This is a genomic window from Solimonas terrae (assembly GCF_011067135.1).
Classification (GTDB): Bacteria; Pseudomonadota; Gammaproteobacteria; order Nevskiales; family Nevskiaceae; genus Solimonas; species Solimonas terrae.
The window spans coordinates 227430-284161 of sequence record NZ_JAAMOW010000007.1 but is presented as its reverse complement, the minus strand read 5'-3'; the positions used below and the strand labels follow the sequence as shown (position 1 = coordinate 284161).

At 67.4% G+C, this 56732-nt stretch carries 49 protein-coding genes (2 of these 49 cut by a window edge); 29 read left to right on the top strand and 20 right to left on the bottom strand.

Features of this window, described 5'->3' with window-relative positions:
• The 3 genes from G7Y85_RS14705 to G7Y85_RS14695 form a co-directional block, all read left to right on the top strand.
• A protein-coding gene (locus G7Y85_RS14705) for an SRPBCC family protein (RefSeq protein ID WP_166258671.1) crosses the window boundary here: on the top strand, nucleotides 1-231 show its 3' portion. The gene continues 219 nt to the left of window position 1, outside the view; only the last 231 of its 450 coding nucleotides appear in the window; its start codon lies beyond the left edge, outside the window; its stop codon occupies nucleotides 229-231.
• Between the two features lie 29 nt (nucleotides 232-260).
• A complete protein-coding gene (gene prpF, locus G7Y85_RS14700; RefSeq protein WP_166258668.1) occupies nucleotides 261-1460 on the top strand; it encodes a 2-methylaconitate cis-trans isomerase PrpF in 1200 nt (399 codons plus the stop codon).
• A gap of 281 nt (nucleotides 1461-1741) precedes the next feature.
• Nucleotides 1742-2074, top strand: coding sequence for a hypothetical protein (locus G7Y85_RS14695; RefSeq protein WP_166258665.1), 333 nt, complete (start codon nucleotides 1742-1744; stop codon nucleotides 2072-2074).
• A gap of 41 nt (nucleotides 2075-2115) precedes the next feature.
• Here the strand turns inward: G7Y85_RS14695 and G7Y85_RS14690 are convergent, their stop codons facing one another.
• The 5 genes from G7Y85_RS14690 to G7Y85_RS14670 form a co-directional block, all read right to left on the bottom strand.
• Nucleotides 2116-3651 (bottom strand): FAD-dependent monooxygenase, encoded by a 1536-nt coding sequence (locus G7Y85_RS14690; protein WP_166258662.1) that lies wholly within the window; start codon nucleotides 3649-3651, stop codon nucleotides 2116-2118.
• A gap of 378 nt (nucleotides 3652-4029) precedes the next feature.
• Nucleotides 4030-5088: a Fic family protein gene (locus G7Y85_RS14685; RefSeq protein WP_166258659.1), complete on the bottom strand. Its 1059-nt coding sequence runs from the start codon at nucleotides 5086-5088 to the stop codon at nucleotides 4030-4032.
• A 398-nt stretch (nucleotides 5089-5486) separates the two neighbouring features.
• Nucleotides 5487-7106, bottom strand: coding sequence for an FAD-dependent oxidoreductase (locus G7Y85_RS14680; protein ID WP_166258656.1), 1620 nt, complete (start codon nucleotides 7104-7106; stop codon nucleotides 5487-5489).
• Nucleotides 7107-7226: 120 nt separating this feature from the next.
• Nucleotides 7227-7991, bottom strand: a complete 765-nt coding sequence (locus G7Y85_RS14675; RefSeq protein ID WP_166258653.1) for a DUF899 domain-containing protein — start codon at nucleotides 7989-7991, stop codon at nucleotides 7227-7229.
• Between the two features lie 57 nt (nucleotides 7992-8048).
• Nucleotides 8049-8708, bottom strand: coding sequence for a glutathione S-transferase family protein (locus tag G7Y85_RS14670; protein WP_166258650.1), 660 nt, complete (start codon nucleotides 8706-8708; stop codon nucleotides 8049-8051).
• A 110-nt stretch (nucleotides 8709-8818) separates the two neighbouring features.
• On the opposite strand from G7Y85_RS14670, the gene G7Y85_RS14665 reads away from it, so the two are divergent.
• On the top strand, nucleotides 8819-10039 hold the full coding sequence (locus G7Y85_RS14665; RefSeq protein WP_166258647.1) for a helix-turn-helix domain-containing protein: 1221 nt from the start codon (nucleotides 8819-8821) through the stop codon (nucleotides 10037-10039).
• A 36-nt stretch (nucleotides 10040-10075) separates the two neighbouring features.
• Nucleotides 10076-10717: an NHL repeat-containing protein gene (locus G7Y85_RS14660; RefSeq protein ID WP_166258644.1), complete on the top strand. Its 642-nt coding sequence runs from the start codon at nucleotides 10076-10078 to the stop codon at nucleotides 10715-10717.
• A gap of 15 nt (nucleotides 10718-10732) precedes the next feature.
• Here the strand turns inward: G7Y85_RS14660 and G7Y85_RS14655 are convergent, their stop codons facing one another.
• On the bottom strand, nucleotides 10733-11878 hold the full coding sequence (locus G7Y85_RS14655) for a sulfotransferase family protein (RefSeq protein ID WP_166258641.1): 1146 nt from the start codon (nucleotides 11876-11878) through the stop codon (nucleotides 10733-10735).
• Nucleotides 11879-12156: 278 nt separating this feature from the next.
• On the opposite strand from G7Y85_RS14655, the gene G7Y85_RS14650 reads away from it, so the two are divergent.
• Nucleotides 12157-13551 (top strand): TAXI family TRAP transporter solute-binding subunit, encoded by a 1395-nt coding sequence (locus G7Y85_RS14650; RefSeq protein ID WP_366514977.1) that lies wholly within the window; start codon nucleotides 12157-12159, stop codon nucleotides 13549-13551.
• Between the two features lie 211 nt (nucleotides 13552-13762).
• Here the strand turns inward: G7Y85_RS14650 and G7Y85_RS14645 are convergent, their stop codons facing one another.
• Nucleotides 13763-14293 (bottom strand): methylated-DNA--[protein]-cysteine S-methyltransferase, encoded by a 531-nt coding sequence (locus G7Y85_RS14645; RefSeq protein WP_166258902.1) that lies wholly within the window; start codon nucleotides 14291-14293, stop codon nucleotides 13763-13765.
• A 229-nt stretch (nucleotides 14294-14522) separates the two neighbouring features.
• Between G7Y85_RS14645 and G7Y85_RS14640 the strand changes: the two genes are divergently transcribed.
• From G7Y85_RS14640 to G7Y85_RS14610, 7 genes are all read left to right on the top strand, one after another.
• Nucleotides 14523-15932, top strand: coding sequence for an alkaline phosphatase family protein (locus G7Y85_RS14640; RefSeq protein ID WP_166258638.1), 1410 nt, complete (start codon nucleotides 14523-14525; stop codon nucleotides 15930-15932).
• Nucleotides 15933-15966: 34 nt separating this feature from the next.
• Complete coding sequence (locus tag G7Y85_RS14635) at nucleotides 15967-17208, top strand: alkaline phosphatase family protein (RefSeq protein WP_166258635.1); 1242 nt, start codon at nucleotides 15967-15969, stop codon at nucleotides 17206-17208.
• Between the two features lie 108 nt (nucleotides 17209-17316).
• Entirely contained in the window at nucleotides 17317-18561 is a 1245-nt protein-coding gene (locus G7Y85_RS14630; protein ID WP_174839783.1) for an alkaline phosphatase family protein, read from the top strand.
• Between the two features lie 10 nt (nucleotides 18562-18571).
• Complete coding sequence (locus tag G7Y85_RS14625) at nucleotides 18572-20224, top strand: Aq_1262 family (lipo)protein (RefSeq protein WP_166258629.1); 1653 nt, start codon at nucleotides 18572-18574, stop codon at nucleotides 20222-20224.
• Nucleotides 20225-20366: 142 nt separating this feature from the next.
• The gene (locus G7Y85_RS14620; protein ID WP_166258626.1) at nucleotides 20367-21056 is read left to right on the top strand and encodes a heavy metal response regulator transcription factor; all 690 of its coding nucleotides are present in this window, start codon (nucleotides 20367-20369) and stop codon (nucleotides 21054-21056) included.
• Nucleotides 21053-22414, top strand: coding sequence for a heavy metal sensor histidine kinase (locus G7Y85_RS14615; RefSeq protein ID WP_166258623.1), 1362 nt, complete (start codon nucleotides 21053-21055; stop codon nucleotides 22412-22414). The genes G7Y85_RS14620 and G7Y85_RS14615 overlap by 4 nt, the downstream gene beginning before the upstream one ends.
• A gap of 133 nt (nucleotides 22415-22547) precedes the next feature.
• Nucleotides 22548-22865: a high-potential iron-sulfur protein gene (locus G7Y85_RS14610; protein WP_166258620.1), complete on the top strand. Its 318-nt coding sequence runs from the start codon at nucleotides 22548-22550 to the stop codon at nucleotides 22863-22865.
• A gap of 69 nt (nucleotides 22866-22934) precedes the next feature.
• On the opposite strand, the gene G7Y85_RS14605 is transcribed toward G7Y85_RS14610, so the two are convergent.
• A complete protein-coding gene (locus G7Y85_RS14605) occupies nucleotides 22935-23879 on the bottom strand; it encodes an oxygenase MpaB family protein (RefSeq protein WP_166258617.1) in 945 nt (314 codons plus the stop codon).
• 74 nt (nucleotides 23880-23953) lie between these two features.
• Here G7Y85_RS14605 and G7Y85_RS14600 point away from each other — a divergent pair, with 74 nt between their 5' ends.
• From G7Y85_RS14600 to G7Y85_RS14570, 7 genes are all read left to right on the top strand, one after another.
• Nucleotides 23954-24970: a hydrolase gene (locus G7Y85_RS14600; RefSeq protein ID WP_166258614.1), complete on the top strand. Its 1017-nt coding sequence runs from the start codon at nucleotides 23954-23956 to the stop codon at nucleotides 24968-24970.
• Between the two features lie 163 nt (nucleotides 24971-25133).
• Entirely contained in the window at nucleotides 25134-26384 is a 1251-nt protein-coding gene (locus G7Y85_RS14595; protein ID WP_166258611.1) for an SDR family oxidoreductase, read from the top strand.
• A gap of 25 nt (nucleotides 26385-26409) precedes the next feature.
• Nucleotides 26410-27564 carry an ABC transporter permease gene (locus G7Y85_RS14590; RefSeq protein WP_166258608.1) on the top strand — a complete coding sequence of 385 codons (1155 nt, stop codon included), beginning with the start codon at nucleotides 26410-26412 and terminating at the stop codon, nucleotides 27562-27564.
• Nucleotides 27561-28274, top strand: a complete 714-nt coding sequence (locus G7Y85_RS14585; RefSeq protein ID WP_166258605.1) for an ABC transporter ATP-binding protein — start codon at nucleotides 27561-27563, stop codon at nucleotides 28272-28274. The genes G7Y85_RS14590 and G7Y85_RS14585 overlap by 4 nt, the downstream gene beginning before the upstream one ends.
• 2 nt (nucleotides 28275-28276) lie before the next feature.
• The gene (locus G7Y85_RS14580; RefSeq protein ID WP_166258602.1) at nucleotides 28277-29203 is read left to right on the top strand and encodes an efflux RND transporter periplasmic adaptor subunit; all 927 of its coding nucleotides are present in this window, start codon (nucleotides 28277-28279) and stop codon (nucleotides 29201-29203) included.
• Nucleotides 29200-30621: a TolC family protein gene (locus tag G7Y85_RS14575; RefSeq protein ID WP_166258599.1), complete on the top strand. Its 1422-nt coding sequence runs from the start codon at nucleotides 29200-29202 to the stop codon at nucleotides 30619-30621. Before G7Y85_RS14580 ends, G7Y85_RS14575 begins: the two co-directional genes overlap by 4 nt.
• Nucleotides 30618-31607, top strand: a complete 990-nt coding sequence (locus tag G7Y85_RS14570) for a cupin-like domain-containing protein (RefSeq protein WP_166258596.1) — start codon at nucleotides 30618-30620, stop codon at nucleotides 31605-31607. The genes G7Y85_RS14575 and G7Y85_RS14570 overlap by 4 nt, the downstream gene beginning before the upstream one ends.
• A gap of 18 nt (nucleotides 31608-31625) precedes the next feature.
• Here the strand turns inward: G7Y85_RS14570 and G7Y85_RS14565 are convergent, their stop codons facing one another.
• Nucleotides 31626-32909, bottom strand: coding sequence for an SAM-dependent methyltransferase (locus tag G7Y85_RS14565; protein WP_166258593.1), 1284 nt, complete (start codon nucleotides 32907-32909; stop codon nucleotides 31626-31628).
• A 145-nt stretch (nucleotides 32910-33054) separates the two neighbouring features.
• On the opposite strand from G7Y85_RS14565, the gene G7Y85_RS14560 reads away from it, so the two are divergent.
• Nucleotides 33055-34155 (top strand): glycosyltransferase, encoded by a 1101-nt coding sequence (locus G7Y85_RS14560; RefSeq protein WP_166258591.1) that lies wholly within the window; start codon nucleotides 33055-33057, stop codon nucleotides 34153-34155.
• Here G7Y85_RS14560 and G7Y85_RS14555 read toward each other — a convergent pair.
• Entirely contained in the window at nucleotides 34139-35395 is a 1257-nt protein-coding gene (locus tag G7Y85_RS14555; protein ID WP_174839782.1) for a CDP-glycerol glycerophosphotransferase family protein, read from the bottom strand. The two genes, G7Y85_RS14560 and G7Y85_RS14555, sit on opposite strands and share 17 nt — an antisense overlap.
• 182 nt (nucleotides 35396-35577) lie before the next feature.
• Nucleotides 35578-36333, bottom strand: coding sequence for a COG4705 family protein (locus G7Y85_RS14550; RefSeq protein WP_166258588.1), 756 nt, complete (start codon nucleotides 36331-36333; stop codon nucleotides 35578-35580).
• A gap of 650 nt (nucleotides 36334-36983) precedes the next feature.
• Here G7Y85_RS14550 and G7Y85_RS14545 point away from each other — a divergent pair.
• The 3 genes from G7Y85_RS14545 (at nucleotide 36984) to G7Y85_RS14535 (ending at nucleotide 39965) form a co-directional block, all read left to right on the top strand.
• Nucleotides 36984-37652, top strand: coding sequence for a response regulator (locus tag G7Y85_RS14545; protein ID WP_166258585.1), 669 nt, complete (start codon nucleotides 36984-36986; stop codon nucleotides 37650-37652).
• Complete coding sequence (locus G7Y85_RS14540) at nucleotides 37649-38959, top strand: sensor histidine kinase (protein ID WP_166258582.1); 1311 nt, start codon at nucleotides 37649-37651, stop codon at nucleotides 38957-38959. Before G7Y85_RS14545 ends, G7Y85_RS14540 begins: the two co-directional genes overlap by 4 nt.
• Before the next feature lie 85 nt (nucleotides 38960-39044).
• Nucleotides 39045-39965, top strand: coding sequence for a glycosyltransferase family 9 protein (locus G7Y85_RS14535; protein WP_206675584.1), 921 nt, complete (start codon nucleotides 39045-39047; stop codon nucleotides 39963-39965).
• On the opposite strand, the gene G7Y85_RS14530 is transcribed toward G7Y85_RS14535, so the two are convergent.
• From G7Y85_RS14530 to uvrA, 4 genes are read right to left on the bottom strand one after another with little or no spacing between them, the layout of a single operon-like run.
• A complete protein-coding gene (locus G7Y85_RS14530) occupies nucleotides 39954-40973 on the bottom strand; it encodes an ELM1/GtrOC1 family putative glycosyltransferase (protein WP_166258579.1) in 1020 nt (339 codons plus the stop codon). The genes G7Y85_RS14535 and G7Y85_RS14530 overlap by 12 nt on opposite strands.
• Nucleotides 40970-41845 (bottom strand): glycosyl transferase, encoded by an 876-nt coding sequence (locus tag G7Y85_RS14525; protein WP_174839781.1) that lies wholly within the window; start codon nucleotides 41843-41845, stop codon nucleotides 40970-40972. The genes G7Y85_RS14530 and G7Y85_RS14525 overlap by 4 nt, the downstream gene beginning before the upstream one ends.
• Nucleotides 41846-41900: 55 nt before the next feature.
• The gene (locus G7Y85_RS14520; protein ID WP_166258576.1) at nucleotides 41901-42605 is read right to left on the bottom strand and encodes an SIR2 family NAD-dependent protein deacylase; all 705 of its coding nucleotides are present in this window, start codon (nucleotides 42603-42605) and stop codon (nucleotides 41901-41903) included.
• A 4-nt stretch (nucleotides 42606-42609) separates the two neighbouring features.
• The gene (gene uvrA, locus G7Y85_RS14515) at nucleotides 42610-45432 is read right to left on the bottom strand and encodes an excinuclease ABC subunit UvrA (RefSeq protein ID WP_166258572.1); all 2823 of its coding nucleotides are present in this window, start codon (nucleotides 45430-45432) and stop codon (nucleotides 42610-42612) included.
• A 152-nt stretch (nucleotides 45433-45584) separates the two neighbouring features.
• Here uvrA and G7Y85_RS14510 point away from each other — a divergent pair, with 152 nt between their 5' ends.
• Both G7Y85_RS14510 and ssb read left to right on the top strand, forming a co-directional pair.
• A complete protein-coding gene (locus G7Y85_RS14510) occupies nucleotides 45585-46763 on the top strand; it encodes an MFS transporter (RefSeq protein WP_166258568.1) in 1179 nt (392 codons plus the stop codon).
• A gap of 155 nt (nucleotides 46764-46918) precedes the next feature.
• A complete protein-coding gene (gene ssb, locus G7Y85_RS14505; protein ID WP_166258565.1) occupies nucleotides 46919-47398 on the top strand; it encodes a single-stranded DNA-binding protein in 480 nt (159 codons plus the stop codon).
• 60 nt (nucleotides 47399-47458) lie between these two features.
• On the opposite strand, the gene G7Y85_RS14500 is transcribed toward ssb, so the two are convergent.
• The 5 genes from G7Y85_RS14500 to G7Y85_RS14480 all read right to left on the bottom strand — a co-directional run bounded on the left by G7Y85_RS14500 (nucleotide 47459) and on the right by G7Y85_RS14480 (nucleotide 52791).
• Nucleotides 47459-49153: a phosphoethanolamine transferase gene (locus G7Y85_RS14500; protein WP_166258562.1), complete on the bottom strand. Its 1695-nt coding sequence runs from the start codon at nucleotides 49151-49153 to the stop codon at nucleotides 47459-47461.
• Nucleotides 49154-49342: 189 nt separating this feature from the next.
• Nucleotides 49343-50146: an SDR family oxidoreductase gene (locus tag G7Y85_RS14495; protein WP_166258559.1), complete on the bottom strand. Its 804-nt coding sequence runs from the start codon at nucleotides 50144-50146 to the stop codon at nucleotides 49343-49345.
• Nucleotides 50143-50922, bottom strand: coding sequence for an AMP-binding protein (locus G7Y85_RS14490; RefSeq protein ID WP_166258556.1), 780 nt, complete (start codon nucleotides 50920-50922; stop codon nucleotides 50143-50145). The genes G7Y85_RS14495 and G7Y85_RS14490 overlap by 4 nt, the downstream gene beginning before the upstream one ends.
• 310 nt (nucleotides 50923-51232) lie before the next feature.
• On the bottom strand, nucleotides 51233-51709 hold the full coding sequence (locus tag G7Y85_RS14485; RefSeq protein ID WP_166258553.1) for a type 2 periplasmic-binding domain-containing protein: 477 nt from the start codon (nucleotides 51707-51709) through the stop codon (nucleotides 51233-51235).
• Nucleotides 51709-52791 carry a porin gene (locus tag G7Y85_RS14480; protein ID WP_166258549.1) on the bottom strand — a complete coding sequence of 361 codons (1083 nt, stop codon included), beginning with the start codon at nucleotides 52789-52791 and terminating at the stop codon, nucleotides 51709-51711. The genes G7Y85_RS14485 and G7Y85_RS14480 overlap by 1 nt, the downstream gene beginning before the upstream one ends.
• 69 nt (nucleotides 52792-52860) lie before the next feature.
• Here G7Y85_RS14480 and G7Y85_RS20675 point away from each other — a divergent pair, with 69 nt between their 5' ends.
• The 3 genes in view from G7Y85_RS20675 to G7Y85_RS14465 are tightly spaced (at most 58 nt apart) and all read left to right on the top strand, a layout consistent with a single transcriptional unit that may run on beyond the window.
• Nucleotides 52861-54621, top strand: coding sequence for an ATP-binding protein (locus G7Y85_RS20675; protein ID WP_206675583.1), 1761 nt, complete (start codon nucleotides 52861-52863; stop codon nucleotides 54619-54621).
• A complete protein-coding gene (locus G7Y85_RS14470) occupies nucleotides 54618-55973 on the top strand; it encodes a sigma-54-dependent transcriptional regulator (RefSeq protein WP_166258542.1) in 1356 nt (451 codons plus the stop codon). The genes G7Y85_RS20675 and G7Y85_RS14470 overlap by 4 nt, the downstream gene beginning before the upstream one ends.
• A gap of 58 nt (nucleotides 55974-56031) precedes the next feature.
• Nucleotides 56032-56732 carry the 5' portion of an NADPH:quinone oxidoreductase family protein gene (locus G7Y85_RS14465; RefSeq protein WP_166258538.1) on the top strand. It continues 274 nt past the right edge of the window, so only the first 701 of its 975 coding nucleotides appear in the window; its start codon is at nucleotides 56032-56034; its stop codon lies beyond the right edge, outside the window.

Below are 56732 nucleotides of genomic sequence, written 5' to 3'. Positions count from 1 at the left end.
CTGAAGCCCGGCGAGCGCCTGCGCTACGAAGACCGTTTCGACGATCCGAACATGCCGGGCACGATGCAGGTCACGGTCTCACTGAAGACCGTTGCCTGCGGCACCGAGATCGAGATCGTCCAGGAAGGCATTCCCGACATGATCCCGACCGAGTTCTGTTACCTCGGTTGGCAGGAGTCGCTGAGCCTGCTCGCGAACGTTGTCGAACCCGATATTCCAGACGGCGCCTGATCGCACGCGCCTCCACACCCGAGACCTTCATGAGCGCCACCAAGCCGCACGTTCCGCAGATCAAAGTTCCCGCCACCTACATGCGCGGCGGCACCAGCAAAGGCGTTTTCTTCAGGCTCGACGATCTGCCGGAGCGCTGCCGCGAGCCGGGCGAGGCGCGCGACAAGTTCCTGCTGCGCGTGATCGGCTCGCCCGATCCGTACGGCGCGCAGATCGACGGCATGGGCGGCGCGACCTCATCGACGAGCAAGACCGTGATCCTGTCGAAGAGCACCAAGGCCGATCACGACGTCGATTACCGCTTCGGTCAGGTGTCGATCGACAAACCCTTCGTCGACTGGTCCGGCAACTGCGGCAATCTCACCGCGGCAGTCGGTTCGTTCGCGATCAGCAACGGTCTGATCGACGCGGCGCGCATTCCGAAGGACGGCGTCTGCACGGTGCGCATCTGGCAGACGCAGATCAACAAGACCATCATCGCCCACGTGCCGATGACGAACGGCGCCGTGCAGGAAACCGGCGACTTCGAACTCGACGGCGTGACCTTCCCGGCCGCGGAAGTGCAGATCGAATTTCTTGATCCGGCCGATGACGGCGACGAGGGCGGCTCGATGTTTCCGACCGGCAACCTGGTCGATGATCTCGAAGTGCCCGGCATCGGCACGCTGAAGGCGACGATGATCAATGCCGGCATCCCGACCGTGTTCATCAACGCGGAGGAAGTCGGCTACACCGGTACCGAGTTGCGCGACGCAATCAACAGCGATGCCAGGGCGCTGGCGAAGTTCGAGACCATCCGCGCCTGCGGCGCGCTGCGCATGGGCCTGATCAAGGACGTCTCAGAAGCGGCCAAGCGCCAGCACACGCCCAAGGTGGCGTTCGTCGCGGCCCCGAAGGACTACGTCTCGTCGAGCGGAAAAAACATCAAGGCCGACGAGATTGATCTGAACGTGCGGGCGCTGTCGATGGGCAAGCTGCATCACGCGATGATGGGCACCGCGGCCGTCGCGATCGGCACTGCCGCCGCGATTCCCGGCACGCTCGTCAATCTCGCCGTCGGTGGCGGTGCGCGCGAAGCCGTGCGCTTCGGCCACCCATCCGGAAGCCTGCGCGTCGGCGCCGCGGCGGTGCAAGAGAACGGCCAATGGGTCGTCAAGAAGGCGATCATGTCACGCAGCGCGCGCGTGCTGATGGAAGGCTTCGTTCGCGTTCCGGGCGATGCGTTCTGAGAGCGTCTGAGAAAGTGATGCCCTCTCCCCGTCGCAAAGCGATCGGGGAGAGGGTTAGGTGAGGGGGTGTTCAACTCGCCGAGGTGCTCGATCCAGCAACCCCCTCTCCCCTCCAAGAGGAGAGAGGGGGCTTCATTTTGATATGCGCTCTGAGCGTTTGCTGATCTGAGTGACGCGCCTCATCCAACTTCGTCTGACCATTCGTGGGGTGGGCAAAGTGCGGCGTGCCCGCGCGGCATTCTGCTCGTTCGATCCGGATGCTTGAGCGTTAAAATTCAACCATGAAAATTGAAAGAAGCGTTCACGAATCCTTTTGCAGCGTATACGCCGATGCGGTTGTACGTTTCATCGTCAGCGGCGCCAATGAAGACGTGTCGTTCGATGCGAAGGCGCAGTGCTTTGTGTCGAAGCCGGTCGACGAGGGCACACCGCCAGCCAGCTGTGAATGGTGGGTGGGCGATGACTGGCCCACGTTCGTTGGTCCCTTGCCGTGCCCGACCGATCTCGCGCAGCCGAAGTTCTCCGAAGCGGTGCTGAGGGACGCCATCATTCACGCGCTCAAGAAATCCGCAACCGGCAAGCGCATGAGCCAGATCCTCGCCGGGCTGGACTGAGCCGGCCGGGCATTTTCAGTGCCGCACAGGCAGACCCGTACTCACACACCTGTCTCGGGTTCACCAAACCATCGCGCTGCGGCCTGAGACACAGCCTCGAGTGCAGGCGTGGCTTCGTCGGCCCAGGCCACGAAGCCGTCCGGGCGCACCAGCAGCGCGCTCAAGCCCAGATTGTCCTTGGCGTCGCTGGCGACATACGTGATCCAATTGCTCCAGCGGCGCGCCAGCGTTCGCAGCGGCGCAGCACCATCAAAGTCCAGAAGCAGGCCTTTGCCGTCGCGCAGCAGCGCGCCGAGCGTGCCGCCGTCGGACAGCTCGAAATCGGGTGCGCTGCGGCCCACCAGCGGGTGATGGCCGCCGAGATCGTAGCGAAGCGAAACGCCCCATACGCGTTCGGCGAAGTAGGTCGCACCATCGCGCGTGTCGATGAGATCGCGAATGATCGCTTCTAGCGCACGCGTGCTGCGGCTCGGTCGCATCAGCGCGACCTGCGCACGCGACCAGTCCAGAACCTGCGCGCCGGCCGGATGCCGTTCGGCGGTGTAGCTGTCGAGCAGCCCGGCGGGCGCATCGCCGCGGATCGTCGCCGCCAGCTTCCACCCGAGATTCACTGCATCGCCGAGACCCAGATTGAGGCCTTGCCCGCCCAGCGGCGAATGGAGGTGCGCAGCATCGCCGGCGAGCAGCACGCGCCCTCGGCGATAAGTCGTTGCTTGAAACGCGCGATCTGTCCAGGTGGTTGCGAGCTCAAGCGCCGTCACCGTGACGTCGGTGTTCGAGACTCGGCGCAATACCGTCTGCACGTGATCAAGCGTGATCGCCCGGCTTCGGTGGAAGACTCCGCCGTCGAAGTCGACCATCGTGACGGTTCCGGGCGGCTGGTAGGTATACACGCCGGTCGACGTGTAGTGGCGACCCGGTTTGAGCTGGTCCGCATCGGTCATCTCGACCTGGACGGAGTAGCCGGTGAATTCGGGATCGGTACCGACGAACTCGAAGCCGCCGGCCTTGCGTACGGTGCTGTGCCCGCCGTCACAACCAACGAGCCACAGCGCGTGAAGTGTTTCGCCACCGGCGCGAACGCTCACGCCGTCCGCCGATGCCTTGAAGCCTTCGACACCGCAGCCGCGCCTGATCTCGACACCCATCGCGACTGCGCGCGCGGCCAATGCCGATTCGAGAACCTCCATCTCGACCGCCAAGCTGGTGCCGGCCGGACTCGGCAGGCGATACCGCCACTTCGAGCTGTCGATATCGTCCTGAAAGAACTGGATGCCGGCGAAATGGCCGCCGGGGCGACGCGACTGTTGCATCCAGTGAGGAATACTCGCCGCCCCGCCACCCGAACCGGCGTTCGCGCCACGCGGCGCCGCGATCTTGTCCAGCAGTCCGCGACGGTGGAAAGCTTCGAGGGTCGGAGCCGACAGACCACGCAAGCCAAACGGTAGACGCTTCAAGGGAGAACGCGGGTCTTCGACCTGCTCCAGCACGATCGGTGAGAGGCCCGCGAGGCGCAACTCACAAGCGAGAAACAAGCCGACCGGGCCGGCACCGGCAATGACGACATCGTAGATCACAGAGCTGCTCCAAAAAGGGGTTCATCGGAGCAGCGTGTCGAAGCACGACGACCCTCGGACGAACCCAGAACGCAAAAGCGCCGGGAACGTCGAGGTATCTCATTGCGGGAAGCAAGGATAAGAGCTTCCATTTCTGGAAGGGCTTGGGCCTACCAATAACCAAGCCTGCCTTTTTCGACGGCGGGAAATTAGCACTCAAGAGGCGGGCCGCACAACGTTCTTGCCTCTGCTCTTCTGGATGCGCCGGCTATGACCGACGGTGCTCGTCGCGGACTGCGACGCCGGAGTGGATCGTCTTCGCTTTTGGCTGGCCTGGCCTTAGCCAACCGGCATGCTCCAGTTTCCGGTCGATCTGCTGCCGGGCCTTGGTTTCTGGCGTCATGGGCGAACCTCCCCTGTTTGCTCCCACTTGGCAGAACGGCCTTTGCCCGTGGGCGTGATCAGCCCTTCGGCTTTCATGGCGCGCAAGACGACGCGGACCATGTCGCGGCTGATGCCGGGGCAGGCTTCTTCGATTTCGGAAATCGAGAACGGCAGGTTTCGCTTGAGGATTTCGGCGCGCACACGATCACCTTTGGCGCCGCGGCCGCGTTCGATGGTGCCGACACGTTCCTCGAATTCCTTGTAGGCCCGCAGCAGTGCCCCCCAGAAATAGTCGAGCCACGGGGCAATGTTGTGGTCGCCTTCATGCCAGCCTTGCGAGCTGGCCTCCAGCGTTTCGTAGTAGCTCTCTTTCGATTCTTCGAAAATGCGTTCCAGGCTGATGAAGCGGCCCACCGCGTAGTCGAAGTGGTAGAGCAATTGCAGGGTCAGCAGCCGCGCCATGCGACCGTTGCCATCCGGGAAGGGATGGATGCAGAGAAAATCGAGAATGACCAGTGGCACCAGTACTAGCGGGTCGGCCAAATGCTCGTCCAGCGCCTTGCGGTAACGCGCAATCAGGTCGGCCATCGCCATGGGTGTGAGATGTGCTGCGACCGGGCGAAAGCGAATGCGTGCGTTGCCATCGGGATGGCGCTCGATGATGTCGTTGTTGGTTGCTTTCCAATGCCCGCCTGGCTGCGGCATGTAGCGATACAAAATGCCGTGGAGCTGCAGAATGGTGCCCTCTGAAAACGGCATCTGTTCGCCGCTTTCATGGATCAGGCCCAGTGCATCGCGGTAGCCTGCCACCTCTTGCTCGGAGCGGCTTTGCGGTGTGGCGTTTTTGAGCACCAGCGATTTCAGCCGGTGCGCCGCCACCACCACACCCTCCAGGCGGTTGGATGATTCGGTGGACTCCACCACAGCCACTTGCCGCAAGTCGCTCAACACCTCAGGCGACTGGGCCACGTACAGCTGCTGCTTGCCCCGGTACTCACCCAGCGCGCGTAGCGTCGCCAGCTGCCGGGCATCAAAGCGCAGCTTGGCGAGGTAGTCGGGCAGGAGTGACTGCATGGATGATTGCTGGGTTGTAAACGGGGTAATCGTACTCTTAATTGGGGTAAATGAGCATTCCATTACCCCTATAAAAGGGGAACTACCCTATTTGGCACCGCGTGGCTTCTTGATCATTTACCGCGTGCGGTGGCGTCATTCGTCAACCCGGAGCCTGCTACGCCCACTCGGTCCACCGCCGTCTACACCTACCTTCAGCGCAGGTCGGCGGTGATCATCCGATGAATGTCGGCTAACAGAAAGCCAGGCTGGTGATCTCGACTTTCCGCTTCGGGCTGATCTGAGTCCTTAGACTCTGATGCATCACACGGGCTGCTTCCGCTTCGTGCCAGAAGCGAGTCTTCATGGTGCTATCGAATTCTCCGGTGCGAGCCCCATCGCTCGCTTCAGCGCCTCTCTCAGCGCCCATTGAGATACCCCCAAACCTTCGAAATTACCACCGAGCCTTCGCCGACGGCCGAGGCGACGCGTTTGACGGAGCCGTCTCGCACATCGCCGACCGCGAAGATGCCGGGCTGCGAGGTGGCGTAGGGCGAGTCGGCGCCGACGGCGGCGCCGGTCAGGACGAAGCCGTTGGGGTCGAGCTGGACGAGTCCGGAGAGCCAGGCGGTGTTGGGCGCGGCGCCAACCATGACGAACAGCGCGCAGGTCGGGAGCGTGCGGTTCGCTTTGTCCGCATGGTTCTGGATCGTGACGGCTTCGAGCTTGTCGGTGCCGTGGAGCGCGGTGATCTCGGCGTTGTATTCGATCGAGATCGCGGGGTCTGCTTCGAGGCGGCTCGATAAATAACTCGACATCGACGACGCCAGCGATCCGCCGCGGACCAGCACGCGAACATGCTTCGCCGCGCGGCTCAGGAACATGGCGGCCTGACCGGCCGAGTTGCCACCGCCGATGATGATGGCCTCGGCATTCCGGCAATAGCGGGCCTCGCTTTCGGTGGCGGCGTAGTACACGCCTGCGCCTTCGAACTCGGCAAGCCCCTCGATCGGCAGACGTCGGTATTGAACGCCGGTCGCGACGACGACCGCGCCGGCGAGCAGGCGGTGTCCGTCGTCGAACGACGCGCAGAAGCGCCCGTCGTCCTGCCGGTCGAGTTTCACGACGCGGCGCGGCATCAGGAAGCGGGTGCCGAACTTCATCGCCTGGATTTCGCCGCGCCAGACGAGGTCGGCGCCGGAGATGCCCGTCGGAAAGCCCATGTAGTTTTCGATGCGGCTGGACGTGCCGGCTTGTCCGCCGATGGCGGTGTCTTCGACGACAAGTGCGCTCAAGCCTTCCGCGCCGGCGTACACCGCGGCCGCCACGCCGGCCGGACCGCCGCCGACGATCAGCACGTCGAAGGGCTCCTCGTCGGCGAGGTCGTAGTTGACGCCGAGCAGGCGCGCGACCTTGTCCGGCGTCGGGTCTGCGATCACCAGATGACGGCCGAAGATGACGGCGGGCCGGTCCGGAGAAATCGCACAGCTCGTCGCCACGCGTCGCGCCTCGTCACTGCCCGCGGCACAGGAGGCGTAGGGCAGACGATTGCGGCTCGCGAATTCGGCGATCCTGCGCACGGCGCGGTCGTCGTCCTCGCCGATCAGCACCAGCGTGCCGTCGCGTGTATCGAGTTGGCGTCGCCGTCTGGCCGCGAACACGGTGATGATGATGTCCGACATCTCGGGGATCTCGGACATCAGACGCAACATGGCTGGCCGCGGCACTTCGAGCACGCGGGTATCGCGAACGGCGCGCATGGCCATCGACCAGGTGCCGCCGTTGAGAAAGGAAATCTCGCCCATGAATTGCGTGGGCCCCAACGTGGACGCCAGATGACGTTCGCCGGACCACGCATTCACGACCTCGATTTCGCCGTCCTCGACGTAGACGAAGCGTTCGACCGGATCGCCGGGCTGCACGATGAACGCGCCCGCCGCATAGGTCGCGAGCGCGCCGTGCGCGCGCATCGCGGCGACATGCGATGCCGCCAGCGGTACACGCTGCATCTCGCGCAGGTCGCGGCCGATGGTCTCCACTGCGTTCTCCCGTCATGGCGTTGGCGCGCCGAGATGCGTGCCTCGCGCAGCATAAAGCAGCCGGCCGCCGATGCGCCGCGGCTGGCGGAAGGGCGCGCGCGCCGGGCCTGCCGACGCGCATCAGCCCCGTGCGTACTCGTCGTTGCGTCGCCACCAGGTGCCGGTTTCGTTGCGGCCCAGTGGCGCGCGATCGAGCCACTGGTACATGCCCCAGAGGCCGTCGAGGCCGCGTGCGTAGGTCGAGTAGGCGTGATAGACGACACCGGCCTCGAGCACGAAGCTGCTCATGCCCGGTCGGTCGCGCGCGTAGGTGAGGGTGTCGGTGCCGCAGCTCGCCGCGAAGCCGGCGACGGGTGGTGGCGGTGCACCTTCGGCGATCGGATGTCCGCCTTTGCGGTAGTTGTATTCGATGCCGCCGGCGCGCTGCTGCGCTTCGGTCACGGAAACATTGAAGTCGTAGTTGAACGCGCCGCCGTGCGAAGACGCCCACGGGAATGACCAGCCAAGCCGTTGCTTGTAGGCCCGCAATTTCGCGAGCGGCGCGCGCGACACTGCCATCAGCGTCACGTCATGGTTGGCGAGGTGAACGGCGAAGCCGTCGAAGCCGTCGGCGATCGCCGAGCACGACGGGCAGCCGGCCTGGTAGTCCGGGCCGAACATGAAGTGATAGACGAGCAGCTGCGAGCGGCCGGCAAACAGATCGGCGAGTGTGGCGCTGCCCTGTTCGGTGTCGAAGCGATAGTCCTTGTCGACCCGCACCCAGGGCAGCGCCTGACGCCGCGCGGCAAGCGCGTCGCTGCGACGGGTCAGCTCCTTTTCGGCTTCGAGCAGTTCGAGGCGCGCTTCTAGCCATTGCGCGCGCGTGGCGGTGGGATGTGATGGCATATCGGTCTCCGGAAGGATGTCGCCCGGCATCGCCGGGCGGACATGGAAAGGGTGCGATCAGGCCGCGATCGGCGTGTTGCGGGCGTAGTCGGCCATCTGCTCTGCGAGTGCGGCGCGGAATGCCGGCCGTGCTTCGCAGCGTTTGACATAGGCATCCAGTACCGGAAAGCCGGCGACCAACTCGGCATGCCGTGCCAGCCGCAAGGTCGTCGTCATCAGGATGTCGGCGGCGGTGAAGCTGCCGAGCAGATGGTCGCGACCCTGCAGATGACCGGCGAGCACGCCGAGGCGTGCCTTCACGGCGTCGACCACGACGGGACGACGCATCGCAGCCCAGGGCTCGTTGCCGTACAGCAGGTCGGTTTCCAGCAGGTTCTGGATCGGCGGCTCGACGGTGTTGAGCGCGGCGAACATCCAGGTCAGCACCTCGGCGCGCGCCGATGCGTCGGCCGGCATCAGCGCCGCGCAGTCGGACGCGATGTGATGGACGATGGCGCCGGACTCGAACAACTGCAGGCCGTCGGCTTCGAACGCCGGCACCATGCCGAACGGCTGGCGCTGCCGATACGGCGCCGCGGTCCTTTCCTCGAAACCGATCAGCTGCACCTCGTACGAACGGCCGGCCTCGATCAGCGCCCAGCGCACGCGCAGATCGCGAACCAGTCCCTGTGCGAAATCCGGAGCCCAGCGGAAGCCCCATACCGAAATCCTGCTCATTGCCTTGCTCTCCATGACGGCCGGCGACGCGCCGGGCATGGGCTAAATTAGTGACGGGCACGGCGAGGGTGGGAGTGACAAGTGTGGCGCGATTCGCTTGAGTGCTGGCGATGGATTCGCTGATCACGGCGGCGGCACGCGCGCTGGCGGTCGGCGATCCGCTCGGCGCGCTGAAGTGCGTGGCGCTGCGTGAGGACGCGCCGGCGCTGGCGCTGCGCGGCATCGCCATGGCACAGCTTGGTGACTTCGGACGGGCACGCGAACTCGTGCGCCGCGCCGGTCGCGCGTTCGGCGCGAGGGAGGCGGTGGCACGGGCGCGCTGCGTGGTGGCCGAAGCGGAAATCGCGCTCGCCGCGCGTGAACTCGGCGGTGGCGAACCGCCGCTCGACGCCGCCGGTGACGTGCTCGCCGCGCACGGCGATGCCCGCAATGCCGCGCACGCGCGCTACCTGGCGATTCGCCGCCTGCTGCTGATCGGGCGCCTGAACGAGGCGCAGCAGCGGCTGGCGACGCTCGACGCCGATACGCAGCCGCCGCCGCTGCGTGCGATCCATGAACTGATCGCCGCCGGTCTGGCGATCCGCCAGCTGCAGACGCGGATCGCGCAGGCGGCACTGGTGCGCGCCGCACAGGCCGCACGGCAAGCGCGTATCCCGGCGCTGATCGGCGAGATCGACGCTGCGCGGCAGATGCTCGCAGCACCCGCGGCGCGCCTGCTGGTGCAGGGCGCGTCGCGGCTGCTGCGGCTCGACGAAGTCGAAGCGCTGTTCGCATCCGGCGTCCTGGTGGTCGATGCCTGCCGCCATGTCGTGCGGTGCGGCGCGACGCAGGTATCGCTCGCCAGCCGTCCGGTCCTGTTCACGCTGGCACGCGTGCTGGGCGAAGCCTGGCCCGGCGATGTCTCGCGCGACGAACTGGTCGCCCGCGCGTTTCGCGCACGGCGCGCCGACGAGTCGTATCGCGCGCGTCTGCGCGTCGAGATCGGGCGCCTGCGCCGCGCCCTGCAGGACGTCGCCGACATCGCGGCGACCGAACGCGGTTTCGTCATCGAACCACGCTGCTCGCAGGAGCTGGTGGTGCTCGCGCAGCCGGGTGACGAGGCGCATGCCGCCGTGCTGGCGCTGCTCGCCGATGGCGAGGCCTGGGCCAGTTCGGCGCTGGCGCTGGCGCTCGGCAGCAGTCAGCGCACCACGCAGCGCGCGCTCGATGCGCTGGCGGCTGCCGGCAAGGTGCGCTCGTTCGGACGCGGTCGCGCGCGACGCTGGCTGATGCCGCCCTTGCCCGGATTCACGACAAGCTTGTTACTCCCGGCGCCGCTGCCGGGTGCGTAGTCTGTGCGGCAACACATCGTCGAACCGGAGTCGGACATGAAACGCAGCACGGCCGAAGTCATCAACGAGCAGAGCTTTGCCGACGTCACGCAGATCGGCGGCGTCAGCTATGACGGCGAGCGCGTCTGGATCGCCGTCGGCGAGCGGCTCGATGCGATCGATCCGGCCAGCGGCAGCAGGCTGCGCTCGCTGGCCGTGACCGCGCACGCCGGCACCGCCTACGACGGCAAGCACCTGTACCAGATCGCCGAGCAGTGCATTCGCAAGATCGATCCGCAAACCGGCGAGGTGCTGGCGACGATTCCGTCGCCCGGCGGCGGCGGCGATTCGGGCATGGCCTGGGCGGAAGGCTCGCTGTGGGTCGGCCAGCACCGCGAACGCAAGATCCACCAGATCGATCCGGACACCGGCAAGATCCTGCGCACGATCGAATCGAACCGCTTCGTCACCGGCGTCACCTGGGTCGACGGCGAACTCTGGCACGGCACCTGGGAAGGCGAGGAAAGCGAGCTGCGTCGCATCGATCCGCACAGCGGCGAAGTGTTCGAGGCGCTGAGCATGCCGGTCGGCACCGCCGTCTCCGGTCTGGAATCGGACGGCGGCGAGCGCTTCTTCTGCGGTGGCGGGCACAGCGGCAAGCTGCGCACGGTGCGGCGTCCACGACGCGCCGCGGCCTGAGGCCGGCGCAGCGTCTCAGTCCGCGGCGGGAATGCGGAAACGCTCGCAGTAATCCTTGAAGTGCTTGCGCACGCCGGCGGCGCTGAGGCCGAACGCTTCGAGCGAGTATTCGTGCTTGCCGAAACGGCCCTTGGGATTGGCGGCCATCATCTTCTGCATCGCGGCTTCGACCCCCGGCGTGAACGGCTCGTCGAAGCGCGCATAGACCTTGCGCATGGTGCCGATCGGATCGCGCATCTGCTCGTCGTACTGGATGTCGTGAATGGCGTCCTCGCCGTGCAGATCGCGATATGCGTTCTGACGCTCGATCATCAGATCGAAGGTCTCCAGCAGTTTCGCGGCAATGTCCTTCATGTCGACCCGGTCGCTGAACATCGGGCGCACCAGACGCAGCAGGCTGCAGGCCGAGCCGACCACCTCGACCGGATCGCGGTGCGTCATCACCAGCTGTGCGTCCGGATAGACCGTCGTCAGTGCATTGAGAAACAGCGGATGCCAGGGATTCTTCAGGGTCCAGCGGCCGCCGTTGTGCGCCTGCAGGACCTGCAGCAGCTGCTTGTGGAAGCGGAACGCCGGCAGGTAGTCGGCCTCGCGCAGGAACCACTGACCGTAGCTCGGCAGGTGCAGCGTCGAATCGAAGATCTGCGCGCAGAACGACAGCTGCATCGCGTACTGGCACTCCGACGGGCCGTCCGCTTCTTCCCAGTGCGCGGCGGCGATCTGCGGTGCCAGCTGCAGCATCATCGCCAGTTTCTGGCGCTCTGCGCCGCAGCGCAGATCGGTCTGCAGCTCGCCCTTCTTCGCCGGCGGCGCCGGGCTCAGCGCTTCCCAGCGCAGCAGGCAGCGGCGGCCGGGATCGGCACTCAGCAGATTGATCGTCAGCGTCGTTCCGGTGCGGGGCAGGCCGAACACGAACATCGGTTTTTCGATCGGACGCTCCAGCAGCTCCGGATGCTTTTTCATGTAATCGACCAGCCGCAGGCGGTTGCTCGCGATGCCGATCAGATTGCCCATCCAGCGCTGCGCGCCGGCCGGCGACAGCTGCGCTTCCTCGCTCGACGATTTGACCAGGCGTTCGAGCGCGTCGAGCGCGGCCGGATCGCCGAAGTCGCTGAGCTCGGTTGCCGCGGTGGCGGCGGCGATGATCTGCTGGGTTTGCATGGAAGACTCGGTGAGGGTGGGGCTCGAATCCCGCTGCGGTCGCAACCGGCTCCGGCCGCAGCGAACACCCCTGCGCGCTGCGCGGCGAGGGGCGTGCTGACGTTATCGGCGACCGCAGGACCTTTGGCAATCGAAATGCCGGCTTGCCGCGCGCGTCTTGTCCCGGCTTCGATGTTGTGTCCGGATTGCTTCATTGCCCGGCCGCTCGCCGCAGGGGCCGCTGGGCCGGCCGCGATTCTGGCAAGCTCTGCATCGAACGCGGAATCCGGAATGCGCCAGTGGCGGACGACGAAAACACCAGGAAGCTGAAAATCGAAAAGGCGCGCCGGCGCCTGCTGCGCCTGCGGCCGGTGTCGCTGGTGTCGTGGCGCGATGCGCTGGCGACGATCACGCCGATCGTCCTGCTCAGTGCCGCGGCGATCTTCTTCACCCTGCGCTTCGTGCGGCCGGCGCCGCCGCTGCACCTGACGATGGCCGGCGGTCCCGCCGGCAGCAATTTCGAAAAGGTGGCGGCGCGCTACCACGAGATTCTCGCGCGCAGCGGCATCGATCTGCAGATCGTGCCGTCGCACGGCTCCGCCGAGAATCTCGATCTGCTGGTCGACAACAAGGTCGACGTCGCGCTGGTGCAGGCCGGCGTCACGCGCAAGGACGGCACCGAGGATCTGGTGTCGCTCGGCACCATGTTCCGCCAGCCGGTGATGATCTTCTATCGCGCACCGCATCCGATCACCCTGCTGTCGCAGCTCGCCGGCCAGCGCATCGCCGTCGGTCATGCCGGCAGCGGCACACATACGCTGGCGATGGCGTTGCTCGACGCCAATGGCATCGAAGAAGGCGGCAACACGCAGTTCCTGGAGCTGGAAGGCGACGCGGCCAGCGCGGCGCTGCTCGCGCATCAGGTCGACGCCGTGTTCCTGTCGGGGGATTCGGCGAGCGTCAAGATCTTCCGCGAGCTGATGCATGCCGACGGCGTGCGCCTGTTCGACTTCACGCAGGGCGAGGCCTACGAACGGCGCTTCCGCTATCTCAACCGCTTCGAGCTGCCGCCCGGTTCGTTCGATCTCGGCGAGAACCTGCCGGACCATCGCATCACGATGATGGCGCCGACCGTCGAGCTGCTCGCGCATTCCGACCTGCATCCGGCCCTGTCGGACCTGCTCGTCGAGGCCGCGCAGGAAGTGCACGGCCGCGGGTCGCTGATGCAGAACCCGGGCGAGTTCCCGCACGCGCTCGAACACGACTATCCGATGAGCGAAGGCGCCGCGCGCTATTACAAGTCAGGCAAGAGCCTCGCATACCGCTATCTGCCGTTCTGGCTGGCCAGCCTCGTCAGTCGCGCCGCCGTCGTGCTGCTGCCGATCATCGTCGTGCTGATTCCGGGCATGCGCTTCGCGCCGTATCTCTACGGCTGGCGCATCCGGCGCCGCATCTACAAGCACTACGGCGAGCTGATGGCACTGGAGCGCGCCGTGCTCGAACCGATGACCGACGAGCAGCGCGCCGCACTGGTCGAGCAGCTCGACAAGATCGAGAAAGCCGTCGTCGGCATGAAGACGCCGGGCGCATTCGCCGATCAGGCCTATATCCTCAGGCGCCATATCCGCTTCGTGCGTGACAGCCTGACGGTGGGGCCGTCGGCGCCGGACGACGAGGTGACGGTGATGCGCTAGCGTCTGCCGCCGATACACGAGTGCGGCGTCGTCAGGCAGGCCGAAAGCCGACGAAGCCGTGCGGCGATGTCGGTTGACGGGACGTTGGCGGACCGCTTTGCCGAGGTGCGGCTCGTCATGATGCGGCGTCCGCCTCCGGGCGCAGACCCAGAGTGAGCGCATCAACCGACGGCTGGTGTTCGATCGCCGTGGTTCGGGCTTCGCACGTCATTCAGAACAGCGCGGCCTGTGGGGCCGCTGCGGCGTTTGCCGCGGCGGACGGCAGACGTCCTTCCAACGCCAGAAGAAAACGCTTGTTGGCGATGCCGCCGGCGAAACCGGTGAGGCTGCCGTCGCTGCCGATCACGCGATGGCAGGGCGCGATGATGGAGATCGGGTTGCGGCCGTTGGCGGCGCCGACCGCGCGTACCGCCTGCGGGATGCCGATCTGTGCGGCGATCTGCGCATAGCTGCGCGTCTGGCCATACGGAATCGTCAGCAGCGCAGCCCAGACGCGCTTCTGGAACGCCGTGCCGGCGAAATCGAGTGGCAGCTCGAACGCGGTACGGGTGCCGGCGAAGTACTCGCGAAGCTGCTGTTCGGCACGATTGAGCAGAGGGTGATCGGTGCGCGCAACGGTATCGCCGAGGCGCACGCGCGCTGCCGAATCCTGTGGCCACAGCACCGCGCGCAGGCCGGCATCAGTGCCGACCAGTTTCAGCACGCCGACCGGCGATGCGACGCTGTTGTGAACGAGTGTCAGTTCCGACTCCGCCGCAGGCAGCAAGCTTGCCGCGAACCAAGCTTAGCAAGCAGCCGTTCGCAGGGACATCCGCCGCTTGCGTTGCCGCGCTGCCTCGCATGGCAGCCGCCACGATCTCGCCCACTCCGGCCCGGTGTCCGCCCCGATTGGGAAAATTGCATCATGGCCGGAGCAGCTTGCACGACTGTCACATTCGAGGCCTAGCGTCGCGGCTTTTCGGAGAGTCGGCATGGCAGACCAAAGTCAGGGACCCATAGACCGTACCCGGCGCAAGGTGCTGGCGGGCATCGCGGCGACGGCGGGGGCGGCGGGATTGGCGGCTTGCGGCGGTTCGGGTGATGCCGAAACGGCGGCGGCGCAGAAGGCGCTGCCGGCCCCGGCGGATTCGGGCATCGATCACATCGTCGTCGTGATGATGGAAAACCGCTCCTTCGATCATTACTTCAGCTGGGCGCCCGGCGCGAACGTGCGGCCGGCGAACGTCAGGATGGCCGACAGCAACGGCACGATGTTCGGCCTGCGCGATCTGGCGCCGGATTACCAGAACTGCACGCTGGCCGATCCCTCGCACAGTTACGACGGCGGCCGCACGCAGTTCAACGACGGCAAGATGGACGGCTTCCTGCTGACGCAGCCGGCCGGCGACGATTTTCCGCTCGGCTACTACACCGCCGCCAGCCTGCCGTTCTACAAGGGCGTGGTCGAAAACTTCACACTCTGCGACCGCTATCACTGCGGCATCCTCGGCCCGACGCAGCCGAACCGCTATTACATGCACGCCGGCCAGACCAACAAGAAGGACAACAGCACCAACCACTTCGACCTGCCGACCGTCTGGGACGCGTTGCAGAGCGTCGGCCGCACCGGGCGTTACTACTACGGCGATCTCGCCGGCTGGGCGATGGTGTCGCTGGAGTTCTCCGGGCATAACCCGGGTGTCGGCAACATCCTGCCGTTCAGCCGCTTTCTCGATGACGCCGCCAGCGGCGATCTCGCCGACGTGACCTATGTCGATCCGGCCATGCTCGGCGAAGGCGCCGGCACTTCGAACGACGATCACCCGTTCGCCGACATCCGCTCCGGCCAGGTGCTGCTCAACAAGATCTACGACGCGCTGCGCAGCAGCCCGGTCTGGGACAAGACCCTGTTGATCATCAACTACGACGAATGGGGCGGTTTCTATGACCACGTCCCGCCGCCGCTCGCGCCGGTGACCTACGAGGAGTACAAGGCGACCGGCAACGACGGCCGCCTCGGCTTCCGCGTGCCGTGCATGGCGATCGGTCCGCGCGCGCGGCGCGGGCACATCGAAAAGCGCCTGTTCGATCCGAACTCCATTCTCAACATGATTGCCTGGCGTTTCGGCTTCGCGCCGCTCGGCGCGCGCGGCGCCACGTCGATGAATTTCGCCTACGCGCTGGATTTCGATTCGCCGCCGAACCCGACGGCGCCGGCATTCGACGTGCCGGACGACGGCAGCTACGGACAGGCCTGCTCGTCGCAGATGGACGCCGCCAAGGCGAGCATGACGCCGGAACACTATGCCGCCGTCGAGCAGCGCCATGCCGAGCACATCGAGGAATGGCAGTCGCTGATCGATGCCGCGCTGGCGGCCGGACTCAAGCCGTTTGCAACATGATCCATTCTTGCCGATCCGTCAGGACCTGAGCTCCATGCGCATCCTTTCCCTTGTTCGCACGCTGCCGCTGGTCGTCGCGCTGTTGCTGGCGGCCTGCGGTGGCGGCAGCGGCGACGCCAGTGGCGACGGCAAGCACATCGGCCATGTTTTCCTGATCGTCATGGAGAACAAGAGCTACGACCGCACGTTCGGTCCGGACAGCGGCGCACCGTATCTCGGTCAGCAGTTGCCGACCAGGGGCGTGCTGCTGCAGAACTACTACGCGACCGGCCATGCGAGCCTCGACAACTACGTCTCGATGATCAGCGGCCAGGCACCGAACGCGCTGACGCAGGCCGATTGCCCGAGCATGCTCGATACGTTCCTGATCGGCGTGGTCGTCGCCGGCCAGGTGCAGGGCACGGGCTGCGTGTACCCGAAGGATGTGCCGTCGATCGCCGATGAATTCCGCGATGCCGGCATCAGCTGGAAAGGCTACATGCAGGACATGGGCAACGATCCGGGCCGCTACGATCCGGCGCTCGCCGCGTCCGCGACGCGCCCGCAGGGGCCACGCACCTGCGGCCATGCACAGCTCAATCGCGCCGACAACACGCAGTCGGCGTCGGCGACCGATCAGTACGCGACGCGCCATGATCCGTTCATGTACTTCCACAGCATCATCGACGACCAGGAATACTGCGACGAGCACGTCGTCAATCTCGATGACGCCCTGGCCGACGATCTCAAGGCGATCGACACCACGCCGGCTTTCAGCTTCATCACGCCGAATCTCTGCGAGGACGGCCATGACGGCAATTGCGCGAACGGCGATGTCGGCGGTCTGACCGGCATCGACCGTTTCCTGCAGAAGTGGGTGCCGATCATCACGTCCTCGGCGGCGTTCAGGAAGGACGGTCTGCTGATCATCACCTACGACGAATCGACCAACAGCACCAGCAATCCCGGCGATGCCGATGCCTGCTGCGGCGAGAAGCCGAGTGCCTACCAGCTGCTGCTGCAACCGGGCATCGTCGGTCCGGGCGGCGGCCGCGTCGGCGCCGTGCTGATCTCGCGGTTCATCAAGCCGGGCACGGTTTCGACACAGGCCTACAACCACTACTCGCTGCTGCGCAGCATTGCCGACATCTTCGGGGTCGCCTATCTCGGTCACGCTGCCGACGGCGATGCCGCGAGCGGCACGGCCTGCGATCACGACAACCAGCCCTGCAGCTTCGGTGACGATGTCTACAGCGCCGCGATGCCGGAGTTTCCGGCGCGTCCGAATGGCAGCTGAGGCGACATCGAATCCCGGTGCCGGCGGCAGCGGGCGACCGGCGGCTGCAGTCGTCGGCCGGTTTGCGTCATCATGGGTGCCCGTCGCCCCGATCCAGTGTCGATAGCCATGCCTCTTCGTTCGAATTTCCTTGCCCTCGCGGGCCTCGCAGGTCTTGTGCTGCTGGCTGCCTGCGGCAGCAGCGATCGGGCGTCCGGCGGTGGCGGCGCGCAAAGCGGCCAGATCGGTCATGTGTTCCTGATCGTGCTCGAGAACAAGAGTTATGACCTGAGCTTCGGCGCGGACACTGCCGCGCCCTATCTCGGCAAGCAGCTGCCGACGCAGGGCGTGCTGCTGCAGAACTACTACGGGGTCGGCCACAACAGCCTCGACAACTACATCGCGATGATCAGCGGCCAGGCACCGAACCTGTCGACGCAGGCCGATTGCCCGACGCTGTCGGACTTCGCGACCTCGGCGCTGGTGCTCAAGGGCCAGATCGTCGGTGCCGGCTGCATCTACCCGAGCAACATCCCGTCGCTCGCCGATGAGCTCAGCAGTGCCGGCATCAGCTGGAAAGGCTACATGCAGGACATGGGCAACGATCCGAGCCGCTACGATCCGGCGCTCGCCGTGTCCGACACGCGCCCGCAGGGGCCGCGCACCTGCGGGCACGGCACGATCGGCAGTGTCGATCAGACGCAGTCGGCGTCGGCGACCGATCAGTACGCGACGCGCCATGATCCGTTCATGTATTTCCACAACATCATCGACGACCAGGAATACTGCGACGAGCACGTCGTCAATCTCGACGACGCCTTCGTCGACGATCTCGGCAAGGTCGACACCACGCCGGCCTTCAGTTTCATCACGCCGAATCTCTGCGACGACGGTCACGACGCCAATTGTGCGAACGGCGACGTCGGCGGTCTGACCGGCATCGATCGCTTCCTGCAGCAATGGGTGCCGGTGATTCTCGGCTCGGCGGCGTTCAAGAAGGACGGCCTGCTGATCATCACCTACGACGAGTCGACCAATTTCACCGACGACAGCACCGCCTGCTGCGGCGAGAAGGGCACGGTTTCGCAGCTGCTGCTGCAGGGCGGCATCACGGGGCCGGGCGGCGGCCGCGTCGGCGCCGTGCTGATCTCGCCGTTCATCAAGCCGGGCACGGTTTCGACGCAGGCCTACAACCACTATTCGCTGTTGCGCAGCATTGCCGACATCTTCGGCGTCGCCTATCTCGGCCACGCCGCCGACGGCGACACCAGCGGCGGCGCGGCCTGCGATCACGACCAGCAGCCGTGCAGCTTCGGCAGCGACGTCTACACACGCGAGCTGCCGACGTTCCCGGCGCGTCCGGCATCGAGCTGACAGCCGGCGCATGAGCGGCGCGCATCCGCGCTGGCGCGCCGCGACCCTGGTCGCCGTCGGGCTGCTGCTGGCCGGCTGCGAATCGCACTACGATCCGCTCGCGGCGGCGCGCGTCGAGAAGGCGCGCGCCCACATCGGCAACGTGCTCGCGCACATCCCGCCACAGTGCTACACGCAGACTGACGGCGTCGCCAATCCCTGCTGGGTCTGCCATACCGCGAAGAACAATCGCAATGCGGCCGACGACTGGCAGCTGCAGGCGCAGTATCAGCTCAATCCGATCGGCCGCACGAATCACTGGACCCATCTGTTCGTCGATCGTCGCCAGGCGATCGCCGCACAGCGCGATGCCGACACCCTGACCTACGTGCGCCACGACAACTACGCGCCACTGCGCGCGGCGCTGCAGCGCCTGCCCGAAAAACAGCGGCCGCGCTGGGTGCCGGACCTCGATCTCGAAGCCGGCTTCGACGCCGACGGTTTCGCGCGCGACGGCAGCGCCTGGCGCGCGTTCCGCTACAAGCCGTTTCCGGGCACGTTCTGGCCGACCAACGGTGCGACCGATGACGTGATGATCCGCCTGCCGGCGGCGTTCCGGCAGCGCGCCGACGGCAGCAAGGCAGCGGCGATCTACCGCATCAATCTGGCGATCGTCGAAGCCGCGATCGCAGTGCCGGACACGCGCCCCGACGCCGCGCTCGATCTGCCGACCGAGCCGCTCGACGAGCGCGCCGCCGGCTTCGATCTCGACGGCGACGGGCGCCTCGCGATCGCGACACGCATCCATGCGCTGCCGGCGCACTACGCGGGTGCGGCTGCCGGCGTCGCGGTCCGGCGCTACGCCTATCCGCTCGGCACCGAGTTCATGCACGGCGTCTACTACCTTGATCCGCAGGCGCCGGGCATGCGCGCGCGGCGCCTCAAGGAGCTGCGCTACGCACGCAAGATCTTCGAGCTCGACGATGTGCATCTGCAGCGCCAGTACGATCTCGACGCGCAGGAGCAGCAGACCGGCGGCTGGCCGTATTTCGGCGGCGACGCCTTCAGCGGCATCTTCGACGAATACGGCTGGCAGCTGCAGGCCTACATCGAACGGGCCGACGGTCGTTTGCGCCTGCAGACGCGCGAGGAGCAGATGTACTGCATGGGTTGCCACAGCGGCATCGGCATCACCGTCGACGGCAGCTTCAGCCTGCCGCGCAAGCTGCCCGGCGCCGCCGGCTGGGGCGAGCAGGATCTGGCCGGCATGGTCGACGCACCGCAGGCCGGCAGCGACGAGCCGGAATACCAGCGCTATCTGCGCCGCACCGGCGGCGGTGACGAGTATCGGGCCAACGCGGAAATGCTCGCACGTTTCTTCCCGCGCGGCCGCTTCGACGCCGGCGCCGCGCAGGCCGCGGCGCCCGGCGGCGGTGGCGATCTGCGCAGCATCATCCTGCCGTCGCCGCAGCGGGCGCTGCTGCTCGACAAGGCCTATCGCGCGCTGGTGCGCGAACAGGATTTCGCGCTCGGCCGCGATGCCTTGCCGGAACCGGCGCTACATGTGCATCGCAAGATCGACGGCGCCGAAACCGGTCTGCGCGAGCAGGACGGCCACGTCTACAAGGACGGCCGGATCTGGCTGGACTGGCCGCAGGCCGCAACCGCCACGCCGCGCGGATGACGGCGCTGTCAGGCGGCGGTCAGTGCCGCGTTCGGCGCGCCCCGCTAGAGTGCGGCATGGCTGCACGCTGCGCGCAGCCGACGCCCCTGACGGCGCGCGCCGCCGAGGCGGATCGTGCCATCGCCAGCCGGAAATCGTCGCCGTGAAAATCCTCATCGTCGAAGACGAAAACAAGACCGCCGACTACCTGCAGCGCGGTCTGTCCGAGCAGGGCTATGTCGTCGAACTTGCACACAACGGCCCGGACGGTCAGCACTACGCGCTGCAATACGAATACGACCTGATCATTCTCGACGTGATGCTGCCCGGCGCCGACGGCTTTTCGGTGCTGCGCGCGATCCGCGCCGCCAAGCAGACGCCGGTGATCATGCTGACCGCACGCGATCGCGTCGATGATCGCGTCAAGGGCTTGCGCGAAGGCGCCGACGACTATCTCGTCAAGCCGTTCTCGTTCATCGAACTGCTCGCGCGCCTGCAGGCGATCGCGCGTCGCGGGCGCGGCCAGGACCCGATGCAGATCGGCGTCGGCGATCTGCAGATCGATCTGCTCAGCCGCCGCGCGCTGCGTGACGGCAAGCGCCTCGATCTGACCGCCAAGGAGTTCGCGCTGCTGGCGACGCTGGCGCGCCGGCAGGGCGAGATCATTTCCAAGACCGTGATCGCCGAGCAGGTCTGGGACGTCAATTTCGAAAGCAATGCCAACGTCGTCGAGGTCGCGATCAAGCGCCTGCGCGCGAAGATCGACGCGCCGTTCCGGCACAAGCTGCTGCACACGATCCGCGGCATGGGCTACGTGCTCGAAGCGCGCGACGAGGACGCGGAACTCGAATGAGACCGCGCTCGATCGCCTGGCGGCTGTCGGCGATGTTCGCCGCGGTGGCGATGCTGATCTTCGCGCTGGTCGGCGTCGCGCTGCAGCGTGTTCTGCAGAGCGAACTCGATCGCCAGCAGCGCAGCGAGCTGGAGACCAAGTCGCGCTTCGGCGAACAGCTGATCGAGCACTGCAAGGGTCCGGACAAGTGGCATTTCGTGCAGGCGCGCTTCGACGGTCTGATGGCCGGGCAGGACAGCACGCAGTTCTGGGTGCTGAGCGACGATCCGCGCTTCACCTACGGCAACAGCGACACGCTGGCGGCGCTGCAGCCGGCGCCGGTGGCCGAAGGTTTCAGCGACAGTACGCGCCGGCAGCGGCCGCTGCGCAGTCTCGTGCGCCGGATCGCCGCCGACGAGCAGCGGCCGGCGGTGCGCCTGATCGTCGCGATCGATCCCTCGCCGTACCGGCACACGTTGCGCACTTTCGCGATCGCGCTGGCGCTGCTGTCGACGCTCGGCGTGACGCTGGCCGCGGTGCTCGGGCACTGGGTCGCGCGCCTCGGCCTGGCGCCGCTGGCGCGCCTGTCGCGCGAGGCGCAGGGCCTGAGTCCGCGCCAGCTTTCGCAGCGCCTGAGATTGGCGCCGCTGCCGCCGGAGCTGTCGGAGCTGTCGCATTCGTTCAACGGCGCGCTCGACCGGCTCGAACAGGCCTATCTGCAGCTGCAGGCGTTCAACGCCGATGTCGCGCACGAGCTGCGCACGCCGCTGACCAATCTGATCGGCCAGACCGAAGTCGCGCTGGCCCGGCCGCGCAGCGCCGACGACTTCGCCGAAGTGCTGCATTCGAACCTCGAGGAACTGGACCGTCTGCGCGGCATCATCAACGACATGCTGTTTCTCGCGCGCGCCGATCAGGGCGAACGTGCCGAGCGGCGCGAGCCGCGATCACTGGCCGCCGAAGTCGGCAAGGCGATCGAGTTCATGGAGGTCGTGCTCGACGAGGCCGGCATGACGGTGCGCATCGACGGCGACGCGCAGCTCGGCATCGAGACCGCGCTGTTCCGTCGCGCGATCACCAATCTGCTGCAGAACGCGGTGCAGTATTCATCGCCGGGTGCGGCGATCGGCGTCGCCATCGAGGCGATTCCCGGCGGCGCGCGGGTCGCGGTCAGCAATGCCGGCGCCGCGATCGAGGAAGCGCACATCGGCCGTCTGTTCGATCGTTTCTATCGCGTCGACCCGTCGCGCGGCAGTGATGGTGCGAGCCATGGCCTGGGGCTGGCGATCGTCAAGGCAGTCGCCACCATGCACAGCGGCATCGTCTTCGCGCGCAGCTGCGACGGCATCAACACGATCGGCTTCACGCTGGTCCACTGAATCGCCGCAACGTGCGGCGACGTGCAGCGAAACCGTCAATGAGAACGGTTCCGTCATCACCGGCCGAACGGCGGCATCATGCCCGCACCTCACACCACCACGTTCAGCGCCTTGCGCCAACAGGAGACGGGTCATGTCCAGCCAGTACGATCGTCGCGATTTTCTGAAACTCACCGCCGGCACGCTCGCTGCCGCCGCCGGTGTCGGTCTCGTCGGCACCGCCAGCGCGCAGGAAAAGCTGACGACCAGTGATCCGACCGCGACCGCGCTGCACTACACCGAGGACGCGGCGACCACCAAGGAAGCGACGCACAAGGCCGGCAGCCATTGCGCGAACTGCGCGCTGTATCAGGCGGCGGCCGAGAAGAACGGCTACGCGCCCTGCGGTGCCTTCGGCGGCAAGCTGGTCGCGTCCAAGGGCTGGTGCGCGGCCTGGACGCAGAAGAGCTGAGGCGTCCGGCAAGGCGCGGCGGGCACGTCCGGACGACGTTGCCCGCCGCGCCTTTTTCATGTCCGGGCTTCAGGCAGGCTCGTCGGGAAAACGGGCGAGCAGTGCCGGCTGCAGACCCATGCGGCGACAGGCGCGCGCGGCAATGCCGTTGGCAAGTGCGGCGCGCAGGGTCGGTGCGGCCAGGCGCAGGCTGCGCGCCGCGATGCGATCGCGTTGCCGGCGCAGACGGCCGCGACCCATCAGCGCACAGGCCCAGTCCGGCAGCAGCGCCGCGCCGGCGCCGAGCATGACGCTGCGCAAGGCCGGATTGCCCGGCACTTGCAGATCGACGTTTTCAAGCACGCGCAGGACTTCGCGCGAGCGTTCGGAATACTGCAGCGTCGGCAGCAGGCGTGTGAAATACGCCTCGATCTGCTGCGCGCTGCGTGGCACGCCGCGCGCACCCAGCGCCTCGGCGACGCGCGCGGTTTCGTCGAAGTAGCGATCGCGCCAGGCCGGCGCGAGATCGCTGCGGTGATAGCGCTGGTAGCCGGCGAGAAAGCTCGCCATCTCGGTGACATGCACCCAGGTCAGCAGCTCCGGATCGTCGGCGGTGTACGGCTGCCCGTCGGGCGCCGTGCCGTGCACTCGTGAATGGATGGTTTTCACCTGCGCGATCAGCGTTTCGGCGACCGCGCGCGGCGCAAAGCTGGTGCCGGACACGAAGGCCGTGGTGCGCCGCAGGCGTCCGAGCAGATCGTCGCGGAAGTTCGAGTGATCCCAGACGCCGGCGAGGGCGTGCGGCTGCAGGGTCTGCAGCATGAGTGCGCAGATGCCGCCGCTGATCATGCCGGGGAAGTCGCTGTGTATGCGCCAGGTCACGCTGTCCGGACCGAACAGGCCGGCGTCGCCGGGCGGCGTGTCGTAGTCGAGGGTCGGTCCCTGCGGGCCGGCGATCACGCCGACCACGCGCCGGCGCAGCGGCTCGTGCCAGAAGCGGCCGATGCCGCGCAGCGATGGCGGAGTTGTCTTCATGTTGCCGATTCAAGCACAGCGGCGTGGCCCCGCGGTGATACCGCCGTGTCACGGCCGCTGTTTACAATCCGCGCATGGGCAACACCGGCAGCGCGGCGCACGGCCGCATCATCGACAGCGAATTCCGTCCGCACCGCTGGTTGCGCGGTCCGCACGCGCAGACCGTCGTGCCGACGCTGCTGCGGCCGTCACCGAAGCTGGCGTTCGACATCGAGACCCTGGAACTGGCGGACGGCGATTTCGTGCGCATCGGCTGGGCCGGACGCGAGCAGCGCGGACAGCGCGTCGCGGTGCTCGTGCATGGCCTGACCGGCGGCTTCCAGTCCAAGTATCTGCGCGGCCTCGCGCAGCTGTTGATCGCCGCCGGCTGGCGCGTCGCCGCGCTCGAACTGCGTGGCGGTGGCGAGACGCCGAATCGCCTGCCGCGCAACTACCACCACGGCGACACCGCCGATCTGCGCCATCTCTGGCGTCTGCTGTGCGAGCGCGATCCGACGGCGCGGCTCGCCGCAGTCGGCTGGTCGCTCGGTGCCAATGTGCTGCTCAAGGCGCTCGGCGAGGAGGGCGCGAACGCGCCGATCGAGGCCGCAGCCGCAGCTTCGGCCCCGTTCCTGCTCGAGCCCTGCGCGCGCAAGCTCGACAGCGGCTTCTCGCGGGTCTACCAGCGGCGACTGCTGCGCGATCTCAAGCAGATCGTCGGTCGCAAGTATCCGCCGCTCGCGGCGCCGGAAGGCGTCGATCTGCCGGCGATGCGACGCGCCCGAAATTTCATCGAATTCGACGACGCGTATACCGCGCCGCTGCACGGCTTTCGCGATGCGCGCGATTACTACGCGCGCTGCGAAAGCGCGCCGTTCCTGAAGACGATTGCGCGACCGACGCTGGTCATCAACGCGGTCGACGATCCGTTCCTGGCGCGCAACATCCTGCCGAAAGTCGAGGCGCTGGCGCCGGACGTGACGCTGGAGCTGACGCGTCGCGGCGGTCATGTCGGCTTCATCGCCGCCGGTCCGCGCGGCCGTCTGTCGTACTGGCTGGAGACGCGCATCGCCAGCTGGCTCGAACAGGTGATGCCGCCGGCGCCGCGCTGAGCCGGCGCCGACCAGGTCCGACCGAAGCTCGCCGCGAGCCGCAACGGCTCGCCGGTCGTCGGCGCCCTTGCGACGGTCGTCGAAATATCGCATCCGCCTAATAGTCTGCTAACGCGCGGCGGATTTACTGCCGGACATCCCCTGTAGGGCCCGAGGGCCTGCGATGTCCAAGACCATCAGCGCGACACGAATCGATCCCCAGGCAAGAACACCCACGCTGCCCGCGGTGCCGGTCGCGGCGACGACCAGCCTGCAGCCGCGACGATTGCGACAGTTCGAGCGCGACTCCACGAACGCGTCGGCGCTGGCGCCGACCACGACACTGATCACCGGTGCGACCGGCTTCATCGGCGGCGCCTGTGCCGTGGAAGCGCTGGCGGCCGGCCGCGTCGACGAGTTGCTGTTTCTGGTGCGCGCAGCGAGCGCTGCGGAGGGCCTGCAGCGCGTGCGCCAGTCGCTGTTGCGCTTCGCGCCGCCCGGCCCTTTGCTTGAACGACTGAGCGAACGGCAGATCGTGCTTGGCGATCTCGCCGATGTCGACGGCTTTGCCGCCGACCCGCGTCTTGATCGCGTCACCCACGTGCTCAACTGCGCGGCAGTGGCATCGTTCGGCGACCATCCCGGCATCTGGCCTGTCAACGTCGTCGGCACGGTCGCGTTCGCGCGGCGCATGGCACGCGACAAGCGCCTGCGGCGCTTCGTCCACATCGGAACGGCGATGGCCTGCGGCACCGGCATGGTCTCCCCGGTCGTCGAGGCCGGACTGTCCGACGCCGAGGCACGGCATCTGGTGCCGTACACCGAGTCCAAGGCGGAAGCCGAACGGCAGATGCGCACGATCGAAAACCTGCCGCTGGTGGTGGCGCGCCCGTCGATCGTCGTCGGTCACACGCAGCTCGGCTGCAAGCCGTCGACCAGCATCTTCTGGGTGTTCCGCATGGCCCACGATCTCGGCCACTGGATGTGCGATCTCGACGAAACGGTCGACGTCGTGCCGGTCGACTACTGCGCCAGGGCCTTGCTGCTGCTGCTGTTCAAGCCGCAGATCGCCAATGACCTCTATCACATCTCGGCAGGCGGCGGCAGCGCGACGTTCCGCGAGATCGAAAAGGCGATGGCCGAGGCGCGCGGCATTCCCTCGCTCGGCTCGAACTTCCGGCACATCAGCGAACAGGACATTCCGTCCATCGTCCCGGAGTTCAAGGCGCGGCTCGGCATCTGCAACCGCCGTCTGGTGGTCAAGGCGATGAAGCTGTACGGCGGGTTCGCGCGGCTCAACTACCAGTTCGACAACCAGCGCCTGATCGCCGAAGGCCTTGCGCCGCCGCCCTCGTTTCCCGGTTACATCCGGCAGTGCATCGCCAGCACCGAAGGTCTGTCCCTGCTCGATCAGATGATGGACGACTTCAAATGACGCGGCCCGCGGATCGGCGCAGGCCTTGCTGACGGATCTGCCGTGGGTGTCCGGATCGCTGGCGCGCGCAACGCTGGTTCATGACTGGCGCCGCTTCCTGCCGGCGATCCTGTCGGTCGCCTTTGCCGGCGTGCTGATGCTCGTGCAGCTCGGGCTGCTGACCGGCATGTTCGGCACCGTCACGGTGCTGGTCGACAGCATTCCGGCACAGCTCTGGGTGACGGCGCCGGCCACGCGCAGCGTCGACGAGACGGCGGACATTCCGGTCTCGCTGGCGGCGTTGATCCGCAGCGATCCGGACATTCTCGCCAGTGACGTGCTGTCCTTGCGTGACGCCAGCTGGCGGTCGGCCGACGGCCAGCGCGTTGCGGTGACGCTGGTTGCGCTCTCGGCGGAAGCCGGCGCGCCGGTCTGTCCCGAACCGATGCGCACGCAGTGCCCGATGTTGGCCAGTCCGGGCAGCGTCGCGGTCGACCGCAGCGAAGCGGACAAGCTCGGGGCGGTGCCCGGCGCCTCGGCCGAGATCGACGGCCATCGCGTGCGGGTGGTGGCCCTGAGCGACGGCATGCGCAGCATCGGCACCACTTACGTCTTCACCTCGCGGCAGACGCTCGACGACCTGCAGGCGGGTGATGCGCAGGCGGCCGATCACACGAGTTTCGTGCTGGGCCGGATCGCGGCCGGCAGCGATGCCGGCCGTGTGCGCGACGATCTGCGCAAGTTGCTGCCGCGAACCACCGCGCGCGTCTGGACGCGCGCGCAGCTGTCGCGTGACTCCCGGCACTTCTGGCTGCGCGAATCCGGCGTCGGCGCCGGCTTCCTGTTCTCGACGACGCTCGGTCTGCTGATCGCCATCGTCATCACCAGCCAGTGCCTGCGTGGCGTGATCCTCGGCCAGCTGCGCGAGTACGCGGTGCTGCGTGCCATGGGCATTCCAACCCGGCGTCTGGCGCTGGTCGTGGTCGAACAGGCCGCCTGGATCGGTGCCGTCGGCACCGTGGTGATGTGGTATGTCGTGATCGCCGTCGCGGCGCTGGCACAGCGGTGCTACGTGCCATTCACGCTCAGTCGCGGCGGCTTGCTGGTTGCCGGCGGCATCGGGCTGGCAACGGCGATCGGTTCGGGACTGCTGGCGCTGCGCGGCCTGTATCGCGTCGAGCCGGCCGAGCTCCTGCGATGAAGGCCTGTCCCGACGTGCCGGCGACGCTGTCCGCGCACGGACTGAGTCACGCCTATGGCCGCGGCGCGACGCGTGCGCCCGTGCTGCGCGAGCTTGCGCTGCGCTTCCTGCCGGGCCAGATGACGCTGGTGATGGGCGCCTCCGGTTCCGGCAAGTCCACGCTGCTGGCGGCATTGGGCGGTCTGCTGCGCCCGGATGCCGGCGAGGTCAAATTCGGCGCGAACTCGCTCTGGGGCCTCGCGCCGAGCCTGCTCGAACAACTGCGCAAGCGCGAATTCGCCTACGTCTTTCAGGGCTTCAACCTGTTCTCCGCGCTGACTGCGATCGAGCAGGTTGCGCTGCCGCTGCGCCTCGATGGGGAAGTGCGCGCCGCGGCGCGGAGCCGTGCCGAACAGGCGCTCGCCGAGGTCGGCCTGGACCGTCATCTGCATCTTCGTCCGGCCGAACTGTCGGGCGGCGAGAAGCAGCGCGTAGCGATTGCGAGGGCGCTGGTGAAGCACCCTTCGGTGCTGTTCGCCGACGAGCCGACCAGCGCACTCGACAGCCTCAACGGCGAACGCGTCATCCGTCTGCTGCGCGAGCTGACGCGCCGTCACGGCACCACGATCGTCGCGGTGACGCACGATCCGCGACTGAAGCCTCACGCCGACTGCATCGTCAATCTCTGCGATGGCGTGGCGGTCGCCGAGCGCCAGGGCGCGGCATCCTGAGCATGCGCCTGCGCATCTCCCGAGGCGGCGCCCTGTTGCTGGCGATTCTCGCGATCGTCCTGTTGCCGCTGCTGTTCGTGTTCCGGCCGACACCGCACCCCGCGTCCGCGTCGCCGCCGACCGCTGCCGCCGGCAACCCGGTGGTGGCAGCTGCGCCCGGTCGGGTCGATGTCGAAGGGGGCACCCGCCACCTGGCGCTGCAACTCGATGGTGTGGTGAGCGAGGTTGCGCCGTTCGACGAAGGCGCCGTGTTGCCTGCCGGAGCGGTGCTGCTGCGCCTCGACGATCGTCAGTCGTACGCCGAACAACAGGCGGCGGCGCTGGACGTCCAGCGCCTGCAGCTCGGCGTCGATCTGCTGCAGGGCCAGCTGCGCCTCGCCGAACAACAGCTGTCGAGGCTGCAGCCGCTTGTTGCGCAACAGGCGGAACCCGCCGATGTCCTGCGTCAGGCCGAGGCGCAGTCAAGGCAGCTTGCGGGGGATCTGGCGCAGGCGCGAATCGCGCTGGAGGCCGGCCGGCTGCACCAGAAAATGCTGGCGATGCAGCAGGCCCAGCACCAGCTGCTCGCGCCGGAAGCCGGCCGGGTCCTGCGCATCGACGTGCATCCGGGCGAGAGCGTGAGTCGCGGCACGCCGGTGGTCTGGTTCGCGCCGGCGGCGCCGTTGATCGTTCATGCCGAACTGGACGAGCGTCTGCTCGCACGCGTGCACGTCGGCATGCCGGCCGAGGTCGAGACCGAATACGGCAGCGGTCATGTCGTCCAGGCGCAGCTCGCGCGCATCGCCGCGCACGTCGGTCCGGCGCGCTTGCCCGCGGACGGCGAGGCGGTGACCGACGACAACCGTGTCGTTGACTGCACGCTCGAACTTCGCGACGCCGACTTCCTGCTCGGTCAGCGCGTGATCGTGCGTTTCCTGAGCGGGACATGAGGCGTGCCGCCCGCATGATGCACGCGGTGCTGCCGGCGCTGCTGGCGGCCTGTGCCGTCACCGCGCCGACGGTGGCCCCGCCGCCGCCCGTCGCGCCGACGCCGGACCCGGCCGACGCCGCGTTCTGGGCGCGCTTCGGCAGCCCGGTGCTGCTCGATCTGCAGCAGCAGCTGCTGCGCGAAAATCCGGATTTGCTGATCGCCCGCCAGCGGCTGCTGATCGCGAACGACGCGGTGCAGCTGGCCGACGCCGGGCAGCGGCCGTCGCTCGGCTTTCATGCCGGGCCGGTCGATACCACGGCGACCAGCCTCGCCGACCGTGGCGGTGCCCGGCCCGAAGCCTTCGAGCTCGGTTTCCAGGCCAGCTACGAGCTCGATCTCTGGGGGCGTCTGGCCAGACTCGGCGATGCCGCCAGAGCCGAGGCGCTCGCCGCCGGTGCCGATGCCGATGCCTTGCGCATTGCCACGCAGTGCCTGCTGGCCCGCCGCGTCTTCGATCTCGCGCGTGACGAGCAGATGCTGCCGCTGCTGCAGCAACGGCAGGTGCTGGCCGCGGAACGGGCGCAACTGCAGGGTCTGCGTCTGCACGCGGGGCGCATCGATGCGCAGACGCTGGCCGATGCCGAATCGCAGTCGAGCGAGGCGCAGTCGGCGCTGGCAAACGGCACGGCGCAGCAGCGTGGCGACGAGGCGCGGCTCGCGCTGCTGTTCGGCGAGTCGGCGCGGGACGATCACTCGCCGCTGGCGCCCTTGCAGAGCATGATCCGTCTGCCCGAGGTTCCGGCCGATCTGCCGTCGACCTTGCTGGAGCGGCGCCCGGATGTACGTGCCGCGGCAGCGCGCCTGGCAGCGGCGCGCGATCGCGACGCGGCCGATCGCGCGCTGCGCTTCCCGCAGATCCGCCTGACGGCCGCCCTCGGCGTCGCGACCGATGTGCTGCATCGCGCTGCGCACGGCGCGATCGCGCTGTTCGGCTTCGGGCCGGAAGTGGATCTGCCGATCTACGACGGTGGCGCGACGGCGGCGCGGATCGACAGCCGCGATCACGAACTGGCGATCGCCGAAATCGAATATCGCCAGGCCGGCATCGCCGCGTTTGCCGACGTCGAACACGCCCTGCAGCTGCGAGACACGGCGGCGAGCGCACTGCGCGACGCGAGCGCGGCGCGGCAGCGCAGCGACGCCGCGCAACAGGCACTGCAGCTGGAACTGGAGCAGGGTCGCCGCAGCCGGCTCGATGCCATCGAGGCGCGGCTGCAGTCGCTCGATGCCGAGCAGCGCGTGCTGGACAGCTATCGCGCGCAGCTCGACAGCAGCCTGGCGCTGTTCGAGGCATTGGGTGGCGCCTGGCCGCTCGACCGGCACCCGGCGCTCTCATCTTCGGCAGCAGAAATTCCACTCATCAGGATGTCGGCATGAACGTCTATCGCGGTCCGCAGTTTCGGCAGGTGCAGCAGCTGCAATGGCAGGACGTCGAGGCCGACGGCGGCTTTCGCGGCGGCAATCGCCCGGTGCTGATCAAGGGCGCGCTCAGGAACTGGCCGGCGTCGCGCAACTGGACGTTCGAACGGCTCGCCGAGTTGCGGCGCTCCGATGGTTCGGAGCCGGTGACCAGTTTCCAGAACGGCCTGGTCGAACAGGGAGTGACGCGCGAGCCGGTGATCCAGGCGACCGCGCCCTATCTGCGTCGGCTGGCGGCGCTCGCGGCGCACACGCGTGCGACCGACATCGATCAAATCGGCCTGTTGCCGAACTGGCGGCGGCAGCAACTGGCGGGCGACGCCAGCTTCGAGCTGGATTGGGGCTACCTGCAACGCCTGCCGGCCGACGAGGTCTATCTCGCGCAGTGGTACATCCTCAAGGAGTTTCCGCAGCTGCGTGCCGACTTCGAGATCCGCCAGCTCTGGCCCGGCCTGCGCTGGACCTGGGAATACACGTTCATCGGCCCCGCGCACACCGTCACCGGTCTGCACTACGACTTTCCCAACAACTGGTTCTGCCAGGTCAGCGGCGTCAAGGAGTTCCTGCTGTTTCCGCCGGATCAGAACGAGCACCTGTGCCGCTCGCGCAAGTACGACTGGGGCGCCACGCTCAGCGACATCGACATCACGCGGCTCGCGCAGCAGCCGCGCGAGCGCGAGCAGTTCGCGCGCGCCAGGGGTCTTTATGCACGGGTCGAGGCAGGCGATGCGCTGTACGTTCCGAGCAAGACCTGGCACGCCGTCGTCGCGCTCGAACCGTCGATCAGCCTCGCGGTGTTCGGGCTGACGCCGTGGGAGATTCTCGTCGGCGGTGCGCCGTCACAGACGCGTGCATTGCTGCACTGGCTGCGGCTCTACCGGCACGGCAACTGCACCTGTCACCGAATGACGGCCGCCGGCAGCGCACGGCCGCTGATCGAGTAGCGGCGGCGGCGCGGCGGATCAGCTGCCGATCGCGCGCAGGCGTGATGTCGCCGCGTCCGGTGCGTGCACGAGCTGCTCGCGGGCCCTGAGTCGCGCTTCCTGGGCGGCGATGTAGTCGCGCGTCAGCGGTACCGTGTCGTTGCGCGGCGCGAGCAGCACCTGGAAGACGACGATGTCGTCGTAGCGGAACACGGTTTCGCAGAACGCGAGGTAGTACTCCCACATGCGGCAGAAGCGTTCGTCGCCGAGGGCGAGCGCAAGCGCCGAGTGGCGTGCGGCCGCGAAACGCTCGCGCCATGCGCGCAGGGTCGAGGCGTAGTGCAGGCGCAGCACCTCGATGTCGCTGACCACGAGTCCGGAGGCTTCGATCGCCGGCATCATCTGCGACAGCGCGGGCACGTAGCCGCCGGGAAAGATGTATTTGTCCAGCCAGGGATCGGCGTGCGCGGGGACGCCGGTGCAGCCGATGGTGTGCAGCAGCATGATGCCGTCGTCTTTCAGCAGGCGGCGCGCGTGACGGAAGTAGGTCTCGTACGACGCCGGCCCGACGTGCTCGAACATGCCGACCGAGACGATGCGGTCGAAACTGCCCTGCATCTCGCGGTAGTCGGTGAGGCTGAAGCCGACGCGGTCATCCAGGCCCTGTTGCCGGGCGCGCGTGGCGGCGGTCTTGAGCTGCTCCTGCGACAGGGTGATGCCGGCCACCTTGCCGGCTTCGGCAATCCCGGCGAGATACAGGGCGAGCCCGCCCCAGCCACAGCCGATGTCGAGCACGCTGTGTCCGGGCTCGACGTTCAGCTTGGCCGTGATGTGGCGTTTCTTCGCGAGCTGCGCGGCTTCGAGACTTTGCTGCGGATGCTCGAAATAGGCGCAGGAGTACTGGCGATCGTCGTCGAGGAACAGCTCGTAGAGCGCGTCGCCGAGATCGTAGTGGTGGGCGACATTGCGCTGCGAACGCTCGCGGTCGTTGCGCGGCCGGCGACGCCGGCGCGCGAAGCGGATGCGGTCGAACAGCGCGAGCCACGGCGAGACCTGCGCATGGCGGGCGTTGTCGACCAGCAGCGCGAGCAGCTCGTAGAGCGTGCCGCGCTCGACCAGCAGGCGACCCTGCATGTACAGCTCGCCGAAGCGCAGCTCCGGATCGAGCAACAATGACCACTGCGCGCGTCGATCGGCGAAGCGCACGGTGACGGCGGCCGACGAACCGTCGCCCACCGTGAAGCGTGTGCCGCTGGCGCTGACGACTTCGAGGGCGCCGCGCGAGACCAGGCCATTCAGGCTGGAGCGAAGCAGGAAATCCATGGCGATTTTCCGGGACTGCAGAGGGGATTTCGCGAGCACCGGATCGGCTGCCCGCAGCGAGTCGTTTCGCGGGATCGGCAAACGGTTAGCATGGCGGCCGAACTTTCCGGCGCCGGCCGCCGAAACGCGGCGACACTCGCACGACATGCACATTCACTACCTGATCAACGGACTGAACGGCGGCGGCGCCGCATTTCCGATTCCCGATCTCGTTGCGCGGATGCGCGCTCGCGGCCACAGCGTGCGCGTGCTGGCTCTGAGTCTGCAGGACGGCAAGTCCTGTGCGCGTCTGGATCGTGCCGGCATCGAGTGGCAGGTGCTGGGTCGTACGCGCAACGACTGGATCGGCGCGGCGCGGGCCCTGTTCGCCGAGATCCGCCGCGATCGTCCCGATCTGATCTGGACCTCGCTGACCGGCGGCACGCTCTATGGCCAGATCGCCGGCGCGCGTTTCGGCATTCCGGTCGTCAGCTGGCAGCACAATGCGTATCTGCGCGCCGGCAATCGCCGCATGCTGCGCCTTACGAAGTCGCTGACCGGCCTCTGGGTGGCCGATTCGCAGAGCGTGGCCGATTTCACGGTGCAGGAACTGGGAGTCGATCCGGCGCGCGTCCTGCAATGGCCGATCTTCCGTGCGCGCGCCGATGTTGCCCAGGCGGCGCCGGCCGCTGCCGGTGCGCGGCTGCGCATCGGCAGCCTCGGCCGTCTGCACGTCAACAAGCGCTATGGCGATCTGCTCGACGCGATTGCCTTGCTGCGGGCGCGCGATCCGGCGCTGTTCGCAGGTCTGGAATTCGTCATCGGCGGCAGCGGCGATCAGCATGAGGCTCTGCTCGCCAGGTCGCGTCGTCTGAAGCTCGACAATGTGCGATTCGCCGGCTTCATCGAGGACACCGAAGCGTTTCTCGCGAGCCTGCAGGGCTACATCCAGACCTCGCATCACGAAGGCATGTGCATCGCCGCGCACGAGGCCATGCAGGCTGGCGTGCCGGTGATCGCAACCGCCGTCGGCGAACTGCAGCACAGCGTCGTCGACGGCCGTACCGGCTGGTTGTGCGCGGTCGGTGACATCGACGGCATGAGCGTCGCGTTGCAGGCTCTGGCGCAGGACCCGTTGCGTGCCGCGCAGCTGGGACGCGCCGGCCGCGAACGGCTGCTGGCGCGTTTCGGCGAGCAGGCCTTTGCGGGCGCCGGCGATATCGTGCTGACGCGCGCCGAGGCGCTGCTCGTCAATACGCGGGGCTGACGGCGACCGCGGCACTGCGGGTCGCCAGTTGCGTGGCGGCGAAGCATTCGATGGCCTCGGCGGCGCGCTGCGCCGACGGCGTGCCGTTGAGATCGAAGCTGTACTCGAACAGACGGCGCTGCACGGGCAGGTAGTCGGCGTGGGTGGCGAACACCTCATCGATGCTGGCTTCCAGATGCTGCGCGCTGCCAAGCACGGGGCCGGCATGCCAGTGCTGATAGTTGTTGTCCTCGCGCCAGTCGGTGTCGTGCGAATCGAGAAAGGCGCAGGGCCGCGGATCGAGCAGGAATTCGTAGACCTGGCTGCTGGCGTCGCCCAGGTAGAGATCGGCGGCGCGGGTGTAGCTCATGTTGCAGCTGTTTGCGCTGCCGGTGTCGATCAGCATGTGCGCGCAGTTGCGGTAGCGTTCGGGGATGCGGCCCGGCCAGTCGAGGCGCAGACGATCGAGCGAGACCTGCACGCGCTTGCTGAACAGCATGACGTGCGGCGCGAAAATCAGGTTGTACTTGTCGGACTGGTAGAACGCTTCGAGCACCGCGAGCCCGTCGCGGTACCAGGAGGACAGGCGCGGCGAGCAGTGCGGGTTGTACAGCACGGTGGGCCGATCGTTGTCGAACAGCTTCGGCCGTGCCGTTCCCGCGTGCATGTCGAACTTGGGATAGCCGACGATGCGGTACCCGCCCGGTTTGAGCAGCCCGGCGCGCTGCAGGCGGTCGGCGATCTTCTGCCCGGACACCAGCACCATGTCGAATTTGCCGCTGGCGCGGTCGAAGCCGACTTCGCGGTCGCCGGCGCCGTGGCGGGTGTGGACCATCTTCAGCGACTTCAGGCCGAAGTGCGTGCGCAGCAGCAGGCTGGTCTTTTCCGGGACGACGAGCAGGTCCAGCGTGCGGAAGGTCGCCAGATTGCCGAGCAGCATGGTGATCCGCGAGAACGGCATGATGCCGTCCAGGGCGCGTGCGATCGGGCGCAGCCAGCGCGGCAGGTGCAGCAGGCGGATATCCGCCTGCGCCAGCCCGTAGCGCGCGGCGGCGCACTGCAGATAGTCGAGCTGGGCCTGGCTGGACGCCAGCAGGGTGACGTCCATCTGCGTCGAGCGGCGGATCAGTTCGAAGGCGATCGGTGCGCTATGGGCAATCTGGTGCAGCTGATCGTGATTGAACAGAAAGCCACAGCGCGGCGCCTTCGGAGCGGTCTCCGATGCCGTACCCGGGCTCGCCACTGGACCATCCGCGCGCATCGTTGCTGCTCCGAACCTGAATCAGGTGCAGCAGCTTGGGTATCACACATTACGTCAACATTAGGAGAATCAGGCAATCCGGAGACAGCAGGCCGTCGTGTCGTGTCCGGCCGTCACGCCGCCGGTATCGAGTCATCGGCGATGGTCGCAGCTGCGGGTTTCATGAAATGGGGCCCGCCGGCCTAATGGGCCTGTTTTGCGGCTCGCTGCCGGAAAATCAGGATGCAGGCCGCCATGAACAGGAACAGCACGGCCGACGCCGTATAGCGGCTCAAGGCGAGTCCGCCGGCGGCCTGCGGCTTGTCGAGGAAGTCGCCGACCACCGCGCCGAGCGGGCGGGTGAGAATGAACGCAGTCCAGAACAGGATGGTGTGCGACACGGTCGACCACCAGTAGGCGGCAAGGACCAGCGCCAGCAGCAGGCTGAACACCATGGCGCCGCCCGCATAGCCCAGCCCGGCGCTGTCGGCCGTCCAGTCGCCGAGTGCGGTGCCCAGGGTTTGCGAAAACATGATGGTCAGCCAGTAGAACAGTTCGGCGCTGCGCGAGGTGATCGAACGGATGGATACCGTGCCGAGCGTGCGGTGCCAGACCAGCAGGGAGCTCGCAAGCAGAGCCAGCAGGAGCGCAGAGCCGCCGGCGTAGCCGATGCCCAGGGAGCGGTCCGCAAAGTCGGCCAGGGTCGTGCCGACCGTTGTCGTGGCGACGATCGTCGTCCAGTAAAGCCAGGGCTTGAAGCCTGCTGCCGACATCTGGGCGAGAACGCTGACGAGGAAGACGGCGCCGAAGATGCCGGTGCTGAGCAGGTATCCGAGGTGCATCGACATCGAAACCGCGTCGCCGCCGGTTTCGCCCAGCGTCGTCGCGGCGATCTTGACCAGCCAGAACATCAGCGTGACTTCCGGAACCTTGGTGCTGCCGGCGACGGTCCGGTTCATGGTGCGTTCCCGGTGCTTGCCGCGCAGTCCTCGAAGTTGACGCCGAGTCCGCCCCGCCAGCGCCGCTCGCTGCCGGTTCGCGGATGCGCGGAAAACTGCGCGGAGTCCTGGGCCTGGGTCGGCTGCTTCATGATGTTCGATGAATGATGGGGCGGCCGCGCCGATCACGGCGGGACGCTGAGTGGCAGGCATGATCGACGAACGACGATCGCGGCCGCCGCTGCGGGCGTTTCAAGACGCAGAGCATCGGCCGTGAATCTTAGTGGAGTATTAGGGCCTGTAAACGTCATGGCAATCGCTGCGGCGGAGGTCGTTTTGGCGCAGGGCAAGGCGCCAGCCGCGCCGCCTGGTGGCACCAGGCAAGCGGCTCGTGCCTTGCCTGGCGTGATTGCTGGCAGCAACGCAGCGATCGTCCACAGCGTCAACAGGCCCTAGCGGAAGCGGCGCTGCGAATGGCCGGGCAGCAGTGCCGGCGCGGCCGCAGCAGGCTAATCTGCAGCTAAGGAAGCGGCGGCAACATCGACGCCGTCGCCACTCGCCGCTTGTGGATCGCAGGTCTGTGCGTTGACGCCGGCCCCGGCCCTGACGCAAAGATAGTGAACTTGTCCGCCACCCGACCCAGCCCGTCATGACTACCGACGCTTTCCGGCATGCGCATCCTGCTCGTTGAAGATGACGCCATGCTCGGCGATGCGCTGGCCAAGACGCTGATCCAGCACGCGCACGCCGTCGACTGGGTTCGCGACGGACGCGCCGCGTCCGAGCACTGGGACTGCACCGACTACGACATGGTGTTGCTCGATCTCGGCCTGCCCGGCCGCGACGGCCTGCGCGTGCTGGCCGACGCCCGCGCCGCCGGCCGCGACACGCCGGTCGTCATCGTCACGGCGCGCGACAGTCTCCCGGATCGCGTCGCGGGGCTCGATGCCGGCGCCGACGACTACCTGCTCAAACCGTTCGCGGTCGATGAACTGCTGGCGCGTATCCGCGCGATCGCCCGTCGCCGCAGCGGGCGCGCAAAGCCGGTCATCGAACATCTCGGCCTGGTGCTCGATCTGTCCGAGCGCAACGGCTGTTTCGAAGGCACGCAGCTGACGTTCACGCGCCGCGAATTCGCGTTGCTGACCGCGCTGCTCGAACAGCCCGGAAGGGTCTGGACCCGCGAGCAGCTGGTCGAGCGTCTGTACGGCTGGAACGATGGCATCGCCAGCAATGCGCTGGAGGTGCAGATTCATGCGCTGCGTCGCAAGCTCGGTGCCGACTACATCGGCACCGCCCGCGGCATCGGCTATTTCATCCCGAAAACAGCGCCCGCATGAATTCGCTGCGCTACCGCCTGATGCTGACGCTGCTCGCGGGCCTGCTGGTCGGCGGCGCGTTCGGGGTCATCGGCCTGTTCCTGCAGTCGATGGAAGAACTGAACGAGCAGTTCGATGGCCGCCTGCAGACGATCTCGCAGAATCTGCGGCCCGAATCGCTGGCCCGCGATCCGCAGATCCGCGACATCGAGCCGAGCGACGATATCGTCGTGCAGCTGTGGGGTCGTGACGGCGCGCTGCTGTTTCACTCGATCGAGGAGGAGCGCGCACCGGCACCGCTCGCTGCCGGCTTCACGACCGAACGCAACGCCGCCGGCAGCTGGCGCAGTTTCACGCGTCGTACCAGCGACGGCGGCTATCTGCAGGTCGCGCAGGAGCTGGCCGCACGTCACGAGATAGCCGCCGGCGGCGCGGCCAAGCTGCTGCTGCCGTTGCTCGCGCTGCTGCCGCTGCTCGCGGTGTTCACGATCTGGGCGGTCTCGCTGCAGCTGCGGCCGTTGCGGTCGCTGGCCCACCAGCTGCTCAGTCGCGGCGCACTGAGCCGCAATCTGATCCGCCTCGACCGGGCGCCCAGCGAGCTGGCGCCGGTGGTCGATGCGCTCAACGATCTGCTCGCGCGCCAGGCCGATGCGGCGAGAATCCAGCAGGCATTTCTGGCGGATGCGGCGCACGAGCTGCGCACGCCGCTGGCGGTCGTGCGGCTGCAGGCCGAGCGCGCGCAACGCAGCGTCACCCACAGCGAGCGACGTGAAGCGCTGGAGGCGCTGAACGCCGGCGTCGATCGCGCGACGCGGCTGGTCACGCAGCTGCTCGATCTGTCCCGCAACGAGCACAGCAGCCCGGAAGGCGCCAATTTCGGCCCGGTGCAGATGGACACGCTGATGAAGACGATCATTGCCGAGCTGCATCCGCTCGCGGCCGCGAAGAACATCGACCTCGGACTGGTCGAGTGCGCGCCGTGCCGGGTGTTCGGGGATGTGCAGGGCCTGCGCAGCGTGATCGTCAATCTGGTCGACAATGCCATCCGCTATTCGCCGGCCGGCAGCCGCGTCGATGCCGGCCTGCGTGCCGCGGCGGGCAAGGCCACGCTGACGGTGAGCGACGCCGGGCCGGGCATTCCCAGCGCGCAGCGCGATCTCGTCCTCGATCGCTTCGCGCGCGGCGATTCGGCCAGCGTCAGTGGCACCGGGCTGGGCCTGGCGATCGTCCGCCAGGTCGCCCGGCGCCACGGTGGCAGCATCGAGCTCGGCGACCGCGGCGACGCTCCCGGACTGGTGGTGCGCGTGACCTTGCCGACCACGACATGAGCGGCGCCGGGCGAGTGGCGGAAGGAACGACGTTGCCGGGCCGGCAACGCGACGAGGGTATCGCGGACGACACGCGGGGGACGGCATGGGTTACGGCGATCATCTGATGGCGATCGGTGCTGCGGCGCAGCAGCATGCGCGCGATCCGCTGCGGCGGCCGGTTGCGATCGGCGACGGGCGGCGGGTCGACATGCGCTGTCCGGAACTGCGCTGGGGACTGGATTTCCTGGCGACGCAGGCGACGGTCGATGCCGGCGTGCCGGTCAGCTGGGTCATTTCACATCAGGGCTGCCGGCCGTACCACGACTACGTCGCGATGCGGCGCGAATGGAACGCGCAGCACCCTCTGCGGCGCTGGCTGCCCGGCGCGCCGCGGCCGGCGCAGCTGGTGCGGCGGCTCGGCCATTACGTGTTCAATCTCGAACATCGCGCGGTGCCGGCGCCGCTGGTCCTCGGCGAGCGGGAGCAGGCACTGGCGGCACAGTGGGCACGCAAGCCGTTCGTCGTGATCGAGCCGCATATCAAGGGCAATGCATCGCCGTCCAAGCAGTGGCCGTTCGAGCGCTACGTGCAGGTGGCGCGCGCCCTGCGCCGGCACTGCGAGGTCTATCAGGTCGGGGCGCCGGATGCGCCGCCGCTCGACGATCTGCCGCGTCTGGCAACCCGCAATTTTCGCGAGGTCCTGCCGTATCTGAAGGCGGCGCAGCTCTACATCGGCGCCGAAGGCGGTCTGCATCACGCATCGGCAGCAATGGGCACACGCGCCGTCGTCATCTACGGCGGCTATGTGCCACCGTCCGTCACCGGCTACGACTTTCACATCAATCTCAACGGCGGGGTGCGGGCCTGTGGCACGCACACCCACAGTTGCCGCCATTGCGTGGACGCGATGGCGCGCATTTCCGTGGATGAGGTGCTCGACGCCGCGCTGCAGCTGCTCGGCAACGCACGCGAACGCGCTGCCGCGGATGCAGGCGCGGCGCGGCGGCTGTCGTCAGTCGAGTAGGGCGCGTATGCGCGCGACCGCGCGCGACAGGTCGTCGTCGTCCCGCGCCGAGTAGGGGCGGGTCGGATCCGAACGACCGAAGTGGCCGACGTGGCCGGCGCTTGCGAGTGCCGCGATCCAGGCATTGACGTCGCTGCCGACGGCGACCTGGCCGTTCGCCATCAGCCGCGCCGGTGCCACCGCCCGCAGCACATCACCGAGCCGGTGCCACAGCGAATCGCGCAGCGGCGCGACCCAGACCGGCCGGCCGCTGCGCCAGCATTCGGCAATCATCGACACCGAATCGCCGGTGACGATCAGCTCGTCGGCAAGCTGCAGATAGCTCGCCAGCGGATTGTGCGGATCGTTGCGCCGGAACGCGTAGAACTCGCCGGGTGCGTCCTGCGCCGCGCGCAGCGCGGCGATCGCCGACGCGGGCGTGCGCGGGCTGGTGCTGATCAGGACGCTGCCGCCGCGCTGGCGTGCACGCGCGCAGGTGTCGCGCACCAGTGCCGCGATGGCCGTCCTGCTGAAGCGCAGCTGGCGTGTGGCGCCGCCGATGATCAGCGCGGTCCACGGTCGCGGCAGCTGCAGCGCGAGCAGACGCGCCTGGTCGTGGCCGGCGCTGTCGGCGGGCGCGTCCGGATAATTGAACGGCATGCGGATCCGCAGCACGTTGGCCGCATTGGCGAGCTGGTCCTGCGGCATCGGAATGATCAGATCGAGTGCATCGGCCGCCACGCCGCGCGCCCGGCCGAGATGAACGATGCGGGTCCGTCCGCCACTGGCGTGGCGCAGGTGCAGGGCGGCCGCCAGGGTCTTGCCGAACGACAAGGCGATACGCGGCCACGGCGGCTGCAGCGCGTCGAGATCGAAGCGGGGCCGGCCGCCGACCGTGCGCAATTGCGTGACCTGGATTTCCCGGCACGGCAGGCCGGTCGCGGCCGCGAGCCGGCGCTGCTGCGCGACTTCACCGGGCCGGTCGCCGGTCAGCAGCCACAGGCCGGCGGCCGCTGCGTCGCTGCTCAAGATCCGAAAAACCGGCCGACGCGTGCCAGCAGGCCCGGGCGGGTGACGCGATTGCCGCGATGTCCGCGCTCGGACTTTTTCGCGAACGCGCCAAACGGTGTCGGATTGCGGTAGTCGTCGAGCTTGCGCCCGGCCGCGAGCGCCTCGGCATAAGTGCGTTCGAACAAGTCGGCGAGATCGCGGCGCGGGTGCGGCAGGAGCTTGCCGTCGAACCAGTGCTCGCGGCCTTCGGCACGCAGACGCGGCATCGCATGCGCGTGCGAAAACTGCGTGCCCATGTCCGAGTAATGCAGGATCTTGATGTTCTCGATCGGCTGGTGCTCGCCGTCGATGTTGTTGTAAGCCGGATCGATGGCGCCGATCAGCTGCGGGTGTCGCTGGAAATACTTCATGCAGTTGCCGTGCGCGTCCGGATCGGCGCGCAGTTGCGTCGCAGCCGGCAGGTGGGCGCGGGCGGCGGCGCAGTCCCACAGCGAGACGCAGAATCGGCTGAACGACTTGTCGCGCCGGGCGAGCACGATGGCACCGTCGTCGATCGGCGCACGCCAGAGGCCGGCGATGTCGTCGAGCACGATCGTGTCGGTGTCCATGTAGATCGCTCGGCCCTGATAGCCGCAGACCGCCGGGATCGCCCAACGAAAGCCGGAGAACGGCGTCGCCCAGCGTTCCGTGCGCCAGCCGGCCCGCCTTGCCGGATCGGAATACCAGGGGCTGTCGGGATTGCTCGAAAGCTGCATCCACCGGATGTCGACCGGCAGCGATGCATGCCGACGCAGCGAATGCTCGAGCACCAGCATCTGTTCGAGGTCGCAATCATTCGGATCGCAACCGACGAACACGCGGACCGTTTCCGGCGACAGGCTATCGGACATGGACAGGATAGTAGACGCGCCGCGTGCCGAAGGGGAGTGGACGAGAGGGTCCGGGTCAGCGGAAATGCGTCGCGAGCGCGGTGCCGGCGGGTTCGGCGATGCACCGGTCGAACATCGCCGACGCTTCGGTCGCTTCCGGATTGATCTCGACCATGTACGCGCCGGCGCGCCGCGCGAGCGGGATGAAGTTGGCCGCCGGATAGACGACGCCCGAGGTGCCGACCGACACGAACAGCGCGCAGTCGCCGATCAGGTCGCCGGCATGCGCGAAAACGCGTTCGTCGACCGCATCCTCGAACCAGATGATGTCCGGGCGCAAGGCCGCGCCGCAGCGCTCGCAATGTCGCGTCGCGAAGCTGCCGGTGGCGGCATCCTCGCGCACGCCGTGTGTCGCGCAGCGCAGGCGCCACAGCGAGCCGTGCAGTTCGGCATCGACCCGCACGCCGGCGCGCTGCAGCATGCCGTCGATGTTCTGCGTGACGACGCGCAGCGCCGGATGCCCGGCCTGCAGATTCGCGAGCGCCGTGTGGCCGGCATGGGGCGCGCAGGCCAGCGCCCGCGTGCGACGCAACTCGTGGAAGTCGAGCACCTTGCCGGGATCGCGGTCGAACGCGCGCTGGCAGGCGTATTCGGCGTAGTCGTACTGGCCCCAGACGCCGCCGCGGCCGCGATACGTCGGCACGCCGGATTCCGCCGACATGCCGGCGCCGACGAAGAACACGGCGGATCGGAAGTCGGCGAGCCGGATTGCGTTCGCCATCGCGTCAGCGTTTCAGCGTTGGCTTCAGGAAGCGGCCGGTATGCGAGCGCGGGTTCTTCGCGACGTCTTCCGGGGTGCCGGTCGCGACGATCTCGCCGCCGCCGGCGCCGCCTTCAGGGCCGAGATCGATGATCCAGTCGGCGGTCTTGATGACGTCGAGATTGTGCTCGATGATGACGACGGTGTTGCCGTGGTCGCGCAGGCGTTCCAGCACTTTCAGCAACTGTGCGACGTCGTGGAAGTGCAGGCCGGTGGTCGGTTCGTCGAGGATGTACAGGGTCTGGCCGGTATCGCGCTTCGACAGTTCCTTGGCCAGCTTCACGCGCTGTGCCTCGCCGCCGGACAGCGTGGTCGCATTCTGGCCGAGCGTGATGTACGACAGGCCGACGTCCATCAGCGTCTCCAGCTTCTTGCGCAGCGCCGGCACCGGCTTGAAGAATTCCAGCGCCTCTTCGACGGTCATCGCCAGCACTTCGTCGATGCCCTTGCCCTTGTACCTGATCTCCAGGGTCTCGCGGTTGTAGCGGCGACCCTTGCAGGTGTCGCAGACCACGTAGACGTCCGGCAGGAAGTGCATCTCGACCTTGATGACGCCGTCGCCCTCGCAGGTTTCGCAGCGGCCGCCCTTGACGTTGAAGCTGAAGCGGCCGGCCTGATAACCACGCGCACGTGATTCCGGCACGCCGGCGAACAGTTCGCGAATCGGCGTGAACAGCTGCGTGTAGGTCGCCGGATTGCTGCGTGGCGTGCGACCGATCGGCGACTGGTCGATGTCGATCACCTTGTCGAGCAGGTCGAGCCCGTCGATGCCGTCGCAGATCGCATGCTGCGTGCTCGCGTTGTTGAGCTGGCGCGCGGCGAACGCGTACAGCGTGTCGTTGATCAGCGTCGATTTTCCCGACCCCGAGACCCCGGTGATGCAGCTCATCAGGCCGACCGGAATTTCGGCGGTGACGTTCTTGAGATTGTTGCCGCGCGCCTTGCGGATCGTGACGTGCCGGTCCGGCTGTCGCGGTGTGCGCAGCGTCGGTACTTCGATGCGCGCCGTGCCGGCCAGATACTGTCCGGTCACCGAGGCCTTGTTCTTCTCGACCTGCGCGGGCGAGCCCTCGGCAATGATCCGGCCGCCGTGCACACCGGCGCCGGGGCCGATGTCGACGACATGATCGGCATGCCGGATCGCGTCCTCGTCGTGCTCGACGACGACCACCGTGTTGCCGAGGTCGCGCAGACGGAACAGGGTCTGCAGCAGGCGTTCGTTGTCGCGCTGATGCAGGCCGATGCTCGGCTCGTCGAGCACGTACATGACGCCGACCAGGCCGGCGCCGATCTGCGAGGCGAGGCGGATGCGCTGCGCTTCACCACCGGACAGGGTTTCGGCGCTGCGTGCCAGCGTCAGGTAGTCGAGGCCGACGTTGTTGAGAAAGCCGAGGCGTGCGGCGATTTCCTTGATGATCTTGTCGGCGATCTTCTGCTTGTGGCCGGGCAGCTTCATCTTGCCGAAGAACGCCTCGGCGTCGCGCACCGACAGGTCGGTGATCGACGGAAGATTGCGATCGGCGACGAACACGTGGCGCGACGCACGATTCAGGCGCTGGCCGTCGCATTCCGGGCACGGTTTGTTGCTGAGGTACTTCGCGAGTTCCTCGCGCACCGCGTCCGATTCGGTTTCGCGATAACGCCGTTCGAGGTTCGGCACGATGCCTTCGAACTTGTGCGTGCGCTTCTGCACGCGGCCACGTTCGTCCGGATAGCGGAACTCGATGCGTTCATCGCCGCTGCCCTGCAGCAGCACACGCCGCACTTTTTCCGGCAGCTTGTTGAACGGCTTGTCCGGATCGAAACCGTAGTGCTCGGCGAGCGAGGTCACGAAATGCCAGTAGTACGGATTGCGCTTGTCCCAGGAGCGGATCGCGCCCGCGGCGAGCGACAGCTCCGGATGGGCGACGACGCGTTCCTCGTCGAAGATCTGCATCTGGCCGAGGCCGTCGCATTTCGGACAGGCGCCGTGCGGCGCATTGAACGAGAACAACCGCGGTTCGAGTTCCTCGATCGAATAGCCGCAGTGCGGACAGGACATCTTCGACGAGAACGTGATCGTGTCGCCGCTGCCGCTGTGCGGCGCGATGTAGGCGATGCCTTCCGACAGCCGCAGTGCGGTTTCGAACGATTCGGCGAGGCGCTGCTTGATGTCCTCGCGCACCTTGAAGCGGTCGACGACGATCTCGATATCGTGCTTGAGCTTGCGGTTGAGCTTGGGCACTTCCTCGAGTTCGCAGACGCGGCCGTCGACGCGCAGGCGCACGAAGCCCTGCGCGCGTGCCTGCTCGAACCATTCCAGGTGCTCGCCCTTGCGGCCGCGCACGACCGGTGCGAGCAACAGCCACGCCGACTCCGCCGGCAGCGACAGCACGTGATCGACCATCTGCGAGACCGACTGTGCTTCCAGCGCGACGTCGTGATCCGGGCAGCGCGCCGTGCCGACGCGCGCATAGAGCAGACGCAGATAGTCGTAGATCTCGGTGACGGTGCCGACCGTCGAGCGCGGATTGTGCGAGGTCGATTTCTGCTCGATCGAGATCGCCGGCGACAGGCCTTCGATCGAGTCGACGTCCGGTTTGTCCATCTGGCCGAGGAACTGGCGCGCATACGCCGACAGCGACTCGACATAGCGGCGCTGACCTTCGGCGTAGAGCGTGTCGAAGGCCAGTGACGACTTGCCGGAGCCGGACAGGCCGGTGATCACCGTCAGCTTGTCGCGCGGCAGATCGAGCGAGACGTTCTTGAGGTTGTGCGTACGGGCGCCGCGGATACGGATGGTGTCCATCAGGGCGGGTCTGGGAACGGGCAAAGGGGAACGAGATACTATATGGGTCCGGCCCGCGCTCATTCAAAGGCGAAGCGTGCGGGGAACCTCACCGCTGTTGGCAGGTCTTTTGCAGCCTGCTTGTCAGCCTTTCGCCAACCAGACCTGAAACGATGAACGCACTCGAATGGCGCGCCACTTCCGCGCTCTCCCTCCTGCAGGCGCTGCGCATGCTCGGCATGTTCATGATCCTGCCGGTGTTCGAACTCTATGCGCGCGATCTGCCCGGCGGCGTCACCGCGCTGCAGATCGGCCTGGCGATCGGTCTCTATGGATTGGTGCAGGCCTGTCTGCAGATCCCGTTCGGCATGCTGTCCGACCGTATCGGCCGCAAGCCGGTGATTGTCATGGGACTGACATTGTTCGCGATCGGCAGCTTCGTCGCCGGCCACACGCATGACATCCACTGGATCCTGCTCGGTCGCGCGATCCAGGGTGCCGGCGCGATCTCCGGCGCGGTTTCCGCCCTGCTCGCCGACCTGACCCGGCCGCAGGTGCGCACCACGGCGATGGCCGTGATGGGTGCCGGCATGGGCGTGTCGTTCATCATCGCGCTGGTGCTGGGGCCGGTGATCAGCGGGCCGATCGGCGTGCCCGGCATCTTCGATCTGACCGGCGTGCTTGCGATCGCGGCAATTCCCGGCGTGCTGCTGCTGGTGCCCTCGGCACCGCGCATCGCCGTGGTCCCCGGCGGCCTTCGTCGTGCGCTGGCCGACTCGCAGCTCCTGCGTCTGGACGGCGGCATCTTCCTGCTGCACGCGATGATGACCACGCTGTTCCTCGCCGCACCGCAGGCCATCGTCAACACGCTCGGCCTGCCCAGCTCGCGCCACTGGGAGGTCTATCTGCCGGTGCTGCTGCTGTCGATCATTCCGGTGTTTCCGATGATCCGCCGCATCGAAGCCAAGGGTCGCGTCAAGCCGGCGTTCCTCGGCGCCATCGTCCTGCTCTGCATCGCCTTGCTGAGCGCCTCGGAAGTGCACGCCAATGCCACCGGCCTGTGCCTGGCGCTGGTGATCTTCTTCATCGGTTTCAACTACCTGGAAGGCTCGCTGCCGTCGATGATTTCGCGTCGCGCGCCGCCCGACCAGAAGGGGGCGGCGCTCGGCGTCTACGCCAGCAGCCAGTTCCTCGGCGGTTTTGCCGGCGGTACGCTCGGCGGCTTCGCGCTCGGCCACTGGGGCATCGGCGGCGCTTTTGCGGTGGCCGGCCTGCTGCCGCTGGTCTGGCTGACGTTCGCGATCGGCATTGCGCCGCCGGTCGTCGCGCATCACGCCGAATCGAACTCCTGAAGCCCCGAGCGTCCGCGCCCCGGCCCGGCCGCGGTCGGGGGGCTTGCGGTTTTGTGATCTAATGCCGGGCGTTTTCCGCTTCGTTGCGACACCATCCGGGCGTCCGGATGCCGCGGTCGCGGCGATCCTCAACCCGTAACGTTTCGGAGGCAGTCATGGCCCGTGGCGTCAATAAAGTCATTCTCATCGGCAATCTCGGCAAAGACCCCGAGGTGCGCTATTTCCCGTCCGGCGATGCGATCGCCAACGCCACCGTGGCGACCACCGAAAGCTGGAAGGACAAGCAGACCGGTGAGTCCAAGGAAGCGACCGAGTGGCACAACGTCGTGTTCCCCGGCAAGCTCGGCGAGATTGCCGGCAAGTACCTGAAGAAGGGTTCCAAGGTCTACGTCGAAGGCTCGCTGCGCACGCGCAAGTGGACCGACAAGGAGGGCAAGGACCGTTACACCACGGAAATCCGCGTGCAGGACATGCAGATGCTCGACGGCAAGCCCGGTGGCTCGGCCTCGATGGGCAGCGAGGAACCGCGTGGCGGTTATTCCGCCCAGCGCGCCCCGGCCCGCAGTGCGGCACCGGCCGCTGCCGCTCCCGCCGAGATGGACGCGCCGTTCGAGGATGACGACATCCCGTTCTAGAAGTCGACGCGTCGTTTGCTGAAAGAAAAGGCCCGGCAAGGGCCTTTTCCTTTGCCGCGGCTAGGGCTTTGCGGCCGGGCTGTCGCTCGCGGCGGCGGGAGCGGCGCCGCAGCCGCGGGTCATGTCGGCGTCCGGGCGGTAGATGGACGTGTGCACATCGAACAGCCCCAGCACGGTGTCGAACAGATTGTCCTGCGAATAGGCCTGGTCACGCCGGGCGCGCAGGCACTGCGCATCGAGTTCCGGGGACCACAGCACAAGCGGGATGTGCGTCTGTTCCTCGGGGGCGAACGCGTACGGCATGCCGTGCAGGTAGAGTCCGTTTTCGCCCAGGCTCTCGCCGTGGTCGGACAGGTAGAGCAGGGTGGGCGCGATCTGCGCTTCGTGCCGCTGCAGCATGCCGATCAGCTCGGCCAGGACATGATCGGTGTACAGCAGGGTGTTGTCGTAGGCGTTGACGATGGTGTCGCGGCTGCAGCTCTGTACGTCGTCCTGTGCGCAGTCCGGCGTGAAGCGGCGGAACGCCGGCGGGTAGCGGCGGTAGTACGAAGGGCCGTGGCTGCCGAGCAGATGCAGAACCACGATGCGATCGCCGCGGGTATCGGCCAGCATCGAATCCAGACCATCGAGCAGGACTTCGTCGAAACAGCTGTCGGACGTGCACAGCCCGGGCATCTGGTGATTGCGGAAATCGACATAAGGCACGCGTACGGCGACACCCTTGGAGTCCGAGTTGTTGTCGCGCCACAGCACCTGGACACCGGTCCGTTGCAGCACGTCGAGCAGGTTCTCCTGGGCGTCGGCCTTGCGGTCGCTGAACTGCGCACGATCGAGCCTCGAAAACATGCAAGGCACCGAAACCGCGGTTGCCGTGCCGCAGGAATGCACATCGGTGAAGCTGACGACGCTGTCGATCGCGGCGAGTTCCGGCGTGGTCTGCCGGTCGTAGCCATCGAGCTGGAAATTGGCGGCGCGCGCGGTTTCGCCGACCACCAGCACGACAACCCGTGGCTTGCCCGACGCTGACGGCGCTCGCGTGGCGTCGGTGCCGATCGGTGTGATGTGTTTCGGGGTCTTGGATTTGAACTGCGCCGTCAGCTGCGCGAAGGCCGAATAGACCGGGTAGCTGGGCGTGGCATAGACCCGCACTTCGCGGTTCTGGCGTCCCCACAGGCTGATGGCCTTGTAGTTGCTCGCGATCATCGCCAGCAGCAGGGCGACCGCTGCGAACACCAGCAGAACTCTGAGCAGCAGCGCCTTGAGGCGACCCCCGCTGCCATTGACGATCTGCACGCGCGCCACCAGTACCGCCGGCAGCACGCCGGCCCAGAGCAGGTGCCACAGCAGCGGAAGGCCGAGCAGCTCGCCGGCTTCGCGGCGATCGGTCTGCAGGGCATTGGCAATCATCGCCTTGTCGATCACGACGCCGAAGGTGTTCATGAAATAGCTGCAGACTGCGGCGAGCAGCAGCACGATGATCAGCATCGGTTTGAGAATGGGACGCGCGCTCAGCGGCGCGATGATCAGCAACTGCATCGTGAACAGCGCCACGAACAGGCAGGCCAGCAGGTAGAGGTTCGCGAATCGCAGGCCGGGTGGCAGCACCTCGGCGATATGCCGCCAGAACGGCAGGTTCTGCGTCAGCACGAAATAAAGTGCGACGAGCAGCAGCAGGGCGTTGGTGCCGAGCCGGCCGCGTGGCAATTGCAGGCCGGATGGCTTCGGTGCCGGCGTTCCGGCTTGTTCTGATGACAAAGGGCGAGTCTCGACGTGGTCGTGGGCTGTTCGCAGCGTTGTGCGACGCAACGGTCGCCACCGATCAGTATGACGCGGTGATTGTCATCGTTCTGTCAACAGATGGTAAGGCGGGCACTGCCGCCGGGCCGGACCCGGCGATGTCGGCAGCGGACGCGGACGATCGTGAGCCGAGACAGGCTTTGCCGTTCAGTGTTGCGGCCCGGCGATGGCCGGCTCGAACTTGCGCATGCGTCGTGTCTGCGCGCGCAGGCTGCGATCGACGAGCCACGGAAACCAGGCATTGAGCCTGACGAAGCAGCGTTCGCCAAAGCCGAAGTACAGCTCGCGTCGATCGCGTTCGATGGCGTCGGCGATGCGCACGGCCACGCGGGTGGTCTTGTCCGTCCGGGCCGCAGGGCCGCGCTCCGGTCTGCGGTCGTCGAGCTGCGTGTGTGAACAGCGAGGTGCAACGTAGGTAATGCCGATGCCGCTGCCGTCGAGTTCGCGACGCAAGGCCTCGGCGAGGCCGCGCAGCGCAAACTTGGTGGCCGAGTAGGTCGCATACATCGGCAGGCCCAGCGAACCGAAAATCGAACCGACGAACACGATGCGGCCGCGCCCCTGCTTGCGCAGGGATGGCAGCAGGGCCCGCGTCAGCAGACTTGGCGCGATGACGTTGGTTTGCCACAGGCGCGATATTTCGTCGGCCGACGTCGTTTCGAGACAGCCGACGCTGAAGCTGTCGGCGCAATGCACGACCAGATCCGGCGTGCCGCCGGACAGCGCGGCATGGGCGAGGCGTTCGATGCCTTCGATTCCCGTCAGGTCGGCCGGCAGCACATTGACTTCCGCGCCGCCGTTGCGCAGTTCGACGCTGAGCGTGCCGAGTCGCGCCGAATCACGGCCATTGAGCAGCAGGCGCGCGCCGCGCGCCGCGAATTCGCGCGCCAGCGCGTGGCCGATGCCGCCGCTGGCGCCGGTCAGCAGAACAGTGCTCGATCGCAGTTTCATGCTGCGTTCCTCATGGCGTCGATTGCGCGAAAGACATCGCCCGAAAAGATCTGCATCGCGTGCCAGGTGGCATCGCGGCCACCGCTGCCACCGCTGCCGGTCGTCGCTTCGTCGTCCCCGTCGAGCGCCGCGAGGCCTGGTACGCAGACCGATGCGCCGGCCAGCAGGGACGCGTAGACGCCGCCGATGTTTTCGATGAGGGTCGACAGCGGCAGCACGCAGCGATGGCTGTCGTCGCCCGGCTTGCCGCCGGTCTGCATCAGCGTCACGGCGAGTGCGATCTGGCTGTCGACGCCGAGGCAGATGCGCCTCGGAACGCCGTTTGCGCCGCAGCTGTAACTGATCTTCTGCACGCGATCGGGAAGCGTGTTGCCGGACGCCGAAGTCCGTCTTGCCAGCCGCCAGCCCATGCCGCAGATGGCCTGCGGTTCGCACTGCCAGTCGGGGAGCGCCGCCAGGCGATCGTCGTCGGCGAGCAGCGCGTCGGCGCCGCTGTCGCGCAGCACATGGCGCAATTGGGCATCGCTGAAAAAGCGTGGCAGCGGCACGCAGCGAATGCCCGCCACCAGCGCTGCGAGGTCGGTGACGACCCAGCCGATGCCGTTGTCGGCATGCAGCGCCAGTGTGCCGATGTAGAGGAAGCGCAACTGTGCGGCGAGCTTTTCGACCTCGGGCAGCAACTCGCCGTAGGAGAGCCGGCCGCGCCCATCGTCGAGCGCGATGCGGTCTGGCTGCGTGCAGGCGTGTGATTGCAGTGCCGACAGCAGGGCGTTCACGGCCTTGCTCCGGCGTCCGTCGACGCGGCTGCGCACCGCACCGGCGGCTTGCGGTTCGCGGTGGATATCGGCGTGGCGAGACCATTGATCATGAAGGGCTCCGGCGCGCGCTCGACACGAGGCGCCTGCCTTCCTGCAAGCAGCGGGGGTGCCAGATCGGCCCGATCCCGAATCGATCCGTCAAGCTGTTGTTTTGTTTCTACTTGTTCAAAGTGCCAGGCGGATAGCGAGGTCCCGTCGACCCCGCACCGTCCTGCAGCTCCGCAAGGCTTGTCTGAAAAAAAATGCAGGGTAGGCGGTGCTGCGCCGCTCAGCAGGGTGTCGGCGCGCTGCGGCTGCGATGCCAGTGTCCGCCACCGTCCAGATAGCCGACGATGGCGACGCCGTTGCCGGCGAGGCAGGCGTCGACATAGCCGATCGCGCCCGGTGTCTCGGCGACGAACCGCAGCATCGCCTCGTTCGAGTCGACGACGTACGGTGGCCGCACGCCGCGAAAGTACTGCTCGTTCCAGTAGTCGTCGAGCGCGGCCGGATCGGCGCCGAGCACGGCACGCGAGAACGCGATGCGCTGCGCATTGTCGACGGCGAGATTGGCCGGCTGGATGCGGCTGCCATCGTTCCAGTACTGTCGCTTGCGGCGAAAGATCAGTGCCAGATCGTCGGCGTCGAGGCGGACATCGGCATGCAGCGGCGCGACGATCACGGCGATCGGCCCGTCCGCATGAGCCGATGCGGACAACACGCCCGCGACAAGGCTCAGCAGCACGCGCAGGCCGATCGACCGCATCAGAACAGCACCGCGATCGAGCTCAGCCAGCCTTCCGGTTCGTCGACGCCGTTGTCGGTGGCGATGCGATATTCGAGCTTGCCGACCCAGCCCGGCCGGAAGCGCCAGGCCAGGCCGCCGAGGTAGAGGTTGAGGCCCGGGCCACTGTTGCTGGTGTTGAAGGTCTCGTAGCGCGCGACACCGTACAGGGTGCCGATCAGCGGCATCACGGCCTGCACATAGGAGCCGAACTCGTCGGCATCGTCACCTTGATGAACGCGAACGCGATAGGCCCATTCGCCGCTCAGCTCGAAGCGGCGGTATTGCCAGAGAAAGTCGATGCCGTAGAGCGTCTTGTGCTCGCCGTGTTCGTGCTTCTGCTCGAACTCCACCAGCGAAGCGCCGAGTTGCAGGCCGCCGCCCACCTCGTAGTCCAGGCGCAGGCCGTAGGCCTCCTTGAACGGATCGCTGCCCTCTTCGGGCAGCAATTCCTGGCCCGGCGAGGCATAAGCCGACCATTCCAGGGCGTGGCCGGCCAGCGGCACGACGCCATGCGCCATCGCACCGGTGGCGTTGGTGGGAAACGTGCTTTCCGTGATCAGTGGCCGCGAACTTGTCCAGGTCAGGGGCGCGGCGTGGATGACATTCCAGCGGCCGATCGGGGTGAGGAACTTGCCGATGCGGAACTGCAGCGCATCGGACCATGCGTAGTCGACGTACAGGCGTTCCAGCGCCAGCGCCCGCGTGTGATCGCTGCCATAGTCGTGGCCGAGATCGCTGGCGTTGAGCTTCACCAGATTCTCGCCTTCCAGTTCGCTGAAGAAGCTCCAGCGGCTGTCGCTCTGCCACGACAGCAGCAGGCTCACGCCTCTCAGCGTTGCGGCCGGGTCGCCGCCGATGTAGTCGGCGGCTTCCGCTGCGGCATAGCCGCCGAGATTGAAGCCGCTGTCGCCGAGCGGATAGCCATGGCGCTCGACCGCCGGTGCCGCATCACCACCGCCTGTGGGCGATGCGGCTTCCTGCGCGTGTGCAAGGCCGCTCGCGGCCAGCGCGAGGCAGCTGGCCGCGCGCAGCAGGTGCTTGATGAAAGCCTGAGATTTCATGCCGGCGATGGTCCTCGGGCACCACAAACCGAATCATAATGCTGCGCATTCTTGCATCGAATCCGACGCGTGACGATCCGCAGCATTTTGCTTGTCGCCTTTCTCACGGTCGGCCTGTCGCCGGCCATCGTGCTGACTGCGCTGTCGTCGTCGCGCACGCAGGCGACGATGCGCGCCGAGATCGAGCAGAGCCTTTCGTCGCAGGCAGCCGTCGCCGCGTCGGACCTCGACAAGCAGGTGTTCGAGCGCCTGCAGAACGCCGTGACCTGGGAACATCTGGAGGTCATGCAGGATCTGCACATCGGCGACGTCGACAAGCGCCTGTCGACCTTTCTCGCCAACATGCGGCAGCGCTACGGCGGCGTGTACCTCGCGCTGCACGCGGTCGATCTGCAGGGGCGCATCGTCGCCAGCAGCCAGCCGGCCGCGATCGGCACAGCATTCGTCGCGCGGTCGGCCTGGCAACAGGCCGATCTGCAGGGCGACATCGTCACCGTCGAAGCACCGCATCGGGATGCCAGTGGTGCCGAGGTGCTGGTGCTGCGTCTGCCGATCGCCTCGCAGTTCACCGAAGGCTCGCTCGGCCAGCTGGTGCTGGTCATCGACTGGCGCCTCGCCGCGCGCGAACTGGACGCCGGCACCCACGACAGCCGCGCAGTGGCGGTCGTCGATCGCGAAGGCCGCATCGTTGCCGTCTCGCGGAATCTGCGTGCGCGCGTCGATGCCGGCGTCTCGCGCATCGCGCCGGACTGGATTGCCGGCGGCGGCCGGCTGGCGCAGGAGCGCGACGGTGCGCCGCTGGTCGACGGCCGCGTCATCGTCAGCCAGATGCGCGCACCGGGCCGCGGCGCGTTTGCCGGCTTCGGCTGGACGACGCTGGTGCTGGAATCCAGCGACGCGGCACTGGCACCGGTGCGGAAGATGGCGCTCGCCTTTCTCGGCCTGCTGCTGGTCGCCGCGATTGCGACCATCGTGCTGGCGTTCGCCGTGTCGAGCCGCATCGCGCGGCCGATCGTCGCGCTGACCGACTACGTGCGCGGCTTCATGCGCGAACAGCGCGCGCCCGAGCCACCGCCGGCGTCGGGCGAGGTGGGCGAGCTGACGCATGCTTTCACGCGCATGGTCGACGATCTCGAAGCGTCACGGCAGACCCTGGTGCGCGCATCGCAGCTCGCGGCGATCGGCGAATTCGCGGCGATGATGGCGCACGAGATCCGCACGCCGCTCGGCATCCTGCGCTCGTCGGCGCAGATGCTGCAGCGTGACGACACGATCGGCGGCGAATCGCGCGAGCTGATCGGATTCGTCGACAGCGAAACCCAGCGGCTGAATCGTCTGGTCAACAATCTGCTCGATCGCGCCCGCGTGCGTGCGCCGCAACGGGCGCCCGAGAACGTCGACGCGCTGATCGCCCGCTGCGTGGCGATGCTGGCGACGCAGGCGGCCCGGCAGGGTGTGACGATCGAACATCTGCCGGCCGAAAATCCGATCGTCGACGCCGACGCCGGCCAGATCACGCAGGTGCTGCTGAACCTGCTGCTCAACGCCCTGCATGTGCTGGCCGACGGCGGCCGCATTCTTGTCGCGGCGCGCGGCGACGACGACACGCTGATACTGGAGCTCGCCGATAATGGTCCCGGCATCACCGCCGCCGACCGGCAGCGGATCTTCGAGCCGTTCGTCTATCGCCGTGAGGGAGGATTGGGTTTGGGCCTGGCCGTCGTCAAACAGATCGTCAATGCGCATGGCGGCGACATCGTCGTCGACACCGCCGAACTTGGCGGCGCCCTGTTCCGCATCCGCCTGCCGCGCCGCGCCCCCGCAGCATGAACGCGCGCAATGTCCTGATCGTCGACGACGAAGCCGGAATGCGCCGGGTACTGGAGATCATGCTGGCGCGCATGAACTTCAAGACCTGGAGCGCCGCCGACGGCAACGAGGCCTTCGCGCTGCTGCAGACGCAGAGCTTCGATCTGGTCGTCACCGATCTGCGCATGCCCGGCATGGACGGCGTCGAACTGCTGCGCAAGCTGCGTGATGCAGGCTTGAGCTTGCCGGTGATCATGATGACCGCGCATGGCAGCATCGAGTCGGCGATCGAGGCGATGCGCCTCGGTGCCTGCGACTATCTGCTGCGTCCCTTCGATGTCGAGACTCTCGAGCTGGCGATGCGCCGCGTGTTCGCGCACAGCGATCTGCTTCGGCGCAACGCCTTTCTTGCCGGGCAGGCCGGCGAGCACGGCTTCGTCGGCGTCAGCGCCGCCAGCGCCGCCGTGCGCCGGCAGATCGTGCAGGTCGCGCCGACGCAGGCGACGGTCCTGATCACCGGCGAGACCGGCACCGGCAAGGAGGTGGTCGCGCGTGCGATCCATCGCGCGTCGACGCGGCGCGATGCGCTGTTCGTGCCGATCAACTGTGCGGCGATTCCGGCCGACATTCTCGAAAGCGAGCTGTTCGGCCACGACAAGGGGGCCTTCACCGGGGCACTGCGCGATCGCGTGGGCAAGTTCGAACTGGCCGACGGTGGCACGATCTTCCTCGACGAAATCACCGAGATGCCGGCGCCGCTGCAGGCCAAGCTGCTGCGCGTACTGCAGGAAGGCACGGTCGAACGGCTCGGTTCCAACCGCACGATCGAACTCGATCTGCGCGTGATCGCGGCCACCAACCGGCAGCCGGCAGAGGCCATCCGCCAGCAGCGCCTGCGCGAGGATCTCTACTACCGGATCAATGTCTTCGCGATCGACCTGCCACCGCTGCGCGAGCGCCGCGACGACATCGAGCCGCTGCTGCGTCACTTCATCGACGAACTCGCCGGCGCCGCGCGGCCGGTGCCGATCACGCCGGCGGCGCTCGCGCATCTGCGCGACTACGACTGGCCGGGCAATGTCCGCGAGCTGCGCAACCTGATCGAGCGCGCGCTGGTGCTGTCCGGTGGTGCGGCGCTGGACGCCCGGCATTTTCCGATCGATGCCGCGGCATCGGGTGCGGCCGCGGCGGCAGTCGCCGACGACGCGCTGGTCGATCTCGATCTCGACCACGCGGTCGCCGAGGTCGAATCGCGCTACATCCGCGAAGCCCTGCGCCGCTGTGCCAACAACAAGACCCGCGCGGCGACGCTGCTCAATGTCAGCGAGCGGACGATCTGGAACAAGCTCAAGCGCTACGGCATCGACGGCTGAACGCCGCGACGGGGCGTTCGCCTACACTCGGCGTCCGACATTCGAGGAGAGGCACGCGATGAAAGCCGTCATCTGCAGGGAACTGGGTCTGCCCGAGCAACTGGTCGTCGACGAGATGCCGTCGCCGCGCATGGGTGCGGGCGATGTGCGGATCGAGGTGGCCGGCGCCGACGTCAATTTCCCGGATGTGCTGATCATCCAGGGCAAGTACCAGCTCAAGGCGCAGCCGCCGTTCGTGCCCGGCGCCGGCGTCACCGGCACGGTGCTCGAGGTTGGCGAGAAGGTGAAGCACATCAAGGCCGGCGACGCGGTCGCGGCGCTGATCAATGTCGGCGGCTTCGCCGAGGAAGCGGTTGCCAACGTGGCGTTCTGCATGCCGCTGCCGTCGGGCCTGGATCTGGCCGAGGCGGCGGCGTTTCCGCTGGTCTACGGCACCTCGTACCACGCGCTCAAGCAGCGCGGCCAGCTCAAGGCCGGCGAGACGCTGCTGGTGCTCGGCGCCTCCGGTGGCGTCGGTCTGTCGGCCGTGCAGCTCGGCAAGAAGATGGGCGCACGCGTGATCGCCGCCGCGTCGAGCGCCGACAAGCTGGCGCTGGCGAAGCAGCACGGCGCCGACGAGCTGATCGACTATTCGCAGCAAAGCCTGAAGGACGCGATCAAGACCCTGACCAAGGGCCAGGGCGCCGACGTGATCTACGATCCGGTCGGCGGCGCGCTCGGCGAGGAATGCCTGTCGTGCATCGCCTGGAGCGGCCGCTA

What these genes read in the sequence shown, in the direction of transcription:
- G7Y85_RS14595 (WP_166258611.1), top strand. Translation starts at nt 25,134, where the DNA reads ATGTCCAAGACCATCAGCGCGACACGAATCGATCCCCAGGCAAGAACA.
- G7Y85_RS14630 (WP_174839783.1), top strand. Translation starts at nt 17,317, where the DNA reads ATGCCTCTTCGTTCGAATTTCCTTGCCCTCGCGGGCCTCGCAGGTCTT.
- G7Y85_RS14510 (WP_166258568.1), top strand. Translation starts at nt 45,585, where the DNA reads ATGAACGCACTCGAATGGCGCGCCACTTCCGCGCTCTCCCTCCTGCAG.
- G7Y85_RS14600 (WP_166258614.1), top strand. Translation starts at nt 23,954, where the DNA reads ATGGGCAACACCGGCAGCGCGGCGCACGGCCGCATCATCGACAGCGAA.
- G7Y85_RS14555 (WP_174839782.1), bottom strand. Translation starts at nt 35,395, where the DNA reads ATGCGCGCGGATGGTCCAGTGGCGAGCCCGGGTACGGCATCGGAGACC.
- G7Y85_RS14545 (WP_166258585.1), top strand. Translation starts at nt 36,984, where the DNA reads ATGCGCATCCTGCTCGTTGAAGATGACGCCATGCTCGGCGATGCGCTG.
- G7Y85_RS14580 (WP_166258602.1), top strand. Translation starts at nt 28,277, where the DNA reads ATGCGCCTGCGCATCTCCCGAGGCGGCGCCCTGTTGCTGGCGATTCTC.
- G7Y85_RS14625 (WP_166258629.1), top strand. Translation starts at nt 18,572, where the DNA reads ATGAGCGGCGCGCATCCGCGCTGGCGCGCCGCGACCCTGGTCGCCGTC.
- G7Y85_RS14495 (WP_166258559.1), bottom strand. Translation starts at nt 50,146, where the DNA reads ATGAAACTGCGATCGAGCACTGTTCTGCTGACCGGCGCCAGCGGCGGC.
- G7Y85_RS14605 (WP_166258617.1), bottom strand. Translation starts at nt 23,879, where the DNA reads ATGAAGACAACTCCGCCATCGCTGCGCGGCATCGGCCGCTTCTGGCAC.
- G7Y85_RS14685 (WP_166258659.1), bottom strand. Translation starts at nt 5,088, where the DNA reads ATGCAGTCACTCCTGCCCGACTACCTCGCCAAGCTGCGCTTTGATGCC.
- G7Y85_RS14665 (WP_166258647.1), top strand. Translation starts at nt 8,819, where the DNA reads ATGGATTCGCTGATCACGGCGGCGGCACGCGCGCTGGCGGTCGGCGAT.
- G7Y85_RS14635 (WP_166258635.1), top strand. Translation starts at nt 15,967, where the DNA reads ATGCGCATCCTTTCCCTTGTTCGCACGCTGCCGCTGGTCGTCGCGCTG.
- G7Y85_RS14565 (WP_166258593.1), bottom strand. Translation starts at nt 32,909, where the DNA reads ATGGATTTCCTGCTTCGCTCCAGCCTGAATGGCCTGGTCTCGCGCGGC.
- G7Y85_RS14610 (WP_166258620.1), top strand. Translation starts at nt 22,548, where the DNA reads ATGTCCAGCCAGTACGATCGTCGCGATTTTCTGAAACTCACCGCCGGC.
- G7Y85_RS14535 (WP_206675584.1), top strand. Translation starts at nt 39,045, where the DNA reads ATGGGTTACGGCGATCATCTGATGGCGATCGGTGCTGCGGCGCAGCAG.
- G7Y85_RS14670 (WP_166258650.1), bottom strand. Translation starts at nt 8,708, where the DNA reads ATGAGCAGGATTTCGGTATGGGGCTTCCGCTGGGCTCCGGATTTCGCA.
- G7Y85_RS14485 (WP_166258553.1), bottom strand. Translation starts at nt 51,709, where the DNA reads ATGCGGTCGATCGGCCTGCGCGTGCTGCTGAGCCTTGTCGCGGGCGTG.
- G7Y85_RS14675 (WP_166258653.1), bottom strand. Translation starts at nt 7,991, where the DNA reads ATGCCATCACATCCCACCGCCACGCGCGCGCAATGGCTAGAAGCGCGC.
- G7Y85_RS14525 (WP_174839781.1), bottom strand. Translation starts at nt 41,845, where the DNA reads ATGTCCGATAGCCTGTCGCCGGAAACGGTCCGCGTGTTCGTCGGTTGC.
- G7Y85_RS14560 (WP_166258591.1), top strand. Translation starts at nt 33,055, where the DNA reads ATGCACATTCACTACCTGATCAACGGACTGAACGGCGGCGGCGCCGCA.
- G7Y85_RS14570 (WP_166258596.1), top strand. Translation starts at nt 30,618, where the DNA reads ATGAACGTCTATCGCGGTCCGCAGTTTCGGCAGGTGCAGCAGCTGCAA.
- G7Y85_RS14540 (WP_166258582.1), top strand. Translation starts at nt 37,649, where the DNA reads ATGAATTCGCTGCGCTACCGCCTGATGCTGACGCTGCTCGCGGGCCTG.
- G7Y85_RS14550 (WP_166258588.1), bottom strand. Translation starts at nt 36,333, where the DNA reads ATGAACCGGACCGTCGCCGGCAGCACCAAGGTTCCGGAAGTCACGCTG.
- G7Y85_RS14470 (WP_166258542.1), top strand. Translation starts at nt 54,618, where the DNA reads ATGAACGCGCGCAATGTCCTGATCGTCGACGACGAAGCCGGAATGCGC.
- uvrA (WP_166258572.1), bottom strand. Translation starts at nt 45,432, where the DNA reads ATGGACACCATCCGTATCCGCGGCGCCCGTACGCACAACCTCAAGAAC.
- G7Y85_RS14660 (WP_166258644.1), top strand. Translation starts at nt 10,076, where the DNA reads ATGAAACGCAGCACGGCCGAAGTCATCAACGAGCAGAGCTTTGCCGAC.
- G7Y85_RS14575 (WP_166258599.1), top strand. Translation starts at nt 29,200, where the DNA reads ATGAGGCGTGCCGCCCGCATGATGCACGCGGTGCTGCCGGCGCTGCTG.
- ssb (WP_166258565.1), top strand. Translation starts at nt 46,919, where the DNA reads ATGGCCCGTGGCGTCAATAAAGTCATTCTCATCGGCAATCTCGGCAAA.
- G7Y85_RS14615 (WP_166258623.1), top strand. Translation starts at nt 21,053, where the DNA reads ATGAGACCGCGCTCGATCGCCTGGCGGCTGTCGGCGATGTTCGCCGCG.
- G7Y85_RS14655 (WP_166258641.1), bottom strand. Translation starts at nt 11,878, where the DNA reads ATGCAAACCCAGCAGATCATCGCCGCCGCCACCGCGGCAACCGAGCTC.
- G7Y85_RS14585 (WP_166258605.1), top strand. Translation starts at nt 27,561, where the DNA reads ATGAAGGCCTGTCCCGACGTGCCGGCGACGCTGTCCGCGCACGGACTG.
- G7Y85_RS14480 (WP_166258549.1), bottom strand. Translation starts at nt 52,791, where the DNA reads ATGAAATCTCAGGCTTTCATCAAGCACCTGCTGCGCGCGGCCAGCTGC.
- G7Y85_RS14640 (WP_166258638.1), top strand. Translation starts at nt 14,523, where the DNA reads ATGGCAGACCAAAGTCAGGGACCCATAGACCGTACCCGGCGCAAGGTG.
- prpF (WP_166258668.1), top strand. Translation starts at nt 261, where the DNA reads ATGAGCGCCACCAAGCCGCACGTTCCGCAGATCAAAGTTCCCGCCACC.
- G7Y85_RS14695 (WP_166258665.1), top strand. Translation starts at nt 1,742, where the DNA reads ATGAAAATTGAAAGAAGCGTTCACGAATCCTTTTGCAGCGTATACGCC.
- G7Y85_RS14520 (WP_166258576.1), bottom strand. Translation starts at nt 42,605, where the DNA reads ATGGCGAACGCAATCCGGCTCGCCGACTTCCGATCCGCCGTGTTCTTC.